Source organism: Caulobacter sp. GW821-FHT05F04 (genome assembly GCF_059419665.1).
Window position 1 is genome coordinate 1 of sequence record NZ_JBWKSF010000006.1, and the last position, 56,168, is coordinate 56,168.

Below are 56,168 nucleotides of genomic sequence, written 5' to 3' on the forward strand. Positions count from 1 at the left end.
TATATCGACGACGTCATCATGCCCCACGGCACCCGCCGTCGCATCGTGCGCGGCCTCAAGAGCCTCAAGGGGAAGGAACTCTCCAACCCCTGGAAGAAGCACGACAACATTCCGCTGTAGGGATGGCGAGCTCAGCACAAGCCCCCGCCTGACCGCGCTGAGCGCGGTCTGTCCGCCCCCAAGCGGGGCGGAGAATAGTCGCGGCTGCTTTTTCTCCTCCCCCTCTTGGGGGAGGGGGGCGGCGAACGCCGGTGGAGGGGGCTTGTACGGCCAAACCTTTCCCTCGCCGCCCGACCCTTCTATATGCGGACGCTTCTAAGCTTCCCGTGACTCCCCGAAAGGCCGCGCCCGCATGGCTCGCATCCTGATCACCTCGGCCCTGCCGTACATCAACGGCATCAAGCATCTGGGGAACCTTGCCGGGTCGATGCTGCCGGCCGACGTCTATGCGCGGTTCAAGCGGGCCCAGGGGCACGAGACCCTCTACATCTGCGCCACCGACGAACATGGCACGCCGGCCGAACTCGCGGCGACCGCCGCGGGTCAGGACGTCGCCACCTATTGCGCCGAGCAGCACATCCTTCAGCACGACGTCGGCCGCGCCTTCGGCCTGTCGTGGGACCATTTCGGCCGCTCGTCCTCGCCGCAGAATCATCGCCTGACCCAGCACTTCTGCCAGGCCCTGGAAGACCACGGCCTGATCGAGGAACGCGTCGACCAGATGGTCTATTCGGTCGACGACAAGCGCTTCCTGCCGGATCGCTATGTCGAGGGCACATGCCCCCACTGCGGCTTCGAGAAGGCGCGCGGCGACCAGTGCGACAACTGCGGCAACCTGCTGGACCCCACCGACCTGATCAATCCGTATTCGGTGATCTCGGGCTCGCGGAACATCGAGGTCCGCGACACCCGTCACCTCTACCTGCTGCAGACCAAGATGGCCGACAAGATCAGGGCCTGGGTCGATAGCCACGCCGACTGGCCGCCGCTGGCTCGCTCGATCGCCTACAAGCACCTCGATGAAGGCCTGATCGACCGCGGCATCACCCGCGACCTGGCCTGGGGTATCCCGGTGGCCAAGGACGGCGTTCCGCGTCCGGGCTTCGAGGACAAGGTCTTCTATGTCTGGTTCGACGCGCCCATCGAATATATCGCCGCCACCCAGGAATGGGCCGAGGGCTCGCCCGACCGCGACTGGAAGCGCTGGTGGCGCACCGACGCGGGCGCCGACGATGTCAGCTACGTCCAGTTCATGGGCAAGGACAATGTGGCCTTCCACACGGTCAGCTTCCCCGCGACCATCCTCGGCTCGGAAGAGCCGTGGAAGAGCGTCGACATGCTCAAGGCCTTCAACTGGCTGAACTGGTACGGCGGCAAGTTCTCGACCTCGAACAAGCGCGGCGTGTTCATGGACGCGGCCCTGGAGATTCTGCCGCCGGATCTGTGGCGCTGGTACCTGACGGCCAATTCGCCGGAGAGCAGCGACACGGCCTTCACCTGGGAGCAGTTCGCCAGCGCCGTGAACCGCGACCTGGCCGACGTGCTGGGCAATTTCGTCAACCGCATCCTGAAGTTCAACGAGAGCAAGTTCGAGGGCGTGGTGCCGGCGGGCGGTGAGCCCGGTCCGCCGGAAGAGAAGCTGTTCGCCGACGTCTCGGCGCGCCTGGCGGATCTTTCCGAACAGATGGACGCCATCGAGATCCGCAAGAGCGCCCAGGCGTTGCGGGCCTTGTGGGTGGTCGGCAACGAGTACCTGCAGGAGGCAGCGCCCTGGACCGCGATCAAGACCGATCGCGACCGCGCCGCCGTCATCGTCCGCACGGCGCTGAACCTGGTGGCCCTCTACGCCAAGCTCTCGGCGCCGTTCATCCCGTTCGCCGCCGAGACGATCGGCAACGCCTTCGGCCTGGATTACCCGGCCGCATGGCCCTCGAACGACGCCAAGGTCGAGCTCGACGTGCTGACGGTCGGCGCGAAGGTGACGGTGCCGGACGTCCTGTTCAAGAAGATCGAGGACGAGCAGATCGCCGAATGGACGGCTCGCTTCGGCGGCGCGGACTAAGGTGCCGGATACGGCGTACAGGGCGGGCGGGAAGGGGCTCCCAACCCTGGTCCGCCTTTGCCTGTTCTACGCCGCTATCTTTCTGAGCTCTGGCGTCAGTCTGCCGTATATCGGCACCTATCTGCGCTCGCGCGGCATGAGCGGCGGCGAGATCGGGCTGATCCTGGCCGTGCCGTTGCTGCTGAAGCCCTTCACCGGCGCCTCGCTGGCTGTGTGGGCCGATGGCTTCACCCTGCGGCGCACGCCGATGCTGCTGCTGCTGGTCGGAGCGGGGCTGGGCTATGCGGGCCTGCTGGCCGCTCCGAACCTGTGGTGGTTCATCCTGGCCTGGTTCGTCGGCCAGACCCTGCTGTCGACCGTCTCGCCGCTGATCGACATCATCACCCTGCGCCGGGCGCGGATCGAGGGCTTCAACTACGGGATCCCGCGCGGCACGGGCTCAAGCGCCTTTATCGCGGCGAACCTGGCCATGGGGTCGATCCTGACCTTCGCCGCGCCGACCATCATCGCCATCTGGATCGCCACGGCCTGCTTCATCGCGGCCCTGGCCGCCGCGGTGCTGGTGCCGCCCGAGCGCGTCCACGCCGAAGGCGCCAAGCCCGACCGGTCGGAGCGCTGGAAAGGCCTCTCCGAGCTGCTGCGCAATCGCACCTTCGTGCTGGCGGTGGTCACGGCTGGCCTGATCCAGGGCGCGCACGCCTTCTACTACGGCTTTTCGGCCATCCTCTGGCGCAAGCAGGGAATCTCCGAGCCGATGATCGGCGTCCTGTGGGGCGTGGGCGTCGCGGCCGAGGTCGGCTTCATGTGGTTCCTGGAGCCGCTGCGCCGCCGCTGGGGACCGGAGCGGTTCCTGATCCTGGGCGCCAGCGCCGCCGTGCTGCGCTGGACGCTCTATGCGTTCGAGCCGCCGCTGTGGGCGCTGTTCCCGCTACAGATGCTGCACGCCATGACCTTCGCGGCCTCGTTCCTGGCCTCGCTGCGCCTGATCGAGAAGCTGGCCCCGCCGGCCGCCGCGTCGCCGGCCCAGGCGATCAACTCGGCGCTGTCGTCGGGCTTCACGCTGGGCATCGCGACCCTGGCGTCGGGGCCGCTGTTCGATCGGCTGGGGGCGTACGGCTACCTGGCCACCGCCTTCATGGCCCTGCTGGGCCTGGGCGGCGCGATCCTGCTGTCGCGCCGCTCGAGATTTCAGATCGTGTAGTCGATCTCCTGGCCTTCCAGCCAGGCGACGATCCGTTCGGCCGCTTCCACGGGATCGATCGCGGTGGTGTCGATGCGTAGCTCCGGGGCTTCCGGCGCTTCATACGGGCTGTCGACGCCGGTGAAGTTCTTCAGCTGCCCAGAGCGGGCCTTTTTGTAGAGGCCCTTCACGTCCCGCGCCTCGGCGACGGCCAGGGGCGTGTCGACGAAGACCTCGATGAACTCGCCGGGCTCCAGGATGTCGCGCGCCAACTGGCGTTCGGCGCGGAACGGCGAGATGAAGGCGGTCAGCACGATCAGCCCGGCGTCGACCATCAGCTTGGCCACCTCGGCCACCCGGCGGATGTTCTCGACGCGGTCCTCTTCGGTGAAGCCGAGATCCTTGTTGAGGCCGTGGCGGACATTGTCGCCGTCCAGCAGATAGGTGTGGCGGCCCAGGGCGTGCAGGCGCTTTTCGACCAGATTGGCGATGGTCGACTTGCCCGCGCCGGAGAGGCCCGTCAGCCAGACGACCTGGCCGCGCTGGCTTTTCAGCGCCGATCGCGAGGCCTTGCTGACGTCGGTGTGCTGCCAATGGATGTTGTCGGCGCGCCGCAGGGCGAAGTTGATCATCCCCGCGCCGACGGTGCGGTTGGACAGGCGGTCGATCAGGATGAAGCCGCCCATCTGGCGGTTGTCGGCATAGGCCTCGAACGGGATGGCTTGGTCGAGCGAAAGGTTCACGAGGCCGATCTCGTTCAGCTCCAGGCGCTTGGCGGCCGTGTGCTCCAGCGTGTTGACGTTCACGCGGTGCTTGATGTCGGTGACGCTGGCGCCGACCGTCCTCGTCCCCAGCTTCAGCAGATAGGTGCGGCCCGGGGGCAGGGGCTCGTCGTCCATCCAGACGAGCGTGGCCTCGAACTGGTTGGCGACCGGGGCGGGCGCGTCGGCGGTCGCGATGACATCGCCGCGCGAGATGTCGATCTCGTCTTCCAGCGTCAGGGTCACCGACTGGCCGGCGACGGCCAGGGGCAGGTCGCCCGGCAGGGTGACGATGCGGGCCACGCGACTCTCGCGACCCGAGGGCAGGGCGCGGATGCGGTCGCCCGGCTTGATGCTCCCCGAGGCGATCAGGCCCGAGAAGCCCCGGAAGTCGAGGTTCGGGCGATTGACCCACTGCACCGGCATGCGGAACGGCTTGGACCGCAGGTCGTCCTCGACTTCCACGCCTTCCAGCCAGTCCATCAGGATCGGGCCTTCGAACCAAGGCGTCTCTTCGCTGCGCGAAGCGATGTTGTCGCCGCCGAGGCCCGAGATCGGGATGGGCGTGAAGACCGAAAGGCCGATCTGCTCGGCGAAGGCGCGGTAGTCGGCGACGATCCGGTCGAACACCGCCGGGGCCCAGCCGACCAGGTCCATCTTGTTCACCGCCAGCACCACGTGGCGGATGCCGAGCAAGGACACGAGATAGCTGTGGCGCCGCGTCTGGGTCAGCACGCCCTTGCGCGCGTCGATCAGGATCGCGGCCGCGTCGGCGGTCGAGGCGCCGGTGACCATGTTGCGCGTGTACTGCTCGTGACCGGGGGTGTCAGCGACGATGAACTTGCGCTTCTCGGTCGAGAAGAAGCGGTAGGCGACGTCGATGGTGATACCTTGCTCGCGCTCGGCGGCCAGGCCGTCGACCAGCAGGGCGAAGTCGATCGCCCCGCCCTGGGTGCCAACCTTCTTGCTGTCGGCCTCGAGGGCCGCCAGCTGATCCTCGAAGATCATCTTGCTGTCGTACAGCAGGCGGCCGATCAGGGTGGACTTGCCGTCGTCGACGCTGCCGCAGGTGATGAAGCGCAGCAGCGACTTGTGCTGATGCTGGTGCAGGTAGGCGTCGATGTCCTCGGCGATCAGGGCGGACTGGTGCGCCATCAGAAGTAGCCCTCCTGCTTCTTTTTCTCCATCGAGGCGGACTGGTCATGGTCGATGACCCGGCCCTGGCGCTCCGACGTCGTGGTCAGCAGCATCTCCTGGATGACCTGGGGCAGGGTGGCCGCGGTGCTTTCGACCGCGCCCGTCAGCGGATAGCAGCCCAGGGTGCGGAACCGCACGCTCCTCATCTGCGGCACCTCGCCATCGCGCAGGCGGAAGCGGTCGTCGTCGACCATGATCAGCGCCCCGTCGCGCTCGACCACCGGCCGTTCGGCCGCGAAGTAGAGCGGCACGATCGGGATGGTCTCGAGGTGGATGTACTGCCAGACGTCCAGCTCGGTCCAATTGGAGATCGGGAAGACGCGCAGGCTTTCGCCCGGGTGCTTGCGGGTGTTGTAGAGGTTCCAAAGCTCGGGCCGCTGGTTCTTCGGGTCCCAGCGTTGCTCTGCCGAGCGGAAAGAGAAGACCCGCTCCTTGGCCCGGCTCTTCTCCTCGTCGCGGCGAGCGCCGCCGAAGGCCGCGTCGAAGCCGTACCTGGAGAGGGCTTGTTTCAGGCCCGCCGTCTTCCAGAGGTCGGTGTGCAGGGCGCTGCCGTGGTCGAACGGATTGATCCCGCGCGCCTCGGCGTCGGGGTTCTTGTGGACGATCAGGTCGAAGCCCAGCTCGGACGCCACCTTGTCGCGCAGGGCGTACATGTCCCGGAACTTCCAGGTCGTGTCGACGTGCAGCAGAGGGAAGGGCGGCTTGCTGGGATAGAAGGCCTTGGCGGCCAGGTGCAGCATCACCGCGCTGTCCTTGCCGATCGAATACAGCATGACCGGCCGTTCGCACTCGGCCGCCACCTCGCGCAGGATGTGGATGCTCTCGGCCTCCAGGCGCTGGAGGTGGGTCAGGCGCGCCGGCGAGATTTCGGTCATTGCGGAGTCCGGCGGGTACGCGGCGGTTGCGAATTGGGTAAGGGCCAAGGCGAGGGTCCGCAAAGGAAAAACGTCCCAGCGTGTCCGTCGAGGAGCGCGCTGCGTCACCTTGCGACCTAGGCCCGGGCGAGGCTGCGGACAACCGCCGGAATTCTGGGGGCGCTGTCAGTGGACATGGCGCCAAGGCTGGTGAGCACCGACCTTCATGACCAAAAGTTCACTCGCCCCCGTTCAAGAACGCTAGCATAACGCCGGTATCGGTCCAGGGACGGGCTATGGGCTTTCTGACGGAAATGCTGGCTGTGGCGGTCGTCTGGCTGTCCTCGTTCGCGCTCTGCCAGTTCGGGGTGAGCGTCGAGCACGCCGTCTGCCCGCACGCCAAGAGCGCCTCGGCCAGGACGGTCGCCCGCTCGCCGCGCGGCGCGCCGATCGCGGTGAATGCGCCTCGCGGAACGGCCGAGGCGACCGCGCGCGACGCGTGAACGCGCGCGCAAGGCGCCCAGACCCCGCGAACACAACGGAAGTCGCTTTTCGCCAAGGCTTTTCGCCGTTAGGTTCATGTGACACGCGAAGGAGGGGTCCGGCGCGCGAAGGTTGTCTCTTGCGCCCCTCGCCGACGCCTTGGGACCCTGGCTGTGTATGAAGCCTAAGAAGCGCCAACCGCTCGATTTTTCCGCTACGCCGACGGATGCCCCTCCCGAGGAAACCAAGACCACGCCTGAACTCCCTCCGGAGGTTCCTGGGGCGACGTCGTTCGCCGGGCCGGAGGCGGACGTTCCGACCGCCGAACCCCTGAGCTTGCAGGACACGCTGAACGATGACTTGGCCGTTCCGCCGCCGATGACCGTGCGCTCGCGTCGGCGCCGGGAGCCCGATCCCGAGCCGGTCGAGAGCTTCTCCGAACCCGAGCTGAAACTGGCCACCTCGCTGGCGGCCACCGCCGAGCCGCCAGCCCCGGTGGTCGAGCCCGAACACGCCGCGCCTGCCAAGGCCGAGAGCCGCGAGCCGACCCTGGACCTGCGGGGACCCGAAGCGACCGTGCCGCTACGGACCGAGGACGTTCCGCGCCGCATGTCTGGCGTTCTGTTCTGGACCCTGGCCACCGCCATCGCCTTCCTTTGGGCCCTGGCTCCGATCGCTTTCGCCCTGGGCTATGCCCGCGGCGTGCCGGCCTTCAAGGTCGAGGGTTTCGCCCTGACGGTGTTCGCCGGTCTGGCCCTCGGTCCGGCGCTGCTGACCCTGCTAGGCGCCTATCTGCTGCGCCAAGCGACCGGCATCGCCGATGAATTGCGTCGCACCCGCACACTGACCGACCGCATCGTGACTCCGGCCGCCCTGGCGGCCTTGGGCGCGTCTAGCGCGGTCGACGCCCTGCGCCAGGGCGTGGATGACGCATCTACCGCCGCCCAGCGGGCGCGCGAGCACATCGTCTCGCTGCGCCAGGCCCTGGCCGAGGAGACCGGGCGTCTGGCCGAGGCCGCCGCCGAATCCGCCAAGATGGCCAAGCAGCTGGCCCAAGGCCTGGGTCACGAGCGCACGGCCATGGAGACTCTGTCGCAGTCGCTGGACGCCCGCTCCACGGCGGTCGTCGACGCGATCGGCAGCCAGGCCCGCATGGTGGCCGAGGCCTCCGACCTGGCCGAGACCCAGCTGCGCGAGGCCGAAGCCGCCCTGGCGGCCCGCGCCGCCGACCTGGCCGCCGCTGCGGCCGAAGCCTCGGACGCCGCCCGCGTCGGGGCCGAGGACCTGTCGCGCCAGATCGCCCGGCTGGAGACCGCCGGTCATGGAGTCGGCGACCAGGTCTCGTCGGTCGAGAAGAGCCTTGCCGCCCAGCGCGCCGCGCTCGTCGAGATCAGCCAGGCCCTGCGCTCGGACCAGGAAGACTTCGCCTCCGAGGCCGAGACCCGCACGGCCCAACTTACCGAGTTCGTGGCCTATACCCGCGTCGGCGCCACCGAGCTGTCGGACGCCGCCGCCATGGGCGCGGAGATCCTGCGCGGCCTGATCAGCGCGGCCGCCGACCAGTTCCGCGAACTGGCCGAGGGTGCCACCAGCCAGCGCGAGGCCCTGGCTGACAACGCCAAGAAGACGCTCGAAACCATCGGCGATGTCGCCGAGAACCAGCGCACCTTGCTCGAGGATGAGTTGAAGGCGGCCATGGAGGCTATGGCCGAGTCGGCGTTGAAGGCGGCCGAGGGCGTGGAGGCCCGCGTCGAGGCAGCCCGCAGCCGTGTCGACCAACTGAACGAGATCGCCTTCGCCGCCGGTCAGAAGGCTGACGCGGTGTTCGAGTCCCGCATGGAAGAGGCGCGCGACATCATCGAGCACTCGGCCCAGATGGTCGAGCAGGCCGGGGCGCGCACCTCGCAGAAGCTGGCCGACTCGGTCCAGGCCGCCCGCGGCACGCTGGACGAGCTGGAGGCGATGCTGGCCGAGATCGGCAAGCGCACCGCCGACCTGCCGGCCGAGGCGCTGCAGAAAGCCGTCGAGGTCCGGGTGTCCATCGAGCAGGGCGTTGAGCAGTTGATGAACGCCGTCCGTCGCACCGCCGAGGAGACGGCCGCGATCGATCAGGCCTTCCAGGAGCGCGTCCGTCGCAACTATGAGATGCTGAGCGAAGCGGCGGGGGCCATCACCGCGTCCAGCGCCTCGACCGTGGCCGCCCGCTCGACCTCGGCGCAGGCGCCGCCGAGCCGGACGCGCGCCGGCGCCCCGCCGCCGCCTCCGGTCCAGCCCGAACCGCTGCCGATGGCCGTGTTCGACGACGAGGACGAGGAACCGCCGACCGACCGTCGCCGGCTGCGCCTGACGCCGACGGCCACCGACCAGGAATTCCGCTCGGTGTTCGAGCAGGCCTCGGCCCGCAAACAGACGCCTCCCCAGCCGTCGTCCGATCCTGACGGCGAGGGCGGCTGGAGCTGGCGCAACCTGCTGGCCGGCATCGAGAACAGCTCGCCGGGCGACGCGGGTCTGGGTGAGAAGCTGGCCGCCGAGATCACGGCCATGGGCATCGACCCGCACGCCCTTCTGCCGCGTGGCCGGATCGACGAGATCGCCGCCGCCCTACAGACGCGTGACGACGGCGGGGCTCGCGAGGTGGTCAAGCGCCTGGCTCCGGCCGCCATCCGCCGCCTGGTCCGCCGTCTGTTCTCCGACTCGACGTTGAAGGCCAATACGGAGCGTTTCCTGAAGCGCTACGCCGGCATGATCGAAGAGGCGGCGGGCCAGGACCGCGAGGGCTTCCTGCTGGCGGCCCTGCTGTCGTCGGACGCCGGCCGGGCCTATCTTTTGCTCGACGCGGCCAGCGGCGATCTCGGCTAGGTTCTCGTGAAGCGCCCTTTTGATTTCGCGGCGGCGGCGATCGGTCTGATCTTGCTGGCCCTGCCGCTCGCCATGCTGTGGCTGCTGGTGCGCCTGACCTCGCCGGGACCGGGGCTCTACTGGTCGCGGCGGGTGGGCAGGGGCTCGGCGCTGTTTCCGATGCCCAAGTTCCGGACCATGCGGATCGACACCCCCGAGGTCGCCACGCACCTGCTGGAGGACCCCGACCGCTGGCTGACGCCGCTGGGGCCGGTGATGCGCAAGCTCAGCCTGGACGAGCTGCCGCAGCTGTGGAGCGTGCTGGTCGGCCACATGAGCCTGGTGGGGCCACGCCCGGCGCTGTTCAATCAGGACGACCTGATCGCCGCCCGCCAGGCCGCTGGCGTCGATGTCCTGCGGCCTGGCGTCACGGGCTGGGCGCAGATCAACGGCCGCGACGAACTGGCCATTCCGGACAAGGTGGCGCTCGACGCCGAGTACCTGGCCCGGCGCTCATTCCTGTTCGACCTGGAGATCATGGTCAGCACCGTCGTGCCGGTGCTGACCGCCAAGGGCGTGACCCGCTAGTTCAGGTGAGGTCCGTATAGGCCTTCTCGATCGCCGCCACGAAGGTGGGGTTTCTGGTCAGCGCCGCCGGGAAGACGGTGTCCAGAGCCAGGAAAGCCGCCACGTCGGTCTTGGCGTCGCCGGTGACGCCTACGCCAATCTCGGTCAGCTTGGCGGCCAGCGGGTCGGTGATCGCCTCGCCGGTCTTGGCGCGCAGGGCGATGAAGCGCATCCAGGCCGCCAGCGGGATCGCCAGGCGCTCGATCGAGCGGCCGGCCTCCAGGGTTTCCGTTAACGTGCCGAGGATGCGGAAGGGCAGCTTGGCCGAACCGTCCCAGGCGATCTGCGCCAGGTAGTGGCGGATCTCGGGATTGCGGAAGCGGGCCAGGATGGCTTCGGCGTAGTCGGCCAGATCCAGGCCGCGCGGCGCGGTCAGAGTCGGGATGATGTCCTTGGCCATAAGGTCGCGGGCCAGGGCTTCCAGGACCGGATCGCTGACCGCCTCGAACACCGTCTCGTGGCCGCGCAGGATGCCGGCATAGGCCAGGGTCGAGTGGACCCCATTCAACAGGCGCAGCTTGGCGCGCTCGAAGCCACGGACGTCGTCGGTCAGGATGACGCCGACGCTGGCCAGGTCCGGCGCATCGTTCGGGAGCACGTCCTCGACGACCCACTGGGTGAAGGCCTCGCGCTGGATCGGCCAGGCGTCCTCCAGGCCCGTGGCGGTCTTGACGCGCGCCCGCAGGGCGTCGTCGGTGGCGGGCGTGATGCTGTCGACCATGGTGCGCGGGAAGCTACCCTCGGTCTCGATCCAGGCGGCGAGGTCGGCGTCGATCTTGGCGGCGAAGGCGACCACGGCCGCTTTCAGGCGCCAGCCGTTGTCGGCGAGGTTGTCGCAGGCCACGACGGCGTAGGGCGACAGGCCCGCCGCGAACCGGCGGCGCAGGCCCTCGACGATATAGCCGACGGCGCTCCTGGGTTCGCGCGGATGGGCCAGGTCGTGGACGATGTCCGGGTGCTTCTCATCCAGTCCGCCCTCGGCCGACAGGGTGTAGCCCTTTTCGGTCACGGTCAGGGTGACCATGCGGGTGGTGGGGGCGGCCAGGCGAGCGAAGACCGACGGCGGATCCTCGGGCGCGACCAGCACCTCGACGATCGAGCCGACGATGCGGAAGGTGGTCTCGGCGTCCAGCTGAGCCAGGGTGTAGAGGCCGTCCTGCGGCTGCAGGGCGTCGCGGACGCCGGGGCTCTTCAGCGAAACGGCGCAGATGCCCCAGCGCGGATCGCTGGCCAGCAGTTGGTCGAAATAGAAGGCCTGGTGGGCGCGATGGAAGGCGCCCGGGCCGAAATGGACGACCCCGACCTGCACCTTGTCGCGGTCATAGGTCGGCAGCGCCGTGCCGGGGATCGCGCCCGGATAGCTGGTCGCGCTCAGACGCAGGGCGGGGGAGGTGGTGGGAGAAGCCGTCAAGGGAGCACGCCTGGAGTTTCGTAGCGGAAGGGTCGATCGTTTAAATGCGGTAGTCTGACAAGGCTGGCAATTGGCCTGACCATTTTTAGAGAGTCACGCCGGACTTCCAGATGGCGATCTCGCGCTCTCCGTTGAGTTCGGCCTTGGTGGCCTTGCCCGAGGCGGTGTCGACCACGAGGTCCATCAGCCGGTCGGCCGCGTCGTCCATCGACACGCCTTCCAGCACCTGGCCGGCGTCGAAGTCGATCCAGCCGGGTTTGCGCTGGGCCAGGCCCGAGTTCGAGGCGATCTTCAGGGTCGGGGCCGGGAAGCCCAGCGGCGTGCCGCGGCCGGTGGTGAACAGGATCACCGTCGCGCCGGCGGCGGTCAGGGCCGTCGACGAGACCGCGTCGTTGCCCGGGGCCTCCAGCAGGGTCAGGCCGTGCGGGCCGACGCGCTCGCCGTAGCGCAGCACCTCGACCAACTGGGCCCGGCCACCCTTCTGCACCGCGCCCAGGGACTTTTCCTCGAGCGTGGTGATGCCGCCGGCGATGTTGCCGGGCGAGGGGTTCTCGTAGATCGGCTGGTTGTTGTCGATGAAGTAGCGCTTGAAGTCGTCGATCACGCCGACGGCCTGGTCGAAGATCTCGCGGCTGGCGGCGCGCTGCAGCAGCACGTTCTCGGCCCCGAAGACCTCCGGAATCTCGGTCAGGACCGGGGTGCCCCCGGCGTCGGCGACCTTGTCGGCGATGCGGCCGACCAACGGGTTGGCGGTGACGCCCGAGAAGCCGTCCGAGCCGCCGCACTTGAGGCCGACGACCAGCTCCGAGACCGGGATCGGCTCACGCCTGTCCCGCTCGGCGATGGCGACCAGGGCCTCGACGGCGGACAGGCCGTCCTCCAGTTCGTCCTCGACCATCTGGGTCGTGAAGCTGCGCAGGCGTTCGCGGTCGATATCCGGCGCGCTCTCCAGCAGGGCCTTCAGCTGGTTGTTCTCGCAGCCCAGGCCCAGGATCAGCACGCCGCCGGCGTTGGGGTGGGCGGCCAGGCCCGCGATCAGGCTGCGGGTGTGGGTCAGGTCGTCGCCCAGCTGCGAGCAGCCGAACGGGTGGGGGAAGGCGTAGATTCCGTCGACGCGGCCGGCGAAGCGGGCATTGGCCTTTTCGGCGATGCGGCGGGCGGTGTTGGCCACGCAGCCGACGGTGCACAGCACCCAGATCTCGTTGCGGGTGCCGGCCCGGCCGTTCTTGCGGCGATAGCCGTCGAAGGTGCGAGGGGCGGGCTCGACGTGCGGCTCCGGCGCGGTCGGGGCGAAGGTGTAGCCCTCGACGCCTTGCAGGCGAGTCTCGACATTGTGGACGTGGACATGGTCGCCGGTCGCGATGTCGACCGTGGCCCGGCCGATCGGCCAGCCGTACTTCAGGACGTCGGCGCCAGCGCTGGCACAGCGAATGGCGATCTTGTGACCCTTGGGGATGTCGGCGCGGACGGTGATCGCCTGGCCGTGCAGGTCCAGGACCTCGCCAGCCACGAGGTCGCGCAGGGCGGTGGCCACGTGGTCGCGCGGGTCGACGGGGTGGATCGATTCGCGAGGCGCAAGGGTCGTATCGGTCATGGGTTCGTCTTCGCCGCCGAGTTTCGTGTCGTCAATTTCACTGCCTAGTGACATGGTAACCGGTGTCAGTCACCCCTCATGCGGACGTTTCGTCCTAGGTTGGCGACGTCCGCGCGGCTAGAGTATGACAAAAGACAACGCTTAAAGCTGCTTGGAAACGCCGTGAACTCTTCGAAGACGCCTTCCTCGTCCCCGGAAGATCCAGAGAGCAGCGTCGAGGGTGGTCGCAAGCGAGCCACGATCAACGATATCGCCCGGCTTGCCGGGGTGTCGAAGAAGACCGTTTCCCGCGTCATCAACCAGTCTCCCTTCGTCCGCGACGAGACCCGCGAGCGCATCGAGGCGGTGATCGCCGAGTGGGGCTACGCGCCCGATCCCCAGGCCCGGGGCCTGGCGTTCCGCCGCTCGTTCCTGATCGGCATGATCTACGACAACCCCAACCCGCAGTACGTCGTCAACATGCAGCTGGGGCTGCTGGACGGCATGCGCGGCTCGGGCTTCGAGCTGGTCGTCCACCCCTGTAACCGCGCCAGCCCGACCTTCCTGACCGACATCCGCGCCTTCGTGGAGCGCCAGAAGCTGTTCGGCGTCGTGCTGCCGCCGTCGGTGTCCGAGGACGAACGTGTCGCCAAGCTGCTGAACGAGATCGGCTGCGCGTACATCCGCATCGCCTCGGTCGAACTGGACAAGCCCGAGCACATGATCGTCGGCCACGACCGTCTGGGCGGGGAGGTGATGGGTCAGCATCTGGTCGACCTGGGTCACACGCTGATCGGCTTCATCAGCGGCCTGCCCAACTTCCGTTCCTCGCACGAACGCCGGGGCGGGCTGGAGGACGCGCTTCGGAAGGCCGGGGTAGAGTTGAAGCCCGACTATGTCGTCCAGGGCGCCTATACCTTCGAGTCCGGCCTGGCCTGCGGCGAGGCTCTGCTGGCCATGAAGCCGCGCCCCACCGCCATCTTCTGCGGCAACGACGAAATGGCCGCCGGCGCGCTGCAGGCGGCGCGGCGCGCGGGGCTGAGGGTTCCCGAGGATTTGACCGTCGTCGGCTTCGACGACTTCCAGATCGCCCAGGCCGTCTGGCCGCCGCTGACCACGATCCACATCCCGACGCGCGAGGTGGGCCGTATCGCCGCCGAAAAGCTCATCGGACGGGAAAGTCGCGAAGCGCGTGATCCCGCCAGCACGATCCCGTATCTTGTCCTGCGGGAGTCCTCGGCCGCGCCGCCGAAGTCCTGAGGACAACCCGCCGCGACGCCTGCCTCCTTTCTTGCAACGCGTCGTGACACCGGTTACCAAGCGCGTCACGACAGCCCGCCGCGAGGCCGTCCAGACGTTGGGAAGAGGAAGCGAAAAATGCCCAGGCCGCTGAATTTTCATGAGGATCGTCTGTTTCCGGCGGACCCGGCGACGCGCTCTTACGCGCGCGGCCTCTATTCGCTGGTCAAGGACCTGCCGATCATCAGCCCGCACGGGCACACGGACCCGTCGTGGTTCGCCACGAACGAGCCCTTCCAGGACGCCACCGACCTGCTGCTGGCGCCGGACCACTATCTGTACCGGATGCTCTACAGCCAGGGCATAAGCCTGGACGACCTGAAGGTGCGTTCGAAGGCTGGCGTTCCGGACACCGACCCGCGCGCGGCCTGGAAGCTGTTCGCCAGCAACTTCCACCTCTTCCGCGGCACGCCGTCGTGGATCTGGCTGAACCACGTGTTCTCCAAGGTGTTCGGCTTCACCGAGTTCCTCGAGACCTCGAACGCCGACGACTATTTCGACCGCATCAACGCGGCCCTGGCCACGGACGCCTTCCGTCCGCGCGCCCTGTTCGATCGCTTCAACATCGAGACCCTGGCCACCACCGAAGGCCCGCACGAGAGCCTGAAGCATCACGCGGCCATCCGCGAGAGCGGGTGGGGCGGTCACGTCATCACCGCCTATCGCCCCGACGCGGTCATCGACTTCGAGGACGAGCGCAGCCCGCGCGCTTTCGAGCGTTTCGCCGAGACCTCGGGCCAGGACGTCTACAGCTGGAAGAGCTACCTGGAAGCGCATCGCCTGCGCCGGGCGGCCTTCATCGAAGCCGGCGCCACCTCGTCCGACCACGGCCACCCGACGGCGGCCACCGCCGACCTGTCGGACGCCGAGGCCGAGGCGCTGTTCCAAAGCCTGGTGAAGGGCGACGTCACGCCCGAGAAAGCCGAGCTGTTCCGCGCCCAGATGCTGACCGAAATGGCCAAGATGAGCCTGGACGACGGGTTGGTCATGCAGATCCACCCGGGCTCGCACCGCAACCACAATGCGGGCCTGCTGGCCTCGCACGGTCGCGACAAGGGCGCCGACATCCCGATGCGCACCGAGTACGTCTCGGCGCTGAAGCCGCTGCTGGGCCGCCTGGGCAACGATCCGCGCCTGTCGGTGATCCTGTTCACCCTGGACGAGACCGTCTACAGCCGCGAGCTGGCCCCGCTGGCCGGACACTATCCGGTGCTGAAGCTGGGTCCGTCCTGGTGGTTCCACGACAGCCCGGAAGGCATGATGCGCTTCCGCGAGCAGGTCACCGAGACTGCCGGCTTCTACAACACCGTCGGCTTCAACGACGACACCCGCGCCTTCCTGTCGATCCCGGCGCGCCACGACGTGGCCCGCCGCGTCGACAGCGCCTTCCTGGCCCGCATGGTCGCCGAGCACCGGATGGATCTGGTCGAGGCCGAGGCGCTGATCGTCGACCTGACCTACAACCTGCCCAAGAAGGCCTACAAGCTGGATCGGCGTCCCGACTGGGCCCGTCCCGTCGCGGCGCTGGCCGTCGCCGCCGAATAAGAACACCCTTCCGGAGACTTCCCGATGTTCGCCAAGACCTATCACGCCACCCATCCGGACATGATGTTCGCGGTCAGCAACGACGACCTGCGCGACCGCTACCTGATGCAGGACCTGTTCCAGGACGGCCAGATCGTCCTGACCTACAACCACGCCGAACGCTTCATCGTCGGCGGCGTCGTGGCCACCACGGCGATCAAGCTGCCCGACCAGACCGAGCCCGCCTCGGCCGCCGGCCATCCGTTCCTGGAGCGCCGCGAACTGGGCGTGATCAATGTCGGCGAGACCACCGGCAAGATCACCGTCGACGGCGTCGCCTACGAGATCGTTCCGCGTGACGGCCTGTACGTCACCATGGGCGCCAAGGATGTTACCTTCGAAGGCGTGAACGGCGAGGCCGCGCGCTTCTACCTGGTCAGCCTGCCGGCCCACGCCGCGTTCGAGACCAAGAAGCTGGCCTTCGCCGACGCCGTCGCCCTGGAGCGCGGCGCGCTGGAGACCAGCAACGAGCGCACCATCTACCAGTACATCGTGCCGACCACCTGCAAATCGGCCCAGCTGCTGCTGGGCATGACGGTGTTGAAGCCGGGCAGCGTCTGGAACACCATGCCGCCCCACCTGCACGACCGTCGTTCGGAAGCCTATTTCTACTTCGGTCTGGGCGAGAACGACCGGGTCTTCCACTACATGGGCGAACCGGACGAGATGCGTCACATCGTGATCGCCAACGAGGAAGCCGTGATGAGCCCGCCGTGGTCGATCCACATGGGTTCGGGCACCGCCAACTACACCTTCATCTGGGCGATGGGCGGCGAAAACCTCGACTATACCGACATGAACGTGCTGGACATCTGCCAGCTGAAGTAGGGGCCCTGGCCTGAACGCTTCTCCGTCGTCATCCCGGGTGAAGCGTAGCGAAGATCCGCGACCCAGGGGCCATTGGCGATGCGCCGGCCCCTGGGTCGGGGATAGCCTCTCCGAGGCTTGCGGGATGACGAGATTTTGGATCAGGAAATCAGAACCCATGGCCAATCCGTTCAGCCTCGAAGGCAAGGTCGCGCTGGTCACCGGCGCCAATACCGGGATCGGGCAGGGGATCGCCATCGCCCTGGCCGCCGCCGGCGCGGACATCGCCGCCGCGGGCCGCAGCGCGCCGACCGACACTCAGAAGGCCGTCGAGGCCCTGGGCCGCAAGTTCCTGTCGATCAAGGCCGACTTCGGCTCGACCGAGCCCGTCCAGCGCGTGGTCGACGAGAGCGTGGCCGCGTTCGGCAAGGTCGACATCCTGGTCAACAACGCCGGCATCATCCGTCGCGCCGACTCGATCGAGTTCTCGGAAGCCGACTGGGACGCGGTGATGGACACCAACCTGAAGGTCGTCTTCTTCCTGACCCAGGCCTTCGCCAAGCAGGCGCTGAAGCAGGGGCCCGTGAATGGTGTGACCGCGAAGGTGATCAATATCGCGTCCCTGCTCTCGTTCCAGGGCGGCATCCGCGTGCCGTCCTATACGGCCGCCAAGTCGGGCCTGGCCGGCCTGACCAAGATCCTGGCCAACGAGTGGGCGACCAAGGGGATCAACGTCAACGCCATCGCCCCGGGCTATTTCGACACCAACAATACCGAGGCCCTGCGGGCCGACGCCGACCGCAACGCCTCGATCCTGGCTCGCATCCCGGCCGGGCGCTGGGGCCGCCCGGAAGATATCGGCGGCGCCGCCGTCTTCCTGGCCTCGTCGGCCGCCGACTACGTTCAGGGCATTACCTTGCCCGTGGATGGTGGCTGGCTGGCGCGCTGACGAAAGAAAACCACGCAAAAATGCTATGGTAGCGCAACCATAGTGCCGGGCGGGTTTTCCCGCCCGGTGAAGCGCGCTAGAGGGCGCCGTAACGTCAGCGCCAGGGATCGATCCCGCGTCGTCGACGCTTTCTCGTGATCCATTCCCGTCCCGAACGGCTCCGGCCGATCCTGGAGTTCGCGCATGCGCAATCCGGCCCTGTCGATCGACGTCGACCGTCCCACCAGCCGTCACGTCCGCCAGAACGCCAACCTGCTGAACGATCTCCTGATCGAGGCGATCACCTATCTCGAGGGCGAGGAGGCCGCCGCCCTGGTGGCCAAGGCGCGCAAGGCCGCCTCCGGCGAGGACGAGGATACCAGCGACGCGCCGGTCCTCGACCATCTGTTCGCCGATCTCACCAACGATCAGGCCGTGTTCCTGGCCCGCGCCTTCGCCAGTCACTCGCTGCTGGCCAATATCGGCGAGGACGTCGCCGGCCGCCGTCGTCACGCCGAGGCCGACGCCCAGCCGGGCGACGAGCGGCCGCGCACCCTGGTCGACGCCGTGAAGCGCCTGAAGGCCCAAGGCAAGACCGACGCCGAGCTGGCGAGGGTCTTCGCCGCCATGAACGTGGTGCCGGTGCTGACCGCCCACCCGACCGAGGTGCGCCGCCGCAGCATGGTCGACCGCGAGACCGAGATCTCGCGCCTGATGGCCCTGCGCCGCCACCATCTGCCGGCGGACCTGGACGCCGAGATCCGCGAGGGCCTGTTCCGCGAGATCGCCCTGATGTGGCGCACCCGCCTCTATCGTCCCGAGCGGATCACCGTGAAGGACGAGATCCGCAACGCCCTGTCGATCGTCCGCACCTCGATCCTGCCGGCGATGATCGAGCTCTATGGCGACTGGACGGCCAAGATCGGTTCGCACGGCCATATGGCGCCGCTGCTGAAGATGGGCTCGTGGCTGGGCGGCGACCGCGACGGCCATCCCGGCGTCAATGGCGAGACCCTGAAGCTGGCCTTCGCCAGCCAGTCCCGCGTGATCCTCGACTGGTACGCCGGCGAGGTGCGGAAGCTGTGGTCCAACCTGGCCGTCTCGACCGCCTACACGCCGGTGTCGAACGAGCTGCTGGCCCTGGCCGCCCAGACCCGCGATCCGTCGATCCATCGCCTGGACGAGCCCTATCGCCTGGCCCTGGAGCTGATCTTCGATCGCCTGACGGCCGTGTCGCAGAAGCTGACCGGCGCGCCGGTCGCCTACGCCACCGGCGCGACCGACGTCGAGGCCTATGGTCATCCCGATGCGTTCGTCGCCGACCTGAGCGTGATCATCGACAGCCTGGAGCGCAACGGCGGCGAGCGGCTGGTCGGCTCGGCTCTGCGCACCCTGGTCGAGGTGGCCAAGGCCTGCGGCTTCCACCTGATGAGCCTGGATCTGCGCCAGAACGCCGACGTCCACGAACGGACGCTCGACGAGCTGTTCCAGCGGGCCGGCACGGGTGTCTCCTATCTCAAGCTCGACGAGGAGGCCCGCTGCAAGGTCCTGATCGAGGAGCTGTCGCACCAGCGCCCCCTGGTCTCGCCGTTCACCGCCTATAGCGAGGAGACGACCAAGGAGCTGGCCACGATGAGCGCCGCCGCCCAGGCGGTTCGCGACTATGGCCATGGCTGCCTCGGGGCGTACATCATTTCGAAGTCGGCGACCCTGTCCGACATCCTCGAACCGCTCGTTCTGCTCAAGCAGGTCGGCCTGGTCTGGGGCGGGGCCGCGCCGCGCGCCTCGGTCAAGGTCGCGCCGCTGTTCGAGACCATCGGCGACCTGGAGAACGGCCCCGCCGTGCTGCGCCAGTGGCTGGAACTGCCGCTGTCCCGGACCATCCTGGGCGACCGGCCGGTGCAGGAGATCATGCTCGGCTACTCCGACAGCAACAAGGACGGCGGGTACGTGGCCAGCCGCCGGGGTGTCGCTCGCGGCGCCTCGGCCCTGGCGTTCGAGGCCGACCGGATGGGCGTGGGCCTGCAGCTCTTCCACGGCCGCGGCGGCAGCGTCGGACGGGGCGGTGGTCCCGCCGCCGAGGCCGTGCTGGCCCAGCCGGCCGGCACCGTCCAGGGCCGCATCCGCATGACCGAGCAGGGCGAGATGATCGCCCGCCGCTTCGGCGACCAGCCCACCGCCCGCCGCAACCTCGACGGCCTGGCAGCCGCCGTGCTGATGTCCAGCGAGCGCCCGGTCCACAAGCCCGACCCCAGGGTCGAGGCCGCCATGACCGCCCTGGCCGAGGCCTCGTTCCATGGCTTCCGCGCCCTGGTGTATGACGATCCGGCGTTCGAGGACTTCTTCTGGTCGGTCACGCCGATCAGCGAGATCGTGGGCTTGAACATCGGCAGCCGTCCCGCCAGCCGCACCGCCAGCCGCAAGATCGAGGACCTGCGGGCCATCCCGTGGGTGTTCAGCTGGTCCCAGGCCCGCTTCATGCTTCCGGGCTGGTACGGCTTCGCCTCGGGCGTCGAGCGGGCCAAGCTGTCGGTCGAGCAACTGCGCGACCTGGCGGGAAGTTTCGACTTCTTCGCGTCCCTCCTGTCGAACATGGAGCTGGCCCTGGCGCAGAGCCACATGGGCATAGCCGCCCGGTACATGGCCCTGTCGCCGGACAAGGAAAACGCCGCGCGCATCTTCGCGACCATCCAGCGCGAGCACGACGCGGCCTCGCGCATCGCCCTGGAGATCCGCGGCGGTTCGAGCCTGCTCGACAACCAGCCGGACCTGGCCGAGTCGGTGACCCTGGCCAGCCGCTCGGTGGACCCGCTGAACCACCTGCAGCTGGAGCTGCTGTCGCGCCGCCGGGCGGGGGAGGCCGACGAGGAGCTGCGCCTGGCCATCCAGCTGACCGTGGCCGGCATCGCGGCGGGCCTGCGCAATACGGGGTGAGCGCGGCCTGACCACGAGATATGAGAAAGCGCGGGATTTCCGAGCCCCTAAAGGCTTTCCTTTTCAACAATTTGCCCCTTCTCACCTCCTGCCTTTACGGCGCTTGCGCTCCCTGGCGGTTTCTGGTTATCTGTTCATGACACCGGTGGCGAAGTGGCCTGGCCACTTTTCCGGATTTCCGTGACACCGGTATCAAAACGGTTCGGTTCGGCGTCTTGGTCGGTCCGTCTCGTTTGCGGCTCTTGAGCTCGCTCCTGCGCAAACTTCCGGGGCGTCGGGTCATACCGGCGCCCTCACTTTTGCGTCCGGGGCGGGGGAGGGAGCCGAAGGAAAAGCGTTCGGGGATGGAAGCGAGACCAGAGATCCAAGGCGCGGAAAACGCCGCCGAGCGGTCGTGAAACCGCGCTTCAAGACCTCTTAGTTTGACGTTGCGGCAAGCCCGGTGTGGCGCTCGTCGGCAACGCGGTCTAAGGGATCGCCCTGAGCCAATTCCGGCGAAATCTTGCATGCGCGGCGACCCAAAAGGCCCTCCGCGCAAGATCGATCCTTCGGGAAGGAGTCTAAGATGGTAAAAGACCGTATGGCGGTGCTGACCGCCCTGATGGACCAGGGTGTCATCCCGGTTTTCTATCACCCGGACGTCGAGGTCTGTAAGGCCGTGATCCAGGCCTGCGCCGACGGCGGCGCGCCCTGCATCGAGTTCACTAACCGCGGCGACTTCGCCAGCCACGTCTTCTACGAAGTGACCCGTTACTTCCACGAGGCCGACCCCCGCGTGATCATGGGCGTGGGCTCGATCGTCGACGCCCCGACCGCCGGCATCTACATCGCCAACGGCGCCAAGTTCGTGGTCGGCCCGATCCTGAACGCCGACGTCGCCAAGGTCTGCAACCGCCGCAAGATCCCGTATTCGCCGGGCTGCGGCTCGGCCTCGGAAATCTCGTACGCCGAAGAACTGGGCTGCGAGATCGTCAAGGTGTTCCCCGGCTCGTCGGTCGGCGGCCCGGACTTCGTCAAGGCGGTGCTGGGCCCGATGCCCTGGACCCGCATCATGCCGACGGGCGGCGTCGATCCGGACGAAGCCTCGGTCAAGAAGTGGTTCGGCGCGGGCATCGTCGCCGCCGGCATGGGCTCCAAGCTGATCACGCAAGAGCTGCTGGACGCCAAGGACTACGCGGGCATCACCAAGAAGGTCCGCGAGACTGTTGACCTGATCAAGAAGGTTCGTGGGAAGGCCTAAGACCAAATGACCGACAACATCCTCGACATCCGCCCGGCTTCGGAAACCAAGTGGGACTGCGCGTCCTTCGGTGAAGTGATGCTGCGCTTCGACCCGGGCTTCGGCCGGGTCCGCAACGCCCGCCAGTTCCAGGTCTGGGAAGGCGGCGGCGAATACAACGTCGCCCGCGCTTTCCGCAAGTGCTGGGGCAAGCGCTCGACCGCCGTCACGGCGCTGCCGGTGAACGACCTGGGCTGGCTGGTCGAGGATCTGATGATGCAGGGCGGCGTCGACACCTCGCACGTCATCTGGCGCGAGTTCGACGGCCTGGGTCGCAACACCCGCGTCGGCCTGAACTTCACCGAAAAGGGCTTCGGCGTTCGTCCCGCCCTCGGCTGCTCGGACCGGGGTCACTCGGCCGCCTCGCAGATCCGCCCCGGTGAAGTGAACTGGGAAAAGCTGTTCGGCGAAGAAGGCGTGCGCTGGTTCCACACCGGCGGCATCTTCGCGGCCCTGGCCTCGAACACGGCCGAAGCCGTGATCGAAGCCGTCGAAGTCGCCCGCAAGTACGGCACCGTGATCTCCTACGACCTGAACTACCGCGCCTCGCTGTGGAAGTCGCAGGGCGGCAAGGAAGGCGCTCAGAAGGTCAACCGTCACATCGCCCAGTACGTCGACGTGATGATCGGCAACGAAGAAGACTTCACCGCCTGCCTGGGCTTTGAAGTCGAGGGCCTGGACGAGCACATCAGCTCCATCGACCCGGCCAACTTCAAGAAGATGATCCAGACCGCTGTGAAGCAGTTCCCGAACTTCAAGGTCGCCGCCACCACCCTGCGCAACGCCAAGACCGCCTCGGTCAACGACTGGTCGGCGATCCTGTACGCCGGCGGCGAGTTCTACGCCTCGATGATGCGTGAGAACCTCGAGATCTATGACCGCGTCGGCGGCGGCGACGGCTTCGCCTCGGGCCTGGCGTTCGGCTTCATGGAAGGCAAGGGCCCCCAGGCCGCCGTCGAGTACGGCGCGGCCCACGGCGCCCTGGCCATGACCACCCCGGGCGACACCTCGATGGTGCGCAAGGAAGAGGTCGAGGCCGTGATGAAGGGCAAGGGCGCGCGGGTCATCCGCTAGGCTTTTCCTTCTCACTGAAGAATGTGGAGAAGCCCTCGGCCGCAAGGCCGGGGGCTTTTTCTTGGTTGGTGCGGACGACGTCGCCCGCGGCTTCCTCCTGCTGGCGCTTCAACTCGTACAGTTCGGCGAAGCGGTCGAAGCGTTCTTGGAGTTTGGCGAGGACCCATTCCGAGTCGCGTATGTGGCGGCGACTGGCGCGTGTGCCGTTGGCTGCGTGTTTGCGGCGCGCTTTGCGGGGTTGGGGCATCGGTGTCTCCGAAAGGCTTCCCCCATCAAGGGGAGGGCGCGCGGAAATGAGCTCGGCGCTTTCACGTCGAGGTCGGGGAGGGATGCGGGGCGTCCGGACGACGTCCGGAGTAGGAAAGTGAAATACCGTTTCGACGAAGCCTGACGCCCCGCGCGATCGTTATCCGCCAGCGTCCCGTCAGGTGGCCCTGTTCAGGCCTTAACGGAACCCGGACCTCGCTGTTTCCAGCAAGCTCCGATGATCGAAGAGGACGGGCTTACAGCCTGACACGCCCCTTTGCCTTCGACCACGCCGACGGCGGGCGGGTCTGGTCAGCGAACCAGATCCCCGGACCGTCCGAGTATCCCCCTCGGACCTCCACCGCTCGACCGCCCCCCGAAGCCGCGAAGGTCGCTGGCCGCGCGCCCTCCCCAGTGCTTCGAGGTGGATAGAGGATACGGCAGGTTTTGGAGCCGGGGATGGAGGGGGCTGGATGCCCGTGCTTCGCTCTGGAGCGTGACGCTCCACTTCAATCAAAAATCCCCGTCATCCCGCGCTTTATGCGCGGGACCCATGGTTCAGCTCCGCGTGGGCGCCATTTTCCGCTCTTCTTTTGCCGCGGACAAATGGGTCCCGCGCATGAAGCGCGGGATGACGGTTGAGGCTTTTGCCGTCGCCAACGCGCTGAGAACCGCCGGCGCGCCCGATAGGTAGGATGTCCGCTTCGAGCGACGGATCCGATTTCCGTTCCCGACGCTATTCAGACCTAACGGCCTGAGCCTAGCCGAATTGCCTAGTAGAGGATCGACGGGCCGATCTCGTCATCCCGTGGTGGCTCGCCTCGAATATACCAGAACGGGTCAGCGGCATTTGTCCGCGAGACGAAATACTCTGCCGCGTGCGCGCGAGTACGACGGTTCAATTCGGCTACATGGATATCCGGAATCTCAAGATATCCGGCCACTCCCTTCTTGTTCAGTAACAACAGGCAGGTCGGGCTCAAGGGCATGGTGATTTCAAGCGTTGGATACATCAGCGCCGGACCGCGATGGACCGGCAATCGCTTGTGACCAGCAGGATCGAACCAAACGCAGGGGTTGTCCGAGGTGATGAACGGGTTCGCCTCGTTCGTGCAGAGTAGCGCTAGATCGAACCGCGTGAGATGGGGCACGACCGTTTGGATGTTCGACATGATGGTGTGCTGGAGCGGGAATGCAACAAGCTGCCGTACATCGTCCTCGGTCATTGACATGCCGTCGTTGCGGAAGGGTGGTCTCGCAGCTGCCTTCCTTTGCTCTGGGGTCATCCGCTCGACGCTAGCCTTCATCCGCTCCATGGAATTGACGACCGGTGACCATTGTCCACGGAGGTGCTTGCGCATGGCTGGAGTGCGGAAATATTGCGCTGCCGCGAACGTCAGGATCGCAAGTTCATCATCAGTCTCCAGCGCTTTGCGTTGGTCCAACTTGTGTCGACGTACCTGGGAAAACAAGCTTTCCAGCTTGTTCAGTCGCTTCTCGATAGTCACGTCACGGCCACCTCCCTCCACGGGTAGCGTGTACATGTCGATTTCGTGGAAGATTTTCTTCGGGGCCTTTTTCCTCGCGTCTCCGCCCTCAGCGGGGAAGGACCAGACGTAGGGGTCATGATGGCTTGGCACGTTGGGATCGGCCCAGGCCAATAGGTAGCTCTGCGCGACGTAGTGCTGTTTGCGGTGTCCCCGAGCCATGCCGCCATCGTTGCACGCGTATCTAGGAAGCGCCATTTCAAGCAGTTCGGGCCAGAGCCTCAACTTCCGACAACCACCCATTACTGACTCTGAATAGGTCCGGTTGCGGACCGCCTGTGTGGCGCCGCCGTGGCGCTCAGGCCTCCGCCAATCACGTTCGCGCGCCCCGCGGAACGGCCGGGCCGATTCCCGGGTTGATGCGACGTGGTTTAATCGTGCGAGCTCACGGACATGACGTCGCCAGTCCTCAGATCCACCCGAACGGTCGGCGCCGCCTTGCTGGCGTTCTGCGTGGGTGTGGGCGCCGCTGACGCCGCTCTGGCCGGCAAGCGGCAGGAGACGCCCAAGACCTCCGCCGAGGCCAATACCGACAGTCTCGGCTCGGCCGTCGCCGCGCCGCTGCGCGACATCAATCTGGTGCGCTCGGAGATCCCCGATCTGCTGAAAAAGGCCCAGACCGATCCCTATGCCCCGCCGTCGCCCGGCTGCGCGCCGCTGAAGGCCGAGATCGACCGGTTCGACGCGGTGCTGGGCGACGACTACGATGATCGCGGCGATGACGCCGAAGGCGGGCAGGGCGGCATGGCCAGGCCGGTGCTGGGCGTGGTGGCCAGCACGATCACCGACGTGATCCCGATGCGCGGCTGGGTTCGCCGCCTGACCGGGGCCGAGCGCCACGACCAGATGGTCCGCGACGCCATCAAGGCCGGCTTCGTGCGGCGCGGCTATCTGAAGGGGCTGTACAACGCCGGGACCTGCGAGGGGAACCGCCTGGTGTTCGTGGCCGCCAAGCCCGCGCCGCCGCCGGCGCTGGTCGCCGCCGAGCCCGTTCCGGTCCTGGTCGCGGCCGAGCCGCCGGCCCCGACGCCCCGCGTCGACGCGCCGCTCGCGCCGTTCTCGACGACGGTGCGCGTCGCCGCGGCGACGGACGTGGCGGGCGTCCGTTGAGCCTCAGCCCCGGACGAAGATGTTGCGCAGCCACTGGGCGCCGGCCTTGGCGGCTTCGCCCCAGTCTTCTTCCTGTTCCTCGGGCTTGTAGCCCCAGGGATTGAACAGCTTCAGCCGGGGAACCTTGGCGAAGGCCGCCGCGTCGCGGGTGGCCAGGGTCAGGCCGTGCTCGAGGGCCGTGGCGGCCAGCAGGGCGTCGCGGCTGTCGGTCAGCGGCACGTGAGCCCGGCGGCGGACCACGGCGGCGTCGATCGCCAGCACGCGGCCGTCGAAGGCGGGAAGGACGCGGCTGTCCAGCCAGTCGCGCAGTCGCGAACCCTGGACCTTGTCCTTGCGCTCGGCGCGGACCGTCGCGGTCTCCAGCTCCAGCAGGGTGAGGGCCGAGATGAACAGGCTGGAGCGCGACGCCGCGCCGGCCCAGGCGGCCAGGCCCGGATCGGCGGCGCCCGTCTTGGCGTTGCGCAGCTCGAAGACGACGTCGGTGTCCAGCAGATGCATCAGTCGCCGTCCTTCCCGTCCCAGGTCTGGCGGCTCCAGGTCTCGGTCGAGCGCTGCGGGTCGACCGGCGCCAGGCCGGGCATGGCCAGCAGGTCGACGATGGTCTCGGTCTGGCCGGTCAGCCGGCGATAGGTCTCGACGCTCATCAGCACGTGGGTGGGGCGGCCGCGATCGGTGACGAACACCGGCTCGAGTCGCGCCGCGCGCTTGGCCTGGCTGACATCCTGGTTGAATTCGCGGCTCGTCAGGACCTTCATCGCTCGCTCACCGCTCGAAAATGACAAGGCTGTCTGTAGGTACGTTACTACATAGTGGCGTTCCGGCAACAAAAAATGGGCAACGAAAACAATCGACTGACAGCCGTGTCAAAAATGTGGGTTCCGGATTGCGCTCCGCGCCGATCTTCGCCTTGCATGGGGTCAAGGCGCAAAGCCAAGACGATCCATTTCGGGGGCGACTAGACGTGTCAGACATCCTCGCGAGCACGCTCGCCACCTTGGCCGACGTTCTGTCGCCGCACGGTCCGGCCGCCAAGGCCGCCGCTCACAGCTACGCGCCAGGCGACTTTTCGGTGCACTTCTTTCTGCAGCTGGCCGTGATCCTGCTGGCCTGCCGGGTGGTCGGCTGGCTGGGGCAGAAGTTCCTGGCCCAGCCGCAGGTGGTGGGCGAGATGATCGCCGGCGTGGTCCTGGGTCCGTCTCTGCTGGGCCTGCTGTTTCCCGACTTCCAGCTGGCCCTGTTTCCTAAGGAAACCAAGAACATCCTCTATGTCGGCTCGCAGCTGGGCGTGGGGCTGTACATGTTCCTGGTCGGCACGACCTTCAAGGTCGAGCATTTCCGGTCCAAGGCCAGGAGCGCGTTCAGCGTGTCGCTGGCCGGGATCATCACGCCGTTCCTGGTGGCCTGGGCCATCACCCCGCTTCTGCTGAAGGTGCCGGGCCTGTTCGCGCCCACCATCAGCGTCGCCAACGCCACGCTGTTCATGGGCGCCTGCATCGCCCTGACCGCCTTCCCGATGCTGGCCCGGATCATCAACGAGCGCGGCCTGCAGAACACCTCGCTGGGCACCCTGTCCCTGACGGCCGGGGCGTTCGACGACGCCTGCTCGTGGTGCGTGCTGGCCATCGTGCTGGCGACGTTCGGCGGCGGGCCGGGGGTGGCGGTGCTGGCGATCGGCGGCGGCGTGACCTACGCTCTGTTCCTGACCGTCTTCGGCCGCAAGCTGCTGGCCCCGCTGGGCCGCATGGTCGACAAGGCCGGCGAGATGACCCCGACGGTCATGGCCATCACCCTGATGCTGTTCTGCCTGTCGGCCTTCCTGATGGACGCCGTGGGCATCCACGCCATCTTCGGCGGCTTCATGCTGGGCGCGGTCATGCCGCGCGGCCTGTTCGTCGAGGAGCTGAAGAAGAAAGTCGAGCCGGTCGCCGTCGTTCTGCTGCTGCCGATGTTCTTCACCTATTCGGGCCTGAACACGCGCCTGGACATGGTCAATTCGCCGACCCTGCTGCTGATCGCGGTGGGCGTGCTGGCCGCCTCGATCCTGGCCAAGGGCGTGGCCTGCTACGTCGCCGCCCGCCTGTCGGGCGAGCAGCACAGCACGGCCATGGGCATCGGCGCCCTGATGAACTCGCGCGGCCTGATGGAGCTGATCATCATCAATATCGGCCTGCAGAAGGGCGTCATCGGTCCGACCCTGTTCGCCATGCTGGTGCTGATGGCGATCGTCACCACGGTCATGGCCACCCCGTTGTTCGAGGCCGTCTACGGCAAGAAGGCCCGCGCGTCGGGCGAGCTGGGCGCGGTCCCGGACGGCGCGCGGGCCTGATCTCGATCGGGGGTTGTGCAACCTTTAGTCGGCAGCATTTGCCGAAGGTAGCGTTTCTCGCGAGTGTGGGTCTGCTAAGTGATTGAAAAGCAGCGGCAAGCGTCTGGCACGACGCTTGCCGCTGCTTCCTGCGAAGTCGCCCCGTCTACCCGCAGGAGCCCCCATGTCGATCAATGCGGTTTCGTCCCCGCCTGCCGTCTACGCGCCCCCGACCCAGACGGAGTCGTCGTCGGCCCCGGCCCTCACCCTCGAACCTGACGTGACGCCGGCGGGGACGGCGAGGCCCGTCACCAAACCGCTCGGGGTGGTGGCGATGTCGAGCCTCGACGTGGAGGCGCTGCACGCTCGTTGGGAGGCGGTCCGGCCTGAGATGGAGGCCCGCTCAAAGGCTTGGCGATCGCAGGTCGATGGGTATGTCGACTACGTGAAGAGCCAGGTCGCCGCCCGGAACGACCAGCCCTACGGCCAGGTCACCAGGAACGGCGAGGTCGTCGCCACGGTCTACAACAGCGGTGCGATGAGCGGCCCGGGCTCTACCCAGATCGATTGGAACCAGCCGCCCGGCATGACCGGTCCAGACTTGGCCCAGTGGCGCGCCGAGCAAATCTCGAAGGCGACGGGCGGGACGTTCGTCGGCCTGGACACGGCCGAGACCCAGGACGCCTGGGTCGCCCGGCAGGCCAAGAACGCGCCGATCATGAAGCTCATGGATTGGGGCGCGGCCAACGGATTCGCGGACGTCTACAACGAACGCGCGCACGATATCCGAGCCTGACCTTCCCATGTCGATCAATGCGGTTTCGTCCCAGCAGTCCGTCTACACGCCCCCGACCCAGGCGGCGGCGTCGCCGGCTTCGGCCTTCACCCTGGAACCGGATGCGGCGCCGACCGAAAGGCCGAAGCTCGCCCCCAAGCCCCCCCTGAGCGTGGCGCCGCTGACCAGCGGCGAGATCCAGGCGCGCATGGCGCTGCTGGAGCAGCAGCGGCCGGAGATGGAGGCGCGCGCCAAGGCCTGGCACGAGATGCTGGAAGGCTGGGGTAATGCCGCGAAGGACGCCGCCGCCGCCCAGAACGACCAGCCTTATGGCCAGGTCACCAAGAACGGCGAGGTGATCGCCACGGTCTACAACAGCGGCGTGATGAGCGGTCCGGGCGCGACCCAGATTGACGGGGAGCATCCGCCCGGCATGAAGGGCCCTGAACTGGCCAAATGGCGCGCCGAACAAATCTTGAAGGCGACGGGCGGGGCGTTCGCCAGCCTCGATACGGCCGAGACCCAGGAGGCCTGGGGCGCCCGGCAGGCCAACAGCAAGCCCACCTTAGGGCTCATGGAGTGGGGGGCGGCCAACGGGTTCTCCAACTTCTTCGATGGGCGCTCGCATTTCAGCGACATCCGGGCCTGATCTGCCATGTCGATCAACGCGGTTTCGTCCCAACAGGCGGCCTACGCCCCAACGACCCAGGCGGCGTCGTCGCCGGCCCCGGCCTTCACCCTCGAGCCGGACGTGACGCCGGCGGGTACGTCGAGGCCCGTCGCCAAGCCCCTCGGGGTCGTGTCGCTGACCAGCGCCGACATGCAGGCGCGAATGGCTCGGTGGGAGGCGGTTCGGCCGGAGATGGAGGCCCGCGAAAAGGCCTGGCGCGCGCAGCTCGATGGCTATGGCGACTACGTGAAGGGCTTCGCCGCCGCCCAGAACGACAAGCCTTATGGCCAGGTCACCAAGAACGGCGAGGTGATCGCCACGGTCTACAACAGCGGCGTGATGAGCGGTCCGGGCGCGACCCAGATCGACGGGGAGCATCCGCCCGGCATGAAGGGTCCCGAACTGGCCAAATGGCGCGCCGAACAAATCTTGAAGGCGACGGGCGGGGCGTTCGCCAGCCTCGATACGGCGGTGACCCAGGAGGCCTGGGTCGCCCAGCAGGCCAAGCTCCCGGCGCGCATGACGCCCACGGAATGGGCCGCGGCCAATGGGGTCCCGGACTTCTTCAATGGACGCGCGCGCCTCAGCGACATTCGGGCCTGACAAATATAGCGTAAACGAGAAATAAGACTTTTAGCCTTGAGAGAATATACTTTTCCTCGGGCTGGCCGCCGTAATCTTCGTATGTCTAGATATTTCTACCTGGAGTCGAGCAGATCGATGTGACCGGGCCGATCTTGTGGCGGAAGTCAAGAAGATCGCGGAATATATTCTAGTGCTGGAGGGAAGTATGGCGAGCTGGTTTGGCGATGCGAACGACAACACCATTGACTGGAGTTCCCACGGTCTGGCCTTCAACGAGACCGGACACAGCCTGTCCGGGCTCGGGGGCAACGACACCATCATCGGCGGCAACAAGGGCCTGATCGGCGGCGCCTATATCGGCTCGACGCTCGATGGCGGGGCCGGTGACGACCTTCTCATCGCCCAGGCGGGCGATGACGCGCTGCTGGGCGGAACCGGCGATGATGTGATGTTCGGCGGCTCCGGCACGGACCTGCTGATCGGCGGCGCCGGCAACGACCAACTGGCCGGCGACTCCGGCAACAACGACCGGATGGCCGGTGGGACGGGCGATGACACCTACCTCGTCGCGCTCGTCGACGACGGCCGCGGCGACATCATCAACGACGACATGTCGGCGACCTGGACGCCGGGCTCCGGCGGCGGCGCCAACGACTTCATCGATCTGGTGAACACGAACCTGGCCAGCCTCGCGGTCGCCCGGTCCGGTGATGATCTGCTGCTGAGCAACGTGGCGGACTTCGTCAACGACAATCAGTTCAATTCCTACGTCACGGTCGAGGACTTCTTCACCCAAGGCCAGGGTTTCATCGAGGTGATCGGCGTCACGGACGCGCTGATCGCCGGTACTGACCTGGTGGCGATCGTGCCGAACGACGGCAACTTCTACCTTCTGGTCTAGAGGTTTCCGACAGAGCAGGGGAAGGGGGCGGCGCGCCGCTCCCTTCCTTTCCCGCCGTTCGTTCAGGGCAGCTCGGACGCCGACGCCCGCGCGTTGGCGATCCGGACCAGGTCCGGCAGGCGCCGGCGTTCCACCGTCAGGAGCCGGGTCAGGCGTCGCGAGACGCGCTCACTGGCCCATTCGCCGCCGCGCGCGACGGGCCTCAGGCCATGGGGAATGAATCGGGGCCGCCGCTCCAGATGGATCGACCGGACGAAATGGGTGCGGACCAGGAAACGGTCGGCGATCGCCGTCGCCTCGGCATTGCCCAGCGCGGTGCTGGCCGCGCGGATCAGATGCTCGACCTCCGGGGCGTCGTGATCCTCGACGCGGCGGGAGATCAGGCTCCGCCCTGCCAGGGCCTGCACGAAGACGACCTTCACGACGTCGTACAGGTCGTCGAGCTCTTTGGCGTCCAGCATCTTGGCGAAGAAGCCGTGATAGCGGCGCGCGGCGATAAGGCCCTCGGCCTCAAGGCGGATCAGCGCCTCGCGGATCGGGGTCCGGCTGACCCGCAGCGGATCGGCCAGCAGGTCCGGGTTGAGGCGGGCGCCCGGACGCACCCGCCCGTCCATCAAGGCCTGCCGCAGGAAGACATAGGCGAGGTGAGCGTCCGCGCCCGTGGAGCCTGGCGGCACGCTCCGCGTTTCCGCGGCCGATCGGGATGGGACCAAGCTGCACTCTCCACCATCCGCGCCTCGGTCGTTCGAAGCACGACCGCAGGCTGTATGAAGCCTATGGGCGATGAGGTGAAAATACAATCTTAGATTTAATTCAATCAGGCGGGCTCGGTCTCGAACCCCGATGCATTGATCCGCGCGATCAGGTCGCGGTGGCTGGGCAGGTCCTGCGTCGCGCGGTCGGCGAAGCCGCGAATCTTGGCGAACAGCTTGGCCGCGCCGGCCACGTCCGGGAACTCGCCCGCGCCGGCGGCCAGGTCGGTTTTGAAGCCCATGCCGTACAGGATGTACTGGTAGTTGAAGAAGGCGAAGGTCTCGAGATCCAGGATGAAGTCGAACCGGGCAGGTGGGCGATAGCGCCACTGCTCCAGGAGCTCGGCCAGCCGCTCGGGGATCGAGGCCGGATCGGTGTTCTGGCGCCAGAACGGCTCCTGGCGGCGGCTCAGGGCGTAGTGCAGCTTGAGGAACACGATGATGTTGTCGTAGCGCGCGGCCATCAGCTCGTTGAAGCGGCGGGCCGGGGCGCTGACCGGGCCGTTGCGCGGGAAGAGCTCGGCGATCATCGCCACGGCCGCCTCGATCAGCACCACGCCGGTGGACTCCAGCGGCTCCAAGAAGCCGGCCGACAGGCCCACCGCGACGCAGTTACCGATCCACTGCTTCTGGCGATAGCCGGCGTCGAAGCTGATCTTGCGCGTCTCCGCCTCGACCCCGCCCAGATACTCGCGCAGCACCGCCTCGGCGCGGGCGTCGTCCATATGGTCGCTGGAATAGACGCAGCCGACGCCGCGCCCGCCCGCCAGGCCGATATCCCAGGTCCAGCCGGCCTCGTGGGCGGTGGCGATGGTGTAGCTCTGGATCGGCGCGTCGGGGCGGTCATAGGGCGTGTGGCAGGCCAGCGCCCGGTCGGCGAACAGGATCGGCCTGGCCGACTTGAACGGCGAGCCCAGGGCCTTGCCGATCAGCTCGGCCCGGAAGCCCGAGCAGTCGACATAGAGGTCGGCGGTCAGGTCGCCGTGCTCGGGGCTGACGACGCGAGCGATGGCTCCCGTCTCGTCCAGGATCGTCTCGGACAGGTTTCCCCGCAGGTGGCGCACGCCCAGCTCGCCGGCCCGCTCGGCCAGCACCTGGGCCAGCTTGGCGGCGTCGAAGTGGTAGGCGTAGTTCAGCGGTCCGGCGAAATCGCTCTCGTGCGGCCGCTTGGGCGCGCGGGCCGCGTCGGCGACGCGGGCCTGGATGGTCACCGCCTCGGCGAACGGCGCGCGGCCGGCCTCGTCCTGCAGCAGCCAGTAGGGCGCCAGCGAAGCTCCCTCGGTCGAGAACGGCGCCTCGAACGGGTGGAAGAAGCTGTGATGGCGACCGTCGGCCGGCGTCTCCGCCCAGTCGACGAAGCGGATGCCCTGCTTGAACGTCGCCGAGGTCTCGCGAATGAACCGGGCCTCGTCGACGCCCAGGAACCTCAGGGTGTTGCGGATGGTGGGGAAGGTGGCCTCGCCGACGCCGACGATGCCGATGTCGGGCGATTCCAGCAGGGTGATCGTCAGGTCGTCCTGCTCGGCCACGCGCAGGGCCTTGGCCAGGTAGGCGGCCGTCAGCCACCCCGCCGTCCCGCCGCCCACGATGAGGATGCTTCGCCTGCGCCGCATGGCGGATTGATAGCAGAGTTCGGGGCGGGGGAGGGAAGTTCGACGGAACGCGTCAGCGTCATCCAGCATCGGCGGTTCGCCCTACGGGATAACCCCGATTGTGGCCTCCTGGCGGGGTGATCACACTCAATGGATGAGCACACTCATCCATTAGGACACTCCACCGGCGCGCGTTCCGACATGATCCCATGACCGGCCCGCGCGTCCGGACAGGCCAGATCGCGGCCGGCTGTTTCGCCGGTTTGGCCGCGAGCGATGCGCCGTGCCCTCCCTAGCGTCCCCTGAGCCTCCGGCTTCCGGAAAGGATCTCGCCATGTACTACAGCAGCGGAAATTACGAAGCCTTCGCCCGGCCCCGCAAACCAGCGGGCGTGGAGAACAAGACGGCGTTCTTCGTCGGCTCGGGGCTGGCCAGCCTGGCCGGGGCGGCCTTTCTGATCCGGGACGGACACATGTCGGGCGAGAAGATCACCATCCTCGAACGGCTGGCGCTTCCGGGCGGCGCCCTGGACGGCATCAAGGATCCCGAAAAGGGCTTCGTGATCCGCGGCGGCCGCGAAATGGAAGAGCATTTCGAATGTCTCTGGGATCTCTACCGCTCGATCCCGTCGCTCGAGGTCGAGGACGCCAGCGTGCTCGACGAGTTCTACTGGCTGGACAAGGACGACCCGAACTTCTCCCTGCAAAGGGCGACCCAGAACCGGGGTGAGCCCATCGAGGACGTGGAACGCCTGACCCTGAACGGCAAGGCCCAGAAGGACCTGATCTCGCTCTTCCTGGCGACCCGCGAGGAGATGGAGAACAAGCGGATCAACGAAGTGGTCGGCGAGGACTTCCTGAAGAGCAACTTCTGGCTCTACTGGCGCACCATGTTCGCCTTCGAGGAGTGGCACTCGGCGCTGGAGATGAAGCTCTACGTCCATCGCTTCATCCACCATATCGGCGGCCTGGCCGACTTCACCGCCCTGAAGTTCACGCGCCGCAACCAGTACGAGTCGCTGGTGCTGCCGCTGTACAAGTGGCTGACCGATCGCGGCGTCACGTTCCGCTACGGCGTCGAGGTCACCGATGTCGACTTCGACATCACGGCGGAGCGCAAGCAGGCCACGCGCATCCACTGGCGCCAGGACGGCGTCGACGGCGGCGTCGACCTGGGTCCCGACGATCTGGTGTTCATGACCATCGGATCGCTGACCGAGAACTCCGACAACGGCGACCACCATACGCCCGCGAAGCTCAACGAGGGGCCCGCGCCCGCCTGGGACCTCTGGCGCAACATCGCGGCGAAGGATCCGGCGTTCGGGCGGCCCGACGTCTTCGGCGCGCATATTCCCGAAACCAAGTGGGAGTCGGCGACGATCACCACCCTGGACGCGCGAATTCCGCCCTACATCCAGAAGGTCGCCAAGCGCGACCCGTTCAGCGGCACGGTGGTCACCGGCGGCATCGTCACCGTCAAGGACTCCAGCTGGCTGATGAGCTGGACGGTCAGCCGCCAGCCGCACTTCAAGCAGCAGCCGAAGGACCAGGTCATCGTCTGGGTCTATTCGCTGTTCGTCGACAAGCCCGGCGACTTCGTCAAGAAGCCGATGCAGGACTGCACGGGCGAGGAGATCACCCAGGAGTGGCTCTACCACATGGGCGTTCCGGTCGAGGAGATCGCCGAGCTGGCCGCGACGGGCGCCAAGGCCGTGCCGGTGATGATGCCCTACATCACCGCCTTCTTCATGCCGCGGCAGGCGGGGGACAGGCCGGACGTCGTGCCCAAGGGCGCGGTCAATTTCGCCTTCATCGGCCAGTTCGCCGAGTCCGGCGAACGCGACTGCATCTTCACCACCGAGTATTCCGTCCGTACGCCGATGGAGGCGGTCTATACGCTGTTGAACGTCGAGCGGGGCGTGCCGGAGGTCTTCAACTCGACCTATGACGTGCGCAAGCTGCTCGCCGCGATGGGGCATGTTCGCGACGGCAAGGCCTTCGACGTGCCGGGGCCGGCGTTCCTTCGCGAGCTGCTGCTCAGCAAGATCGACGCCACCGAGGTCGGCGACTTGCTGCGCGACGCCCACCTGATCCCGGAGTAGTCAGGCGATCCATGGGCATCGCCCGGGACGTCGGCTCATGGCGGACCGGGCGATGCCCTCATCCCTTCGGCGTCGCCTTGATCAGCTTGCCGTCCTCCTCGTCGGTCAGGACGTAGATGGCGCCGTCGGGGCCGACCGCGACGTCGCGGACGCGGGCGCCGATGTCGGTGAACAGGCGCTCCTCGCCGACGACCTTGCCGTCCTTGAGGACCAGGCGATCGACGTGCTTTTCCCTCAGCGAGCCGATCAGCACGCTGCCTTTCAGGGCCGGGAACAGGCTGGCCTCATAGAAGGCCATGCCGGAGGGCGCGATCACCGGGTCCCAGTAGTAGACCGGCTGCTCCACGCCGTCCTTCGCGGTGAGGCCGTCGCCGATCGGCTTGCCGGAATATTCCTCGCCGTAGGTGACCGTGGCCCAGCCGTAGTTCTTGCCGGCCTCGGGATGGTTCAGCTCGTCGCCGCCGCGCGCGCCGTGCTCGACGGTCCACAGCTTGCCGCTGGGGTCGAGGGCGGCGGCCTGCAGGTTGCGGTGGCCCAGCGACCAGATCTCAGGCTTGGCGCCGGCCTTGCCCACGAAGGGGTTGTCCTTGGGGATCGAGCCGTCGGCGTTGATGCGAACCACCTTGCCCAGGGTGGCGTCCAGGTGCTGGGCCTGGACGCGGCCCTCCAGGATCGAGCGCTCGCCGGTGGTGATGAACAGCGTGCCGTCCCTGGCGAACACCAGGCGGCCGCCGAAGTGCAGGGCGCTGTCCATCTTCGGCGCCTGGCGCCACAGGACCTGGACGTTCTCCAGTCTGGGGCCGGGGCCGGTCACGAGCTTGCCGCGCGCCACGGCCGTGCCGTTCACGCCGCCGTCCGCTTCAGCGTAAGCCCAGTAGACCAGGCCATTCTGGGCGTAGGCGGGATCCAGCGCCACGCCCAGCAGGCCGCCCTGGCCCTGCGCGAACACCGCCGGCAGGCCCTCCACGGCCGGCGACAGCTTGCCGTCCTTGCCGAAGATGCGCAGGCGGCCGGCCCGCTCGGTCAGCAGGATGTCGCCGGTGGGCAGGAAGGCCATGCCCCAGGGGTGGGACAGACCGCTGGCCAGGGTCGTGTACTGGCCGACCGTGTTCGAGTTCAGGCCCGGCGCGCGGGTCTGGCCCACGAAGGCCGGCTTCTGGTCGGGGGCGTTGGCCGGGCGGCTCTCGACGGGGGCGCCGGCCTGAGGCTGGGCGGGAGCGGGACCACAGGCGGCCAGGGCGGCGGCGAGGGCGGCGGAGGCGGTGAGCAGGGATGGGCGCATGGGCGGCAGGTTAAGCGGCTTTTCGCGGCGGGGGCTACCCGGTTCGGGCGGCTAAATCGGCAGCTCTCGCCGCTCGACCGAGGCGCGCTGGGCCAGCTCCAGCAGCGCCATCGTCCGCAGGGCCTGCTCCAGCGGCACGGGCGAGGGCGCGCCGTGGAGGATGGCGTCGCGGACCCCGGCGTAGAAGGCCCGATAGTCCGACGGTTCGGGCGGGACGGGGGCGTGGACCTGGACCTCGTTCTCCACCGTGGTCAGCACGCCCGGGCGGGCGTCGACGCCATAGCCGGCCGCGCCGGGGGTCATGCCGGCCTTCAACTGGCCCTCCTGAGGGTCGAGGCCGTGCTTGACGAAGCTGGCCTTCGTTCCGTGGACGGCCAGGCGCGGGTCGGCGGCGGCGGTCAGCAGGCTGCCGTGCAGGATCACCCGCAGGACCGGATAGCGCAGGGTGACGTGGAAATAGTCGTCCGCGCCCGCGCCATGACGCTGGACGCCGATATCGGCGGCGATGGCCAGCGGCGCTCCGAACAGGGCGAGGGCCTGGTCCAGCAGGTGGGGGCCAAGGTCCATCCAGGCGCCGGCGCCCGGGCCGGCCCGCTCGCGCCAGCGGTCGCGAACCTGGGGGCGGAAGCGGTCGAAATGGCTTTCGAACTGGACGATCTCGCCCAGGACGCCGTCATCAATCAGGCGCTTGAGGGTGAGAAAGTCGCTATCCCAGCGGCGGTTGTGGAACACGGCCAGCAGCTTGCCGGCCGCCTTGGCCGCATCGGCCATGGTCTCGGCCTCGGCGGCGGTGACGGCGAACGGCTTGTCGACCACCACGGCCTTGCCGGCGGCCAGCGCGGCGATCGCCTGGGGCGCGTGCAGGGCGTTGGGCGTGGCGATGACCACCAGGTCGATGGCCGGATCGGTCAGGGCCGCCTCGAGGTCGGCGACGACGCGGACCTCCGGGAAGTCGGCGGCGACCTTGGCCGGGTCGCTGGACACCACCGTGCGCAACGCCAGGCCCGGCGTCGCGGCGATCAGCGGGGCGTGGAAGGTCTTGCCGACATAGCCGTAGCCGACGAGGGCCACTTTAAGGGGCGCGACGTGGAGAGGAGAGGTGGCCATGACCGCCTTCTAACGAAAAAGGCCGGGGATTGCTCCCCGGCCTTTCGTCTTCGGCCCTGCGTCCTTCGAGGCCCGCGATGCGGGCGCCTCAGGAAGAGGGATTCAGCAACGGTCCTCATCCTGAGGTGCGCGCTCCTTAGCGCGCCTCGAAGGACGCGCCGGTCAGATCTTCACCGGCTCCATCTTGGGCGTCAGCAGGTGGATGACCAGCAGGGCGATCAGATAGGCGCTGCCGGCGACGATGAAGATCGGGGTGTAGCTGCCGATCTGGTCCAGGACCTTGCCGATGTACTTCGAGAAGACCATGCCTCCGAAGGCGCCCAGCATGCCGCCGATGCCGACGACCGAGCCGACCGCGGCGCGCGGGAACACGTCCGAGGGCAGGGTGTAGAGATTGGCCGAGAAGCCCTGGTGGGCGGCGGTGGCGACGCCGATGATCAGCACGGCCAGCCAGACGCTGTCGGCCTTGGCGGCGAACATCACCGGCACGGCCAGCAGGGCGCAGACCAGCATGGTCAGCTTGCGGGCCTTGTTGATGCTGGCGCCGTTCTTCATCAGGGTCGACGACATCCAGCCGCCGGCGACCGAACCGACGTCGCTCAGCAGATAGATGGCGATCAGCGGCGGGCCGAACGACTTCAGGTCCAGGCCGTAGCGCTTGCCCAGGAAGTCCGGCAGCCAGAACAGGAACATCCACCAGATCGGGTCGATCAGGAACTTGCCCAGGGCGAAGGCCCAGGTTTCCTTCTTGGTCAGCAGCTTGGTCCAGCCGATCTTCTCGACGGGGTCGGCCGGATCCTGCTCGATATAGGCCAGTTCGGCCGCGCCCAGGCGCTTCTGCTCGCGCGGGCGGCGATAGACCAGCAGCCAGATCGGCAGCCAGACCAGGCCGGCGACGCCGGTGACGATGAAGGCCATCTGCCAGCCGAAGGCCAGCACGATGCCCGGCACGACCAGGGGCGTGACGATGGCGCCGATATTGGTGCCGGCGTTGAACAGGCCGGTGGCGAAGGCGCGCTCCTTCTTGGGGAACCACTCGGCCACGGCCTTGATGCCGCCGGGGAAGCCGCCGGCCTCACCGATGCCCAGGCCCATGCGGGCGGCCACGAAGCCGCCGAAGCCGGCCGCCGCGGCGTGGGCGATGTGGGCGATCTGCCAGATCGCGAACGCGACGCCGAAGCCCCAGCGGGCCCCGATCTTGTCCATGATCTTGCCCCAGGCCAGGTACGCGATCGCGTACGCCATCTGGAAATAGAACACGAGGTCGGCGTAGTGGGTCTCGTCCCAGCCGAATTCCTTCGACAGGTCCGCTTTCAGCAGGCCGATCGTCTGGCGATCGACGTAGTTGATGACCATCGCCGCGAACAGCAGGCTGACGATCACCCAACGGTACCGTCCGATCTTCTCGGATGGCTCGGGCGCTTTCGAAACGTCCATGGACACGCGTCCTTCCCCTTATGGTCTTCTTATTTGGCCGGGACGGCGATGCAGTCCACGGTTCCGTACGGGCCGAAGCTCACATGGGCGACATCGCCGGCGACCACGTCGTGAATGCCCGTGGTGGCGCCGGTGGTGACGATCATGCCCTTCTTCAGCGGCTTGCCGCGCGCGGCGACGGTTCCGAGCAGGAAGGCCAGGGCGGCCAGCGGAGAGCCCGGGATGGTCGCGGCCGTGGCCTTGCCCACCGACTTGCCGTTGAGGAAGGTCTCGACCGGCATATCCTCCCAGGCGATGTCGCGCCAGTTGGAAATGGCCTGACCAATGATCTGACCATCGTTATTGCCGAAGTCAGACGCCACGACCGTCGGGCCCAGCGCGTTGATGGTGGCTAGCGGGCTGCCGGCGATCTCGACGCCGACCAGCAGTTCGCCGACATAGTCGGCCGCCTCTTCGGCGGTCCACTCGGTCTTATCGGCCGGGGCGTCCTGGCCCAGGCGGACGATGAACTCGGCCTCGACGGCGCAGAAGCCGCCTGCGATGGCGCGGAATTTATTGGGCTGGCCGTCGGTCGAGGCGTCCTGGACCTTGGACTTGAAGATGCAGCCGGCCAGGCGGTCGACGCCCAGGCGCTCGCGATGCTGCGGCGGCACCAGGCCGACCTTCCAGCCGACCAGTTCGTCCGGCCAGGCGGCGATGGCCAGATCCTGAACGGCGTAGCCTTCGGCCATGGTCGCGGGAATCACCCCGCCCGGATAGCCGGGGACGCTGACGCCCTCCTGACGGGCCTTGACGAATTGGGGAGCAATGGCCGCGGGGGCGAAAACCTCGCTGTCGGCCTCAGAAACGGTCACGCCGCTAATCCTCCCTCGAATATTCAGCACAGGTCCCGCTTGGCGGGCCATGGTCACAGGTTTGGGGAGTCTCTAGTGGAAACCGGTGTCATTGACAATGAGCCGTAAGCGGCCGGCGCGGCCAGACTCTGCTCGCGGCCATCGACAGGCGATGAACCAGACGCGGCTTGACACGCGTAATAGCGGGTATAGCGTCCCCGATGAATTACGGATGTAAGTGTCATGCACATCACCGCCGCCGAAGCGCATGTCATGGAAGCCCTCTGGCGCCGCCAGCCGATGTCGGCCGACGATCTGGTGGCCGAGGTCGGCGCCGCCCAGCAGTGGGGCGAGGCCACGGTCAAGACGCTGATCAACCGCCTGCTGAAGAAGAAGGCGATCAAGTCCGAGCGCGCCGATGGCAAGCACGGCTACCGCCCGCTGATCGACCGCAGCGCCTATGTCCACTCCGAGAGCCAGGGCCTGCTGGACCGCCTGTTCGAAGGCCAGCTGGCCCCGCTGATCAGCCACTTCGCCCAGCACCGCCCGCTGCGGGCCGATGAGGTGGAGAAACTGAAGAAGCTGATCGACGGGATGAGCGAGAAGTAGCTCCAAACTCCGTTTCCCCGGCGAAGGCCGGGGTCCAGATCGAACCCACGAGCGCTCGATAGGCAAATGGGGCGTATCTCGGATCATCCCAAACCGCTCAGGCTGAATCTGGGCCCCGGCCTTCGCCGGGGAGATCGGTTTTTGGGATGAGCGCGAAGACCTAACGCCTAAGCCCGCATCGCCTTCGCTTCAGGCCCGGCCTTCAGCGCCTTGGCCGCGACATCCAGCGTCCGCACCCTCGCCGGCTTTTCCGGTTCATCTCCCTCCGGCCCGGGCCGCGCGCGCAAGGCGGTGACGAAGTCGTCGCGCCAGGCGGTGACGTCCTCGCGGCTGACATTGTCGAACAGCGCCTGCCAGCGCCGCCGGCGCTCGGGCAGCTCCATGGACAGGGCCCGCTCCAGCGCGTCGGAGATCTCCTCCGGGCTGTTGGGGTTGATGATCAGGGCGTCCTTCATCTGCCGGGCCGCGCCGGCGAAGCGCGACAGGATCAGCACGCCGGGATCGTCGGGGTTCTGGGCGGCGACATATTCCTTGGCGACCAGGTTCATGCCGTCCCGCAGGGGTGTGACCAGGGCCACGCGGCTGGCGCGATAGATCCCGGCCAACTCGTCGCGGCGGTAGGAGCGGTTGACGTAGCGGATCGGCGTGAAGTCCATCTCGGCATAGGCGCCGTTGATCCGGCCGATCAGGCCGTCCAGCCGCGCGCGCAGGTCCTGATAGGCCTCGACCTCGTCGCGCGAGATCGGGGCGATCTGCAGCAGCATGACGTCGCGCACCATGTCCGGATGGTCGGCCAGGAAACGCTCGAAGCCGATCAGCCGCTCTTCCAGGCCCTTGGAATAGTCGAGTCGGTCGACGCCGACGATCATCTTGCGGAAGACGCTGTGGGCCATCATCCGGTCGTAGACCTTGCGCGCGTTCTCGCCCTGGACGATCTGGGCGAAGTCCGCCGCGTCGACGCCGATCGGGAAGACCGCCGCGCAGGTGCGCTGGCCGAACGCGACCAGCTCGCCGCGCTCGTTCTTGCGGCCGCTCACTTCCGAGAACACGTAGCCCTCGAAGGCCTGCAGCGACTCCTCGGTCTGGAAGCCGATCAGGTCGTAGTGGAACAGCGCCTCCACCAGCGCCTTGTGGCGGGGCAGGGTGGTGACCAGCTGGTGAGCCGGCCAGGGGATGTGCAGGAAGAAGCCGATCCGGTTGGTCACGCCCATCCGCCGCAGCTCGCGGGCGACCGGGATCAGGTGATAGTCGTGGACCCAGACGATGTCGTCCGGCTCGATCAGCGGCAGCAGGGTCTCGGCGAAGCGCTTGTTGACCCGGTCATAGCCCTCGCCGAACGAGCGGTCATAGGCGGTCAGGTCGACGCGATAGTGGAACAGCGGCCACAGCGTCTTGTTGGCGTAGCCGTTGTAATATTCCTGGTAGTCGGTTTCCTCGAGATCGACGGTGGCGACGGTGACGCCCTCGATCCGCTGCATGTTCAGCTGGCCGGTGAACTCCGGGATGGTCTTGCCGCTCCAGCCGAACCAGATTCCGGAATACTCCCGCAGGGCCGCGGCCAGGGCCATGGCCAGGCCCCCGACGCTGCCTTCGCCGCCTTCCGCCGGATTTGGCGGATTGACGCGGTTGGAGACGACGATCAGCCGGCTCACGCCGGGACCCCAAGGACACTCTGGGGCGCGCTGAGGCCCTCCAGCCAGCGGAAGACCGCCTCGGTGTCGGGCAGGCGATAGCGCGCCTCGGTCGGGCGGGGCTCGCCGACCAGGACGCCGAAGCCGCCCAGCCGGTTGGCGGCGGAGAAGCCGTCCTCGTCGGTCAGGTCGTCGCCGACGAACACGGGCGTCGCGCCCAGGAACGGGGCCTCGCGCAGGAAGGCGGTCACGGCCGCGCCCTTGTCGGCGCCGGGCGTGCGCAGCTCGGCGACCATGTCGCCCAACTGCAGGACGAGGCCGGTGGATTGCGAGAGGCGTTCGGCGGCCTCGATCACCGCCTCTGCGCAGCCGGGGGCGCTGCGGTAGTGCAGGGCGACCGACAGGCCCTTGTCCTCGAACAACAGGCCGCGCTCGCAGTGCGCCAGCTCGACCAGGATGCGGCGGGCGTCGGCCAGGCCCGCGTGGGGCTCGCGCTCGACCATCTGGCCGTCGGCGCTGCGGCGCACCAGGCCATGCACGGCGCCGATCGCCGGCACGCCACCGTCCAGGATGTAGTCGAGATTGGTCAGGGCCCGGCCGCTGACCACGGCCACGCGGTCTTCCAACGCGTCGCGCAGGCGCGCCAGCACCCGCGCGCGGCGCGCATCAGGACCCACGTCGTCGGGACGCGGCATGATCGGCGCCAGCGTGCCGTCGAGGTCGAGAAACAGCGCCGAACGGCGCGGCAACTCGACGGGTGGGGGCGCGAGATCGACAGATTCCAGACGCGAGACCGTTTGAGCCGCGGTCATGCGAGAACCCCCTCATCAGAAAGCAACATCCGCCAAGAACGCCGAACGGCACGGTTCGATCCCCCGGGACACTGAAGCTCACGGGTTTTTGCGCGGAGGCCTCGAACTTGGACGTGACTAGAACAGCAGCTTACGCACGTTGAACGACAGCACCCGGCCGCGCGGGTCCAGATAGTCCGGCTGGTAGGTCAGCGGGACCACGCCGGTGGCGTCGCGCACGGTCTGCCGTTGGTCGAACAGGTTGTTGACCGACAAGGTCAGGCGCGTGCCCCGCAGGATCGGATGGGCCTGGACCAGCTCGCGTCGCACGCCGAGATCGGCGAACAGGCGCAGGTTGATGGTCGCCAGGTCAGAGAAGTCCAGGTCGGTCGACGCCCCGCCCAGGCCCGCGCGGACGTGGGTGGCGCTCTGCCAGTCGGCCGAGACGCGCGCGCCCAGGCCATAGCGGGTGATCCCCGCCTGGGCCTCGATCTCGTGGCGCGGCTGGCCGCCGCCCGAGCCCAGGACGTCGCCGTCCAGCAGATCGAGCGCCGGAACGCCATCGGCGATCATGACCCGCTCCCGCAGGTGGATGGTGTGGAAGAGGGCCAGCTGCAGTCGCGTGGCGCGGGGATTGCCGCCGCCGCCTCTACCGCCGAAGCCGCCGCCACCGCGTCCGCCGCCGCCGGCGAAGCGGGGACCCTCGCCGCCGCCGCGGTCGCCGAAGTTCGGACGCGGCGGCTCCTCGCCGGCCTGGGCGGGCTGGCTCTGCGGGTTCTGGGCCTGATCGTCGGGCCGCGGCGCGCGGCCTGGCTCGCCGCCGGCGGCGCCGTTGGCGGGCGCGCGGCGCAGGAGATCGCCGCCAGGGATGCTCGCGCCGTCCTGCCGCTGACCGCCGACGCCCTGGCGCGCGCGCCATCCGCCCGGAGGCGGCGGAGGAGTCTTGCCGATCTGGCGGGAGAAGTTCAGGCCCCAGCGGATCTGCTCGCTCTCGCGCTTGGCGAAGTTGACCGGTCGACTGTCGATGCGGGTCAGATTGCCGTCGGCGTCGCGCGTGAAGCGATCGGGGAAGGCCGCCTCGACCGCCGCCGTCGCGGCCGGGAAACCGGCGACCGGATTGTCGATGCGGATGCGGGTGTAGTTGGCGTTCAGGGTCAGGCCCTGGATCTTCTCCGGCCGGAAATTGACGCCGAACTTCAGGACGTTGCGCTCCTCGGCCCGCAGGTTCGGATTGCCGCCGCTGACGCGGGTGACATCGACGGTCGCGCCGCGCACATAGTCGAACACCCGCGCGTCCGGCGTGGTGACCAGCGGATTGCCCAACTGGGCGATGCTGGGGGCGTTCTCCTGGCGGGTTGCCGAGACGATGAAGCTGACCGGCTTAAGCGGCGACCAGTTCAGGCCGCCGCCGATGGTGGTCAGGGTCCCGAAGTCCGAGACTTGGCGGGCGGCCAGGTTCAGGTTGGCCGACAGGTCGCCGATCCCGGCCCGCACCCCCTTGCGGCGGCTGGCCAGCGGCAGGTCGAAGCTGACCTGGGTGTTGAGATCGCCGCGCGACTGGTCGCTGTCGGCCTCGACGCCGCCCCGGAACGACCTGGCGTCCAGCTTCGTGCCGCTGACGCCCAGCTTGAAGGTGGTCGACAGATCCCCGGCCTTGAACTTGGCCAGGGCGCCGTTGGCCACGAACTGCAGGTCGGCCGTGTCGGTGGTCGAGCGGGCGCGATCCCGCGTCAGGGACAGGCCCGACAGCGGCGCGAACGGGTTCATGGTCGGATCCTGCGCCGTCAGGCGGGTCTGGACGCCGGTCAGGTCGACGCTCCGGTCGGTCTCCGTCTTGCTGATCGCGTGGTCGTAGGCGCCGGTCAGCGACAGGCGCAGGTCTTCGGTGTCCTTGGTCAGGGTGAAGCCGGCGTGGCCCGCGAGGTTGCGGCTGGTCTGCTCCAGCGGGGCTAGCTCGCCCAGATAGCGATAGAGCGCCACGGTCTGGCTGAACGGCGAGAACGGGTCGCCGCCGGGGATCAGCAAACGCGCCCGCGCCGGGCCCAACAGCGAATTGTTCCGCGAGGCGGTCAGGCCCAGGTTCAGGGTCGCCGAAACGCGGTCGAGGATGTAGCGGTTGGTGACGCTGTTGAGGCTCAGCTGCTGGTTCTCGGGCAGCAGGGTGCGGCTGTCGGAGAGGTCGCTGGTGTTGGCGACATTGGGCGTGAAGGCCGACAGGGCGGGGCGGCCGCTGGCCGCCGAGCCCGGCGCGCCGGCCACGGTGACGGGGGCGCCGACCAGGGCGCTGAACGCCGGATCGATCTGCGTCGCGCCGGGCAGGGCGGGGCCGATATTACCGATCAGGTCATAGAGGCCGCTGTCGTTGCGGCTGGTCAGGTCTCGGTCGCTTTCCAGCAGCCGGTCGCTGTTCTGGATCTTGACCGCGATGTTGGTGCGGCCGTCGCGGTTCAGCCGCAGGCGGCTGTAGTTGGCCATTTCGCTCAGTTGGCCGCCGGCGGTGGAGCCGCCGACCTGGCCCTCGACCGTGGCGGCGCGGAAGCGCTGGCGCAGCACCACGTTCACGACCTTCTGGTCAGCCGAGTAGCCGTACTTCAGGGCCACTTCCTCGGGCAGGATCTCGACGCGCTGGATGGCCTCGGTCGGGATGTCGCGGATCTCGCCCATGCCGGAGATGCGACGACCGTTCAGCAGCACGACGGGGTCGCCGCCCAGGCCGCTGGTGGTCTGGGGCGTCAGCTCGGTCAGCAGGTCGGTGATCGACGAGACCCCGAACGAACGCACGTCGGCGGCGCTGAAGGTCTCCTCCGGCGGAATGTCGCCCATCACCGCGCCATAGGGCTTGCCGCTGGCGGTGATGGTGATGGCCTCGACCTCGGTGTCGAGGTCATCGGGCGTGACCGGCTTCTCCGCGGCGGGCTTGGGGGTCTGCTCGGCGGAGGCCGGGACAGCGGGCTTGGTCGCCTGGGCGTAGGCGCTCGTCGCGACGCAGGCCCAGATGCCCAGCAGAGGGACGCCGGCCAAGGCCAGTTTGCGGCTCACCAAAGAGCTTCTCCGATTTTCGAGCGTCCCAACGTCGCCGTTGCCCGCGCGATGTGACACGAGGATTTCAGAATCTTCCCGCGCCGCAATATCGCGCACCGAAAGGTCTTCGAGGTCTACCGCACCGATGTCCAGGGCCGGCTTAGCAGCACCGCGCAATTGATCAGGCCGACCAGGGAATAGGTCTGCGGGTAGTTGCCCCACAACTCCCCGTCCGCGAAGCCGATGTCCTCGGAGAGCAGGCCCGCGCTCGTGCGGCGCGACAGCATGTCCTCGAACAACGCACGCGCCTCGTCCGAACGGCCGGACAGGTGCAGGGCCTCGATCAGCCAGAAAGTGCAGATGTTGAACGCCGTCTGCGGCGAGCCGAAATCGTCGGGGATGGCGTAGCGCAGCAGATAGGCCCCGCGCCGCAGGCCATCCTCGATCGCTTGCAGCGTGGCGACGTTGCGCGGGTCGTCGGGCTTGTGGAAGCGCAGGTCCACGAGCTGGAGGAGGGACGCGTCCAGCTCGTCGCCCTCGAAGGTGGCGGCGAAGCGGCCCAGCTTGTCGTTCCAGGCGCGATCCTCGATGACCTTGCGCACCTGGGCGGCGCGGCTGTTCCAGAAGGCGGCCTTGTCGGTCAGTCCCAGCTTCTCGGCGGCGTTGCCCAGCCGGTCGCAGGCGGCCCAGCACATGGCCGAGGAATAGGTGTGGACATTGGCCCGACCCCGGAACTCCCACAGGCTGGCGTCCGGCTGGTCGTGCAACTGGAAGGCCCGCTCGCCCACTGGCTCCAGCGCCTCGAAATCCTCGACCGTGGCCGGTCGCAGCAGGCGCTCGTCGAAGAAGGCCTGGACCGTCGACAGGACGATCTGGCCGTAGACGTCGTTCTGGATGTGCTCGTAGGCCTGGTTGCCGACGCGGACCGGGCCCATGCCGCGATAGCCGGGCAGGTCAGGGGCGAAGCGCTCGGTCAGCACCTCCTCGAAGCCCACCCCGAACAGCGGCTGGATGTGGCCGCCGCCGGCCCGATCGACGATGTTGCGCAGATAGCCCAGATAGTTCTCCAGGATGTCGACCGCGCCCAGCCGATTCAGGGCCTGGACCACGTAATAGGCGTCGCGCAGCCAGCAGTAGCGGTAGTCCCAGTTGCGGCCGCTGTCGGCGTGCTCGGGGATCGAGGTGGTCAGGGCCGCGACGATCGCGCCCGTCTCCTCGTGCATGCAGAGCTTCAGGGTGATGGCGGCGCGGATCACCGCCGTCTGCCAGTCCAGCGGAATGGCCAGGCCCCGAACCCACTGTTTCCAGTAGCTGTCGGTCTCGCGCAGCATCCGCTCGCAGGTCGCGCCGATCGGGGCGTCGAAACCCTCGTCGGCGCCCAGATACATGGCGATCGGCCGCTCCAGCCGGAACGTGCGCTCCTCCAGGATGTGCGAGACGGGCGCGTCGGTGCTCAGACGCAGGGTCATGTCCGAGCACAGATAGCGGATGTGGTTCGAGCCCGAGGTGTGCTCGGCCACCTTGGCGCCCCAGCCGGCGGTGGGCCGCAGGCGCAGGGTGATGCGCGCCACCCCGATGATCGGCCGGATCAGGCGGATGAAGGCGGTGGGGCGGAAGGCGCGGCCGAACTGCTGGTAGCGGGGGGCGAAGTCGAGGATCTCGAACCGCGCTCCGTCCTCGTCGGCGATCTCAGTGCGAAGGATCGGCGTGTTGCGCAGATAGCCCTGGCGGGTCTCGGCCCGGCGTTCGACCTGCACGTCCCACACGCCCTTGGCCTGGGCGCCCTCGATATCGGTGTCATCGAGCAGGGCGCTGAATACGGGATCTGAATCGACGCGCGGCGCGCAGCCCCAGACGAAGCGGCCGCTGGTGTCGATCAGCGCGCTGACGGCGCAATTGCCGATCGGAAAGAGGTCGAGAGTCTTCTGATGCAAAGCCTTGTCCATCGCCATTATCGGCCGGTTATCCGGCGCGCCCCATTATGAATGAAACCGACGGTGTGGCTTGCGGGTTCCTGTTGTCGGAAAACGTCTTCAGGAGATGGGGGGAAGGCTCGCCTTTCGCGCTACCTTCGTTGACGCGGAGGGCCGACGCCGGCCATCTGGAAACCTCAATGCGGCTGGGCCGCGAGTGCGCGGGCGGGCTGTTCGACGGTGATGCGAGTTTCGAGATCCTGCGGCGTCCTGGCGGCGGCGATAGCGCTGCTGTCCCTGGAGGCGGCCCAAGCTCAACCTTTGATGGCTCAGTCGCAGCGCCCGCCCTTGGCTGGTGGCCGCGCCCCGCAAATGGCCCCGCAATCCGTCCCGCAGGTCCAGGCTCCCCGGACGCCGGTGATCCAGCCGGACTATTCCAGCGTCGAGTTGCGGCCCGAGCAGATCGACCTGCTGCGCCAGGTGCTGGGCGACGCCTATCTGCACGGCTTCGAGCCGGGCGCCTTTTCGCCGGACCAGGCGATCGCCCAGCTGCAGTCGCGCGACGCGATGGCCCGCATCGCCGGCCAAGCGGAGTTGGTAAGCCTGACCCTGGCCTATGCCAAGGCCGTGCGCTCGGGCCGCCTGCCGCTCAGCGGCTTCAAGAATGAGTGGGGCCTGCGTCCCGCCGCCTACGATCCCGCGCCCGAATTCTACGCGGCCGTCCAGCAGGACCGCCTGGCCGCGTGGCTGGGGACGCTGCCGCCGCCCTATACCGGCTACCAGACCCTGCAGAAGGGCCTGGTCACCTATCGCGACATCGCCGCCAAGGGCGGCTGGGCGCCGCTGGTCGCCGGTCCCGAGCTGAAGGAAGGCGCGACCGGGCCGCGGGTGGTCGCGCTGGAAGCCCGCCTGGCCGTCGAGGACCCGACGATCGCGGTCGACGCGGCGCCGATCTTCGACGCCGCCCTGACCCAGGCCGTGCAGCGCGCCCAGAAGCGCTTCGGCCTCAATCCGACCGGGACCCTCAACAAGGCCACGCTGGTCGCCCTGAACATCCCGGTCGAACGTCGCCTGGATCAGATCACCGCCAACATGGAGCGCTGGCGCTGGCTGCCGCAGGTGTTGCCGGCCGACCGGATCCAGGTGAACGTCGCCGCCGCCATCCTGTCGATGTTCAGTCACGACACCCCGACCCTGACCATGCGCGCGGTCACCGGTCGTCCGGGCGACGAGACGCCGATGCTCTCGTCGATGATCCATTCGATCGTGCTGAACCCGCCGTGGAACGTGCCGTCGTCGATCGCCGCCAAGGAGCTGTGGCCCAAGGAGCGCAAGAGCCCGGGCTATTTGCGCCGCAATGACTTCATCGTCATCCCGACCGGCGACGGCGGCTCGCGCCTGCAGCAGAAGGCCGGGCCCAAGGCGGCCCTGGGCCAGGTGAAGTTCGACTTCAACAACCCCTACGGGGTCTATCTGCACGACACGCCCAGCCGATCGAAGTTCGACAGCTTCAGCCGGCTGGCCAGCCATGGCTGCGTGCGCCTGCAAAAGCCGATCGAGCTGGCCAAGGCGCTGCTGGCCGGCGACCTGACCTGGACGCCGGAAAAGATCGACGCGACCCTGGCCTCTGGCGAGACCGTGCGGGCCAAGCTGCCGCAGCAGATCGCGGTCTTCCTGCTGTACTGGACGGCCTATGTGACCCCGGACGGGCAGGTCAACTTCCGCGACGATCCCTACGGCTGGGATCGCGAGCTGGTGCAGCGTATCGCCGCACTTCGTTCTGGCCCAGCTTGATTTCCTGAAATTTTTGGGATGTCCTCCCGGCATTGGTGTCGGGTAAGGCGTACCTATGGATCGACGTAAGCTGCTTCGAATGGGGCTCGGCGTGCTCGGCGCCGGCCTGCTGCCGGTCGCGGACGCCCGCGCAGATGACGATATCATCGGCCAGATCCTGGAAGGAAAAGTCCCTCCGGCCGCTCCGGTTCCGCCGGTGGGCCTGCGACCCACGCCGGTCGAGACGTTCGCCGCCAAGGCGGTGGTCGAGCCGCGCTGGGTCCATCTGCGCAACATCCACACCGACGAGAAGCTGGAAGCGGTCTACTGGGAGAACGGCGAGTACGTTCCCGACGCCGTCCAGGCCCTGAACAAGGTGCTGCGCGACTATCGCAACGACGAGACCCATCCGATGGCTCCGGGTCTCTACGACATCCTCGACCAGATCCGGGCCAAGACCCAGAGCAAGTCGCCGTTCCAGATCATTTCCGGCTACCGCTCGCCGGCCACCAACAAGATGCTGTCCGAGCGCAGCGGCGAGGTCGCCAAGCGCAGCCTGCATATGGACGGCAAGGCCATGGACGTCTTCCTGGAAGACGTCGACCTGCGCTACGTGCGGGCGGCGGCCCTGGAGCTCGGGCGGGGCGGCGTGGGCTATTATCCGACCAGCAACTTCGTGCATGTCGATGTCGGCCCGGTCCGCAAGTGGTCCGGAACCTGACGCCATCTTTCGCCCGCCTCTTTTCACCTGGGGGCCGAAACGGGTAACCAAGCTCTAGTTGAAGCGTTTAGAGCATGGTAGCCGGCGGTATCGGCGTCAGGGAATCCCAGTCAGATGAGTGAGCGTCGCAGCAATCCCTTTGGTTGGGTGATCCTCGGCTTCATCATCGGCGTCCTGGCGACGTTTGGCGCGATCCTGTTCCTGACCTCCAGCGACGGCGGTTATGAGGACGGCCCGTCCGAGACGCGCACCGCCGCCGATGACGCGGCCGCAGCCGCCATGGCCGCCAAGTCGACCGCCTCCCAGCCCGCGCCGCACAAGGTCGAGACCTCGGCCCCGGTCGTCGACGCTCCCGTGGCCGCCACGCCCTCCGAACGCCAGACCGGCCCCGCGCCGACCCTGGACCCGCAGGTGGCGGACGACGCGGCGGCGGCCGGCATGACCTCGCGGACGCGCTAGAGGCCTCCGCAAGACCCTTAGAAGTCGATCACCACCGACGGCGCGCTGCGCCGCGCCTCGCCATGGTGCACGGCTTCGATGTTGTTGCCGTCGGGATCGAGCACGAAAGCGGCGTAGTAGCCCGGATGATAGGTCCGCTCGCCCGGCGCGCCATTGTCGCGTGCGCCATGGGCCAGCGCCGCCCGATAGAAAGCATCGACTGTCGCGCGATCCTTGACCTGAAAGGCCAGGTGGTGCCGGCCTGTCAGGACGCCCTGGCTCGCCGCGCTTTCTGGCGAGGACACGACGAGCTCATCAGCCCAGAAATAGCCATCGGCCGTATCGACGACGGGAATCTCCAGAACATTCAGAACAGCCGTATAGAACTCCCGACTAGCCTTGAGATCGCGGACGACCAGTTGGATGTGATCGATGAGCCGGCCACGATGCAGTTGTGTCGTTCCCATGACCATCCAGTCCGTTCATTTGTGTCGCGAAACCCTCGGATTTCATCCGGGTTTCGAGCTGACATGTGTGGCGCTGAAAATGGGGGTCTTCGCCGAGATCGCATTGATCATTCGCAAAGCCATCATTCGCGCGGCTGTTCCGGAAAATCTGTTCTTCACCGTTCCCGGAACTTCAAACCAACGGCTTTTGGGTTTCGGATCGAAACTCTCATGGCGCGGGCTGACTGAACCGCGACAACCTGACTCACCCGCCCAATCACCCTGCTGACACACAGCTGGCGGCAGGGGAGGCGCAATTTCCCGAGATCACTCAAAGGATTGGGTGATCAAGGAGATGCGTATTGTCGATCAAGGGTAGCTGCTGTTGCGGCGGCGTCCGCTTCGAGCTGTTCGAGCCGCCGCTGCTGATGGGGATCTGCCACTGCTCGCGGTGCCGCAAGGCCGGTTCAGGCGTCTACGCCTATGTCCGGGCCGAGGCCTTCCACTGGTTGGCGGGGCAGGAGCTCCTGACCCGCTACCGCCCGAAGCCGCCGTTCCGGTTCACGCGGAGCTTCTGCAAGCGCTGCGGAACCTCGCTGGGCGATCCTGACAGCGGCCGGATCCTGGCCATCGCCGCCAGCTGCCTGGACGACGATCCGGGCGTGCGGGTCAGCTTCGACGAGTTTCTTCCGGACAGGCCGCCCTGGGAGAAGCCGGAATAGAAAAAGGCGGCCACCGAAGTGACCGCCTTTCCCAAATTCAGGTTCGGGGAGAACCTTATTCCTTCGGCATCGGCATGGCCGGCATGGCGCCCGCCTTGCTCTTCATCTGGGCGTGCGCCGCCGGCGGCAGCGGGATCAGACCGCGGCCCTGCAGGTAGCCGCCGCGACCCGTGGCGGAGTCCGACACGAACTCGGCGACGAAGTCCTTCAGGCCCGGCGTCACGCCGACCTGCGACTTCTTCACGTAGATGTAGAGCGAGCGCGACAGCGGATACTGGCCGCTGGCGATCGCGGCCGGAGTCGGCTTCACGCCGTTGATCGCCGCGCCCTTGATGCGCGAGGCGTTCTCTTCCAGGAACGAATAGCCGAACACGCCCAGGGCGTTCGGGGTCTTCTCGATGGTGCCGACGATGGCGTTGTCGTTCTCGCCCGCGTCGACCCAGCCGCCGTCGGTGCGCGTCGGCGAGACGATGGCCTTGAACTTCTTCTCGTCCGACTTCTTCAGAGCGGCCAGGAACGGGATCTTGGCGGCGCCGCCTTCCATGGCCAGTTCGATGAAGGCGTCACGGGTGCCCGAGGTCGGCGGCGGGCCGTACACCAGGATGCGGTTGGCCGGCAGGGCGCCATTGACGTCCTTCCAGGTCTTGTAGGGGTTCTTGACGGTCGCCGTGCCCTTCACGCTCTGGTCGGCCAGGCCCATATAGAGCTGCTCGAGCTTGAAGTTGTAGTCCGGCGACTTCTTGTCGGCGGCCACGACGATGCCGTCGAAGCCGATCTTGATCTCGACGATGTCCTTCACGCCGGCCTTCTGGCAGGCCAGGAACTCGGACTTCTTCATCGGACGCGAAGCGTTGGCGATGTCGGGGAACTGTTCGCCCGCGCCGCCGCAGAACATCTTGATGCCGCCGCCGGTGCCCAGGCTCTCGACCTTGGGCGACTTCTTGCCGGTCTTCTTCGAGAAGTTTTCGGCGACGCGCGTGGAGAACGGGAAGACGGTCGAGGAGCCGGCGGCCCAGACGTAGTCGCGGGCGGCGTGCGCCTGATCGGCGACCGCGAGCAGGGCGATCGTCGCGACCGCGCCAAGGAGCTTGTTCATGTCGTCAAATCCTATGTGGTCCGGGGGGACGGTGGGACCCTGCCGGAGCAATGCAAGGCCTTTTGTCACGGTTCCGCGACAGTTTTACGACGTAGCGTCCGTGGGCGGACGATATCGCGCGGGTCAGCGCTGGATAATCTCGCCGTCTTCCTTGGTGAAGCTTGCCGGCGCGTGCTCGAGCACATCGTAGACCGTCTCCGACGGGCGGGCCAGGACCACGCCCTTGGGGGTCGAGACGATCGGGCGATTGACCAGGATGGGGTGCTCGACCATGGCGGCCAGGATTGTCTCGTCCGAGACGCCGTCGGCCAGCAGGCCCAGCTCCTCGGCGGGCGTGCCCTTTTCGCGCATCAGTTCGCGCGGGGAGAGGCCCGTGCGCGCCGAGAGGTCCAGCAGCAGCTCGCGGGTCCAGCCGGTCTTCAGGTACTCGACGACGGTCGGCGCGTAGCCGGCCGCCTCGACCATGGCCACGACGTTGCGCGAGGTGCCGCATTTGGGGTTGTGGTAGATCGTGATCGGGAAAGAGGGGGCGGTCATGCGGGCTCCTGCTTGAACATCCAGTCGAAGACGACGACGGCCGTGGCGGCTCCGACCAACTGACCCAAGACGAAGCCGGGGATCGAGGCGGGCGCGATGCCCGAGAAGGTGTCGGTCAGGCCGCGCGCCAGGGTCACCGCCGGATTCGCGAACGACGTGGAGGCGGTGAACCAGTAGGCGGCGGTGATGTAAAGCCCGACGCACACGGGCGTGCTTTCCGGCCGGAACCGCGAGGTCCCCAGGATCGTCGCCATCAGGCCGAAGGTGGCGACGGCTTCCGACAGCACCTGAGCGCCGCCGTCGCGGGCGTGGGCCGAGATCTGCAGGATCGCCTGGCCGAACATCGCATGGGCGACCCAGACGCCGGCCAGCGCACCGACGACCTGGGCGACGATGTAGAGCGCCGCGCGCCAGGGCTCGACTTCACGACGCGCCGTCAGGGCCAGGGTCACGACAGGATTGAAGTGCGCGCCGCTGACGGATCCGAAGATCGTGATCAGCACCACCAGGGCCGCGCCGGTCGCCAGGGTGTTGCCCAGCAGGGCCAGGGCGACATTCCCACCGGACAAGCGCTCGCCCATGATGCCCGACCCGACGACGACGGACAGCAAGAGGGCCGTGCCCAGGCCCTCCGCGACCAGGCGGCGCGCGACGCTGAAATCCCCCATCCGGTCAGGCCGCCGGGTCGTCGGCGAGCGTGGTCCGGCCGATCTCATCGAGGCGGCGCTGCAGCGACAGGCGGTCCAGAGCGTTCATCGGCAAGGCGCAGAACAGGGTGATGCGGTTGTTGAGCTGGCGGTAGGCGTCGGCGAAGGCCAGGGCGATCTCGGCCTCGGAGCCCGTGGCCTGGCTCGGATCGGGGATGCCCCAGTGGGCGCTCATCGGCTGGCCGGGCCAGATCGGGCAGACCTCGCCGGCGGCGTTGTCGCAGACGGTGAACACGAAATCCAGTTCCGGGGCGTCGGGGTTGTTCGCCAGCGAGAACTCGTCCCAGTTCTTCGAGCGCAGGTCGTCGACCTTGTAGTTCAGGTGCTTGAGAAGGTTGATCGCGTAAGGATTGACGACGCCGCTGGCCATCGAACCCGCCGAATAGGCCTTGAAGCGGCCCGCGCCAACGCGGTTCATGATGCACTCGGCCATGATCGAACGCGCCGAGTTGTGGGTGCAGAGGAAGAGGACGTTCATCGGGCGATGCTCGGTGCTCATGCGGGCTCCTTTTCCGTGAGACAGGTTCCGTCGCAGGCCTCGGCCCGGGCGACGATCGCGCCCAGGGGGGCGCAGATCTGGGGGGCGCCGTCGCAGCAGTCCTCCATCAGGAAGCCGAGAAGACCGCTCATCGCGCCGAAATCCGCCGAATAGATGATCGACCGGCCCTCGCGCCGGGACGTGATCAAGCTGGCGTGCGACAGGACATTGAGATTGGCCGACAGGCTGTTGGGCAGGACCTCGAGCGTCCTGGCGATATCGCCCGCGGCGATCCCGACCGGGCCGGCCTTCACCAGCAGGCGGAAGATCGCCAGGCGCCCGTCATGGCCCAGGGCGGAGAGCATGTTGACAGCGGCTTTCGATTCCATATTTCCAATATGATCGAATTATTAGACAGTTCAATGACGCTGTTTGGAGTCGCCCGTGACCGAGTTCCCCGCCCTCGACCCGAAGTTCCTCGCCCAGGTCGATCAAAGCCGGCTCGCGGTGGCGACCCCCGCCGTCCACCCGCCCCGCATCCTGCTGCTGTACGGGTCTCTGCGGGAGCGTTCCTTCAGCCGTCTGCTGGTCGAGGAAGCCGCGCGCATCCTCCAGGCCTTGGGCTGCGAGACCCGTATCTTCGATCCGCGCGACCTGCCGCTGCCCGACGCCACCGGCCCGGACCACCCGAAGGTCCAGGAGCTGCGGGCGCTGTCGCAATGGTCGGAGGGCCAGGTCTGGTGCAGCCCCGAGCGCCACGGGGCGATCAGCGGGATCATGAAGGCCCAGATCGACTGGATCCCGCTGGAGATCGGCAGCATCCGACCCACCCAGGGCAGGACCCTGGCGGTCATGCAGGTCAGCGGCGGGTCCCAGTCCTTCAACGCGGTCAACACCCTGCGCCTGCTGGGCCGCTGGATGCGGATGATCACCATCCCCAATCAGTCGTCGGTCGCCATGGCCTACAAGGAGTTCGACGAGAACGACCGCATGAAGCCGTCCAGCTACTACGACCGGGTCGTCGATGTGATGGAGGAGCTGGTCAAGTTCACCCTGCTGACCCGCGACCGCGCCGACTACCTTGTCGACCGCTACAGCGAGCGGAAGGCGGGCGGACGTATCGCCGAGCATGTGGCGCTGGGCGCGGAGGC

The 56,168-nt window shown here is 67.7% G+C and carries 51 protein-coding genes (1 of these 51 running past the window's edge); 27 read left to right on the forward strand and 24 right to left on the reverse strand.

The annotated features are described in order from the left end of the window. The 3 genes from AC07R7_RS16245 to AC07R7_RS16255 all read left to right on the forward strand — a co-directional run. Window positions 1-120: hypothetical protein (locus AC07R7_RS16245; protein ID WP_425999331.1), on the forward strand; the 120-nt coding region annotated here is incomplete at its 5' end. 232 nt (window positions 121-352) lie between these two features. Beyond that, a complete protein-coding gene (gene metG / locus AC07R7_RS16250; RefSeq protein ID WP_494635877.1) occupies window positions 353-2,062 on the forward strand; it encodes a methionine--tRNA ligase in 1,710 nt (569 codons plus the stop codon). Window position 2,063: 1 nt separating this feature from the next. Next, window positions 2,064-3,263 (forward strand): MFS transporter, encoded by a 1,200-nt coding sequence (locus AC07R7_RS16255; protein WP_494635878.1) that lies wholly within the window; start codon window positions 2,064-2,066, stop codon window positions 3,261-3,263. On the opposite strand, the gene cysN is transcribed toward AC07R7_RS16255, so the two are convergent. Continuing rightward, window positions 3,251-5,158 (reverse strand): sulfate adenylyltransferase subunit CysN, encoded by a 1,908-nt coding sequence (cysN, locus tag AC07R7_RS16260; RefSeq protein ID WP_494635879.1) that lies wholly within the window; start codon window positions 5,156-5,158, stop codon window positions 3,251-3,253. The genes AC07R7_RS16255 and cysN overlap by 13 nt on opposite strands. Then, on the reverse strand, window positions 5,158-6,123 hold the full coding sequence (gene cysD, locus AC07R7_RS16265; RefSeq protein WP_494635880.1) for a sulfate adenylyltransferase subunit CysD: 966 nt from the start codon (window positions 6,121-6,123) through the stop codon (window positions 5,158-5,160). The genes cysN and cysD overlap by 1 nt, the downstream gene beginning before the upstream one ends. 227 nt (window positions 6,124-6,350) lie before the next feature. Here cysD and AC07R7_RS16270 point away from each other — a divergent pair, with 227 nt between their 5' ends. From AC07R7_RS16270 to AC07R7_RS16280, 3 genes are all read left to right on the forward strand, one after another. After that, on the forward strand, window positions 6,351-6,557 hold the full coding sequence (locus tag AC07R7_RS16270; RefSeq protein WP_492841609.1) for a hypothetical protein: 207 nt from the start codon (window positions 6,351-6,353) through the stop codon (window positions 6,555-6,557). A gap of 157 nt (window positions 6,558-6,714) precedes the next feature. Then, the gene (locus AC07R7_RS16275) at window positions 6,715-9,396 is read left to right on the forward strand and encodes a coiled-coil domain-containing protein (protein ID WP_494635881.1); all 2,682 of its coding nucleotides are present in this window, start codon (window positions 6,715-6,717) and stop codon (window positions 9,394-9,396) included. 6 nt (window positions 9,397-9,402) lie between these two features. Continuing rightward, window positions 9,403-9,963, forward strand: coding sequence for a sugar transferase (locus AC07R7_RS16280; protein ID WP_494635882.1), 561 nt, complete (start codon window positions 9,403-9,405; stop codon window positions 9,961-9,963). Window position 9,964: 1 nt separating this feature from the next. Here the strand turns inward: AC07R7_RS16280 and AC07R7_RS16285 are convergent, their stop codons facing one another. Together AC07R7_RS16285 and AC07R7_RS16290 are read right to left on the reverse strand one after the other, a co-directional pair. After that, a complete protein-coding gene (locus tag AC07R7_RS16285) occupies window positions 9,965-11,413 on the reverse strand; it encodes a mannitol dehydrogenase family protein (RefSeq protein ID WP_494635883.1) in 1,449 nt (482 codons plus the stop codon). A gap of 85 nt (window positions 11,414-11,498) precedes the next feature. Next, window positions 11,499-13,007, reverse strand: a complete 1,509-nt coding sequence (locus AC07R7_RS16290; protein ID WP_494635884.1) for a UxaA family hydrolase — start codon at window positions 13,005-13,007, stop codon at window positions 11,499-11,501. A gap of 162 nt (window positions 13,008-13,169) precedes the next feature. Here AC07R7_RS16290 and AC07R7_RS16295 point away from each other — a divergent pair, with 162 nt between their 5' ends. The 7 genes from AC07R7_RS16295 (at window position 13,170) to AC07R7_RS16325 (ending at window position 22,891) form a co-directional block, all read left to right on the forward strand. Next, window positions 13,170-14,246, forward strand: coding sequence for a LacI family DNA-binding transcriptional regulator (locus AC07R7_RS16295; RefSeq protein ID WP_492841617.1), 1,077 nt, complete (start codon window positions 13,170-13,172; stop codon window positions 14,244-14,246). A 117-nt stretch (window positions 14,247-14,363) separates the two neighbouring features. Continuing rightward, window positions 14,364-15,830 carry a glucuronate isomerase gene (uxaC, locus tag AC07R7_RS16300; RefSeq protein ID WP_494635885.1) on the forward strand — a complete coding sequence of 489 codons (1,467 nt, stop codon included), beginning with the start codon at window positions 14,364-14,366 and terminating at the stop codon, window positions 15,828-15,830. 24 nt (window positions 15,831-15,854) lie between these two features. Next, a complete protein-coding gene (gene kduI, locus AC07R7_RS16305; protein ID WP_494635886.1) occupies window positions 15,855-16,697 on the forward strand; it encodes a 5-dehydro-4-deoxy-D-glucuronate isomerase in 843 nt (280 codons plus the stop codon). A 157-nt stretch (window positions 16,698-16,854) separates the two neighbouring features. Next, window positions 16,855-17,625 (forward strand): 2-dehydro-3-deoxy-D-gluconate 5-dehydrogenase KduD, encoded by a 771-nt coding sequence (kduD, locus tag AC07R7_RS16310; protein WP_494635887.1) that lies wholly within the window; start codon window positions 16,855-16,857, stop codon window positions 17,623-17,625. 183 nt (window positions 17,626-17,808) lie between these two features. Further along, entirely contained in the window at window positions 17,809-20,538 is a 2,730-nt protein-coding gene (gene ppc / locus AC07R7_RS16315; RefSeq protein WP_494635888.1) for a phosphoenolpyruvate carboxylase, read from the forward strand. Between the two features lie 565 nt (window positions 20,539-21,103). Further along, window positions 21,104-21,778 carry a bifunctional 4-hydroxy-2-oxoglutarate aldolase/2-dehydro-3-deoxy-phosphogluconate aldolase gene (locus AC07R7_RS16320; protein WP_099582329.1) on the forward strand — a complete coding sequence of 225 codons (675 nt, stop codon included), beginning with the start codon at window positions 21,104-21,106 and terminating at the stop codon, window positions 21,776-21,778. 6 nt (window positions 21,779-21,784) lie between these two features. Beyond that, window positions 21,785-22,891 carry a PfkB family carbohydrate kinase gene (locus AC07R7_RS16325; RefSeq protein ID WP_494635889.1) on the forward strand — a complete coding sequence of 369 codons (1,107 nt, stop codon included), beginning with the start codon at window positions 21,785-21,787 and terminating at the stop codon, window positions 22,889-22,891. Here the strand turns inward: AC07R7_RS16325 and AC07R7_RS16330 are convergent. Together AC07R7_RS16330 and AC07R7_RS16335 are read right to left on the reverse strand one after the other, a co-directional pair. Beyond that, window positions 22,881-23,138: a hypothetical protein gene (locus tag AC07R7_RS16330; RefSeq protein WP_494635890.1), complete on the reverse strand. Its 258-nt coding sequence runs from the start codon at window positions 23,136-23,138 to the stop codon at window positions 22,881-22,883. The two genes, AC07R7_RS16325 and AC07R7_RS16330, sit on opposite strands and share 11 nt — an antisense overlap. Window positions 23,139-23,910: 772 nt before the next feature. Continuing rightward, window positions 23,911-24,846, reverse strand: a complete 936-nt coding sequence (locus tag AC07R7_RS16335) for a DUF4238 domain-containing protein (protein WP_494635891.1) — start codon at window positions 24,844-24,846, stop codon at window positions 23,911-23,913. Window positions 24,847-25,077: 231 nt separating this feature from the next. On the opposite strand from AC07R7_RS16335, the gene AC07R7_RS16340 reads away from it, so the two are divergent. After that, the gene (locus tag AC07R7_RS16340) at window positions 25,078-25,794 is read left to right on the forward strand and encodes a hypothetical protein (RefSeq protein WP_494635892.1); all 717 of its coding nucleotides are present in this window, start codon (window positions 25,078-25,080) and stop codon (window positions 25,792-25,794) included. A gap of 3 nt (window positions 25,795-25,797) precedes the next feature. On the opposite strand, the gene AC07R7_RS16345 is transcribed toward AC07R7_RS16340, so the two are convergent. Together AC07R7_RS16345 and AC07R7_RS16350 are read right to left on the reverse strand one after the other, a co-directional pair. Next, on the reverse strand, window positions 25,798-26,292 hold the full coding sequence (locus AC07R7_RS16345) for a PIN domain-containing protein (protein ID WP_494635893.1): 495 nt from the start codon (window positions 26,290-26,292) through the stop codon (window positions 25,798-25,800). Beyond that, the gene (locus tag AC07R7_RS16350; protein ID WP_494635894.1) at window positions 26,292-26,549 is read right to left on the reverse strand and encodes a type II toxin-antitoxin system Phd/YefM family antitoxin; all 258 of its coding nucleotides are present in this window, start codon (window positions 26,547-26,549) and stop codon (window positions 26,292-26,294) included. Before AC07R7_RS16350 ends, AC07R7_RS16345 begins: the two co-directional genes overlap by 1 nt. Before the next feature lie 206 nt (window positions 26,550-26,755). On the opposite strand from AC07R7_RS16350, the gene AC07R7_RS16355 reads away from it, so the two are divergent. The 5 genes from AC07R7_RS16355 to AC07R7_RS16375 all read left to right on the forward strand — a co-directional run bounded on the left by AC07R7_RS16355 (window position 26,756) and on the right by AC07R7_RS16375 (window position 31,030). Next, on the forward strand, window positions 26,756-28,120 hold the full coding sequence (locus tag AC07R7_RS16355) for a cation:proton antiporter (protein ID WP_494635895.1): 1,365 nt from the start codon (window positions 26,756-26,758) through the stop codon (window positions 28,118-28,120). Between the two features lie 163 nt (window positions 28,121-28,283). Then, window positions 28,284-28,895: a hypothetical protein gene (locus tag AC07R7_RS16360; RefSeq protein WP_494635896.1), complete on the forward strand. Its 612-nt coding sequence runs from the start codon at window positions 28,284-28,286 to the stop codon at window positions 28,893-28,895. 7 nt (window positions 28,896-28,902) lie between these two features. Beyond that, window positions 28,903-29,523: a hypothetical protein gene (locus tag AC07R7_RS16365; protein WP_492883926.1), complete on the forward strand. Its 621-nt coding sequence runs from the start codon at window positions 28,903-28,905 to the stop codon at window positions 29,521-29,523. Window positions 29,524-29,529: 6 nt separating this feature from the next. Beyond that, window positions 29,530-30,147 (forward strand): hypothetical protein, encoded by a 618-nt coding sequence (locus AC07R7_RS16370; RefSeq protein ID WP_494635897.1) that lies wholly within the window; start codon window positions 29,530-29,532, stop codon window positions 30,145-30,147. A gap of 136 nt (window positions 30,148-30,283) precedes the next feature. Beyond that, a complete protein-coding gene (locus AC07R7_RS16375; RefSeq protein WP_494635898.1) occupies window positions 30,284-31,030 on the forward strand; it encodes a calcium-binding protein in 747 nt (248 codons plus the stop codon). Between the two features lie 62 nt (window positions 31,031-31,092). Here the strand turns inward: AC07R7_RS16375 and AC07R7_RS16380 are convergent, their stop codons facing one another. Continuing rightward, window positions 31,093-31,707: a GntR family transcriptional regulator gene (locus AC07R7_RS16380; RefSeq protein ID WP_494635899.1), complete on the reverse strand. Its 615-nt coding sequence runs from the start codon at window positions 31,705-31,707 to the stop codon at window positions 31,093-31,095. 140 nt (window positions 31,708-31,847) lie between these two features. Continuing rightward, window positions 31,848-33,395 (reverse strand): tryptophan halogenase family protein, encoded by a 1,548-nt coding sequence (locus AC07R7_RS16385; RefSeq protein WP_494635900.1) that lies wholly within the window; start codon window positions 33,393-33,395, stop codon window positions 31,848-31,850. Window positions 33,396-33,708: 313 nt separating this feature from the next. Between AC07R7_RS16385 and AC07R7_RS16390 the strand changes: the two genes are divergently transcribed. Then, window positions 33,709-35,475, forward strand: coding sequence for an oleate hydratase (locus AC07R7_RS16390; RefSeq protein ID WP_492883934.1), 1,767 nt, complete (start codon window positions 33,709-33,711; stop codon window positions 35,473-35,475). 58 nt (window positions 35,476-35,533) lie between these two features. Here AC07R7_RS16390 and AC07R7_RS16395 read toward each other — a convergent pair whose 3' ends face one another. The 4 genes from AC07R7_RS16395 to AC07R7_RS16410 all read right to left on the reverse strand — a co-directional run bounded on the left by AC07R7_RS16395 (window position 35,534) and on the right by AC07R7_RS16410 (window position 40,155). Further along, a complete protein-coding gene (locus AC07R7_RS16395; RefSeq protein WP_494635901.1) occupies window positions 35,534-36,757 on the reverse strand; it encodes a PQQ-dependent sugar dehydrogenase in 1,224 nt (407 codons plus the stop codon). A 51-nt stretch (window positions 36,758-36,808) separates the two neighbouring features. After that, window positions 36,809-37,864 (reverse strand): oxidoreductase, encoded by a 1,056-nt coding sequence (locus tag AC07R7_RS16400; RefSeq protein ID WP_494635902.1) that lies wholly within the window; start codon window positions 37,862-37,864, stop codon window positions 36,809-36,811. A gap of 162 nt (window positions 37,865-38,026) precedes the next feature. Continuing rightward, window positions 38,027-39,301, reverse strand: a complete 1,275-nt coding sequence (locus tag AC07R7_RS16405) for an MFS transporter (RefSeq protein ID WP_492883940.1) — start codon at window positions 39,299-39,301, stop codon at window positions 38,027-38,029. Between the two features lie 29 nt (window positions 39,302-39,330). After that, window positions 39,331-40,155, reverse strand: a complete 825-nt coding sequence (locus AC07R7_RS16410; protein WP_494635903.1) for a 2-keto-4-pentenoate hydratase — start codon at window positions 40,153-40,155, stop codon at window positions 39,331-39,333. Window positions 40,156-40,377: 222 nt separating this feature from the next. Here AC07R7_RS16410 and AC07R7_RS16415 point away from each other — a divergent pair, with 222 nt between their 5' ends. Then, on the forward strand, window positions 40,378-40,743 hold the full coding sequence (locus tag AC07R7_RS16415) for a BlaI/MecI/CopY family transcriptional regulator (RefSeq protein ID WP_494635904.1): 366 nt from the start codon (window positions 40,378-40,380) through the stop codon (window positions 40,741-40,743). 167 nt (window positions 40,744-40,910) lie between these two features. Here AC07R7_RS16415 and otsA read toward each other — a convergent pair whose 3' ends face one another. The 4 genes from otsA to AC07R7_RS16435 all read right to left on the reverse strand — a co-directional run bounded on the left by otsA (window position 40,911) and on the right by AC07R7_RS16435 (window position 48,132). Then, on the reverse strand, window positions 40,911-42,395 hold the full coding sequence (gene otsA, locus AC07R7_RS16420) for an alpha,alpha-trehalose-phosphate synthase (UDP-forming) (RefSeq protein ID WP_494635905.1): 1,485 nt from the start codon (window positions 42,393-42,395) through the stop codon (window positions 40,911-40,913). Beyond that, window positions 42,392-43,186, reverse strand: coding sequence for a trehalose-phosphatase (gene otsB / locus AC07R7_RS16425; protein ID WP_494635906.1), 795 nt, complete (start codon window positions 43,184-43,186; stop codon window positions 42,392-42,394). Before otsB ends, otsA begins: the two co-directional genes overlap by 4 nt. A 117-nt stretch (window positions 43,187-43,303) precedes the next feature. Continuing rightward, the gene (locus AC07R7_RS16430; RefSeq protein ID WP_494635907.1) at window positions 43,304-46,204 is read right to left on the reverse strand and encodes a TonB-dependent receptor; all 2,901 of its coding nucleotides are present in this window, start codon (window positions 46,202-46,204) and stop codon (window positions 43,304-43,306) included. A gap of 116 nt (window positions 46,205-46,320) precedes the next feature. Beyond that, window positions 46,321-48,132: a glycoside hydrolase family 15 protein gene (locus AC07R7_RS16435; RefSeq protein WP_494635908.1), complete on the reverse strand. Its 1,812-nt coding sequence runs from the start codon at window positions 48,130-48,132 to the stop codon at window positions 46,321-46,323. 207 nt (window positions 48,133-48,339) lie between these two features. Between AC07R7_RS16435 and AC07R7_RS16440 the strand changes: the two genes are divergently transcribed. From AC07R7_RS16440 to AC07R7_RS16450, 3 genes are all read left to right on the forward strand, one after another. Next, window positions 48,340-49,893: a L,D-transpeptidase family protein gene (locus tag AC07R7_RS16440; RefSeq protein WP_494635909.1), complete on the forward strand. Its 1,554-nt coding sequence runs from the start codon at window positions 48,340-48,342 to the stop codon at window positions 49,891-49,893. A 55-nt stretch (window positions 49,894-49,948) separates the two neighbouring features. Beyond that, complete coding sequence (gene mepK / locus AC07R7_RS16445) at window positions 49,949-50,593, forward strand: peptidoglycan L,D-endopeptidase MepK (protein WP_492883956.1); 645 nt, start codon at window positions 49,949-49,951, stop codon at window positions 50,591-50,593. A 114-nt stretch (window positions 50,594-50,707) separates the two neighbouring features. Then, window positions 50,708-51,052, forward strand: a complete 345-nt coding sequence (locus AC07R7_RS16450) for a hypothetical protein (RefSeq protein WP_492883958.1) — start codon at window positions 50,708-50,710, stop codon at window positions 51,050-51,052. A 17-nt stretch (window positions 51,053-51,069) separates the two neighbouring features. Here the strand turns inward: AC07R7_RS16450 and AC07R7_RS16455 are convergent, their stop codons facing one another. Continuing rightward, window positions 51,070-51,498 (reverse strand): VOC family protein, encoded by a 429-nt coding sequence (locus AC07R7_RS16455; RefSeq protein ID WP_494635910.1) that lies wholly within the window; start codon window positions 51,496-51,498, stop codon window positions 51,070-51,072. Between AC07R7_RS16455 and AC07R7_RS16460 the strand changes: the two genes are divergently transcribed. Both AC07R7_RS16460 and AC07R7_RS16465 read left to right on the forward strand, forming a co-directional pair. After that, entirely contained in the window at window positions 51,497-51,766 is a 270-nt protein-coding gene (locus tag AC07R7_RS16460; protein ID WP_494635911.1) for a hypothetical protein, read from the forward strand. The two genes, AC07R7_RS16455 and AC07R7_RS16460, sit on opposite strands and share 2 nt — an antisense overlap. A 73-nt stretch (window positions 51,767-51,839) precedes the next feature. Continuing rightward, complete coding sequence (locus AC07R7_RS16465) at window positions 51,840-52,199, forward strand: GFA family protein (protein ID WP_492883962.1); 360 nt, start codon at window positions 51,840-51,842, stop codon at window positions 52,197-52,199. Between the two features lie 55 nt (window positions 52,200-52,254). Here the strand turns inward: AC07R7_RS16465 and AC07R7_RS16470 are convergent, their stop codons facing one another. The 5 genes from AC07R7_RS16470 to AC07R7_RS16490 form a co-directional block, all read right to left on the reverse strand. Then, window positions 52,255-53,295, reverse strand: a complete 1,041-nt coding sequence (locus AC07R7_RS16470) for a substrate-binding domain-containing protein (protein WP_492883964.1) — start codon at window positions 53,293-53,295, stop codon at window positions 52,255-52,257. A gap of 123 nt (window positions 53,296-53,418) precedes the next feature. Then, the gene (arsC, locus tag AC07R7_RS16475; RefSeq protein ID WP_494635912.1) at window positions 53,419-53,832 is read right to left on the reverse strand and encodes an arsenate reductase (glutaredoxin); all 414 of its coding nucleotides are present in this window, start codon (window positions 53,830-53,832) and stop codon (window positions 53,419-53,421) included. Next, window positions 53,829-54,500, reverse strand: coding sequence for an MIP/aquaporin family protein (locus AC07R7_RS16480; RefSeq protein WP_492883968.1), 672 nt, complete (start codon window positions 54,498-54,500; stop codon window positions 53,829-53,831). The genes arsC and AC07R7_RS16480 overlap by 4 nt, the downstream gene beginning before the upstream one ends. A 4-nt stretch (window positions 54,501-54,504) precedes the next feature. Then, window positions 54,505-55,038, reverse strand: a complete 534-nt coding sequence (locus AC07R7_RS16485; RefSeq protein ID WP_494635913.1) for an arsenate reductase ArsC — start codon at window positions 55,036-55,038, stop codon at window positions 54,505-54,507. Further along, window positions 55,035-55,406 carry an ArsR/SmtB family transcription factor gene (locus tag AC07R7_RS16490; RefSeq protein ID WP_492883972.1) on the reverse strand — a complete coding sequence of 124 codons (372 nt, stop codon included), beginning with the start codon at window positions 55,404-55,406 and terminating at the stop codon, window positions 55,035-55,037. The genes AC07R7_RS16485 and AC07R7_RS16490 overlap by 4 nt, the downstream gene beginning before the upstream one ends. Window positions 55,407-55,461: 55 nt before the next feature. Here AC07R7_RS16490 and arsH point away from each other — a divergent pair, with 55 nt between their 5' ends. After that, window positions 55,462-56,168, forward strand: the 5' portion of a protein-coding gene (gene arsH, locus AC07R7_RS16495; RefSeq protein ID WP_494635914.1) for an arsenical resistance protein ArsH. Its footprint extends 25 nt past the window's final position; only the first 707 of its 732 coding nucleotides appear in the window; it begins with the start codon at window positions 55,462-55,464; its stop codon lies off the right edge, out of view.

What these genes read in the sequence shown, in the direction of transcription:
- metG (WP_494635877.1), top strand. Translation starts at nt 353, where the DNA reads ATGGCTCGCATCCTGATCACCTCGGCCCTGCCGTACATCAACGGCATC.
- cysN (WP_494635879.1), bottom strand. Translation starts at nt 5,158, where the DNA reads ATGGCGCACCAGTCCGCCCTGATCGCCGAGGACATCGACGCCTACCTG.
- AC07R7_RS16270 (WP_492841609.1), top strand. Translation starts at nt 6,351, where the DNA reads ATGGGCTTTCTGACGGAAATGCTGGCTGTGGCGGTCGTCTGGCTGTCC.
- AC07R7_RS16275 (WP_494635881.1), top strand. Translation starts at nt 6,715, where the DNA reads ATGAAGCCTAAGAAGCGCCAACCGCTCGATTTTTCCGCTACGCCGACG.
- AC07R7_RS16290 (WP_494635884.1), bottom strand. Translation starts at nt 13,007, where the DNA reads ATGACCGATACGACCCTTGCGCCTCGCGAATCGATCCACCCCGTCGAC.
- uxaC (WP_494635885.1), top strand. Translation starts at nt 14,364, where the DNA reads ATGCCCAGGCCGCTGAATTTTCATGAGGATCGTCTGTTTCCGGCGGAC.
- kduI (WP_494635886.1), top strand. Translation starts at nt 15,855, where the DNA reads ATGTTCGCCAAGACCTATCACGCCACCCATCCGGACATGATGTTCGCG.
- kduD (WP_494635887.1), top strand. Translation starts at nt 16,855, where the DNA reads ATGGCCAATCCGTTCAGCCTCGAAGGCAAGGTCGCGCTGGTCACCGGC.
- ppc (WP_494635888.1), top strand. Translation starts at nt 17,809, where the DNA reads ATGCGCAATCCGGCCCTGTCGATCGACGTCGACCGTCCCACCAGCCGT.
- AC07R7_RS16320 (WP_099582329.1), top strand. Translation starts at nt 21,104, where the DNA reads ATGGTAAAAGACCGTATGGCGGTGCTGACCGCCCTGATGGACCAGGGT.
- AC07R7_RS16325 (WP_494635889.1), top strand. Translation starts at nt 21,785, where the DNA reads ATGACCGACAACATCCTCGACATCCGCCCGGCTTCGGAAACCAAGTGG.
- AC07R7_RS16330 (WP_494635890.1), bottom strand. Translation starts at nt 23,138, where the DNA reads ATGCCCCAACCCCGCAAAGCGCGCCGCAAACACGCAGCCAACGGCACA.
- AC07R7_RS16335 (WP_494635891.1), bottom strand. Translation starts at nt 24,846, where the DNA reads ATGGCTCGGGGACACCGCAAACAGCACTACGTCGCGCAGAGCTACCTA.
- AC07R7_RS16340 (WP_494635892.1), top strand. Translation starts at nt 25,078, where the DNA reads ATGACGTCGCCAGTCCTCAGATCCACCCGAACGGTCGGCGCCGCCTTG.
- AC07R7_RS16345 (WP_494635893.1), bottom strand. Translation starts at nt 26,292, where the DNA reads ATGCATCTGCTGGACACCGACGTCGTCTTCGAGCTGCGCAACGCCAAG.
- AC07R7_RS16350 (WP_494635894.1), bottom strand. Translation starts at nt 26,549, where the DNA reads ATGAAGGTCCTGACGAGCCGCGAATTCAACCAGGATGTCAGCCAGGCC.
- AC07R7_RS16360 (WP_494635896.1), top strand. Translation starts at nt 28,284, where the DNA reads ATGTCGATCAATGCGGTTTCGTCCCCGCCTGCCGTCTACGCGCCCCCG.
- AC07R7_RS16365 (WP_492883926.1), top strand. Translation starts at nt 28,903, where the DNA reads ATGTCGATCAATGCGGTTTCGTCCCAGCAGTCCGTCTACACGCCCCCG.
- AC07R7_RS16370 (WP_494635897.1), top strand. Translation starts at nt 29,530, where the DNA reads ATGTCGATCAACGCGGTTTCGTCCCAACAGGCGGCCTACGCCCCAACG.
- AC07R7_RS16385 (WP_494635900.1), bottom strand. Translation starts at nt 33,395, where the DNA reads ATGCGGCGCAGGCGAAGCATCCTCATCGTGGGCGGCGGGACGGCGGGG.
- AC07R7_RS16390 (WP_492883934.1), top strand. Translation starts at nt 33,709, where the DNA reads ATGTACTACAGCAGCGGAAATTACGAAGCCTTCGCCCGGCCCCGCAAA.
- AC07R7_RS16395 (WP_494635901.1), bottom strand. Translation starts at nt 36,757, where the DNA reads ATGCGCCCATCCCTGCTCACCGCCTCCGCCGCCCTCGCCGCCGCCCTG.
- AC07R7_RS16400 (WP_494635902.1), bottom strand. Translation starts at nt 37,864, where the DNA reads ATGGCCACCTCTCCTCTCCACGTCGCGCCCCTTAAAGTGGCCCTCGTC.
- AC07R7_RS16405 (WP_492883940.1), bottom strand. Translation starts at nt 39,301, where the DNA reads ATGGACGTTTCGAAAGCGCCCGAGCCATCCGAGAAGATCGGACGGTAC.
- AC07R7_RS16415 (WP_494635904.1), top strand. Translation starts at nt 40,378, where the DNA reads ATGCACATCACCGCCGCCGAAGCGCATGTCATGGAAGCCCTCTGGCGC.
- otsB (WP_494635906.1), bottom strand. Translation starts at nt 43,186, where the DNA reads ATGACCGCGGCTCAAACGGTCTCGCGTCTGGAATCTGTCGATCTCGCG.
- AC07R7_RS16435 (WP_494635908.1), bottom strand. Translation starts at nt 48,132, where the DNA reads ATGGACAAGGCTTTGCATCAGAAGACTCTCGACCTCTTTCCGATCGGC.
- mepK (WP_492883956.1), top strand. Translation starts at nt 49,949, where the DNA reads ATGGATCGACGTAAGCTGCTTCGAATGGGGCTCGGCGTGCTCGGCGCC.
- AC07R7_RS16450 (WP_492883958.1), top strand. Translation starts at nt 50,708, where the DNA reads ATGAGTGAGCGTCGCAGCAATCCCTTTGGTTGGGTGATCCTCGGCTTC.
- AC07R7_RS16460 (WP_494635911.1), top strand. Translation starts at nt 51,497, where the DNA reads ATGACCATCCAGTCCGTTCATTTGTGTCGCGAAACCCTCGGATTTCAT.
- AC07R7_RS16455 (WP_494635910.1), bottom strand. Translation starts at nt 51,498, where the DNA reads ATGGGAACGACACAACTGCATCGTGGCCGGCTCATCGATCACATCCAA.
- AC07R7_RS16470 (WP_492883964.1), bottom strand. Translation starts at nt 53,295, where the DNA reads ATGAACAAGCTCCTTGGCGCGGTCGCGACGATCGCCCTGCTCGCGGTC.
- arsC (WP_494635912.1), bottom strand. Translation starts at nt 53,832, where the DNA reads ATGACCGCCCCCTCTTTCCCGATCACGATCTACCACAACCCCAAATGC.
- AC07R7_RS16480 (WP_492883968.1), bottom strand. Translation starts at nt 54,500, where the DNA reads ATGGGGGATTTCAGCGTCGCGCGCCGCCTGGTCGCGGAGGGCCTGGGC.
- AC07R7_RS16485 (WP_494635913.1), bottom strand. Translation starts at nt 55,038, where the DNA reads ATGAGCACCGAGCATCGCCCGATGAACGTCCTCTTCCTCTGCACCCAC.
- AC07R7_RS16490 (WP_492883972.1), bottom strand. Translation starts at nt 55,406, where the DNA reads ATGGAATCGAAAGCCGCTGTCAACATGCTCTCCGCCCTGGGCCATGAC.